54 protein-coding genes, 1 tRNA gene and 1 pseudogene (1 of these 56 running past the window's edge) are annotated in these 55,718 nt (G+C 70.2%); 23 read left to right on the top strand and 33 right to left on the bottom strand.

What is annotated here, in order from left to right; all coding sequences use genetic code 11:
* Window positions 1-110 precede the first annotated feature (110 nt).
* Window positions 111-443 carry a hypothetical protein gene (locus ACZ60M_RS08535; RefSeq protein WP_465416074.1) on the bottom strand — a complete coding sequence of 111 codons (333 nt, stop codon included), beginning with the start codon at window positions 441-443 and terminating at the stop codon, window positions 111-113.
* Window positions 444-708: 265 nt separating this feature from the next.
* Here ACZ60M_RS08535 and ACZ60M_RS08540 point away from each other — a divergent pair.
* Window positions 709-781 (top strand) — tRNA-Asn (locus ACZ60M_RS08540).
* A 255-nt stretch (window positions 782-1,036) separates the two neighbouring features.
* Entirely contained in the window at window positions 1,037-2,434 is a 1,398-nt protein-coding gene (locus tag ACZ60M_RS08545) for an FAD-binding oxidoreductase (RefSeq protein WP_465416075.1), read from the top strand.
* A gap of 16 nt (window positions 2,435-2,450) precedes the next feature.
* On the opposite strand, the gene ACZ60M_RS08550 is transcribed toward ACZ60M_RS08545, so the two are convergent.
* Both ACZ60M_RS08550 and ACZ60M_RS08555 read right to left on the bottom strand, forming a co-directional pair.
* The gene (locus ACZ60M_RS08550) at window positions 2,451-3,287 is read right to left on the bottom strand and encodes a class I SAM-dependent methyltransferase (protein ID WP_465416077.1); all 837 of its coding nucleotides are present in this window, start codon (window positions 3,285-3,287) and stop codon (window positions 2,451-2,453) included.
* A gap of 107 nt (window positions 3,288-3,394) precedes the next feature.
* Window positions 3,395-3,961, bottom strand: coding sequence for an NADAR family protein (locus ACZ60M_RS08555; protein WP_465416078.1), 567 nt, complete (start codon window positions 3,959-3,961; stop codon window positions 3,395-3,397).
* Window positions 3,962-4,029: 68 nt separating this feature from the next.
* Between ACZ60M_RS08555 and ACZ60M_RS08560 the strand changes: the two genes are divergently transcribed.
* The 6 genes from ACZ60M_RS08560 (at window position 4,030) to ACZ60M_RS08585 (ending at window position 12,068) form a co-directional block, all read left to right on the top strand.
* Window positions 4,030-5,706 (top strand): DUF885 domain-containing protein, encoded by a 1,677-nt coding sequence (locus tag ACZ60M_RS08560; RefSeq protein WP_465416080.1) that lies wholly within the window; start codon window positions 4,030-4,032, stop codon window positions 5,704-5,706.
* A gap of 466 nt (window positions 5,707-6,172) precedes the next feature.
* Window positions 6,173-7,576: a pyridoxal phosphate-dependent decarboxylase family protein gene (locus ACZ60M_RS08565; RefSeq protein WP_465416284.1), complete on the top strand. Its 1,404-nt coding sequence runs from the start codon at window positions 6,173-6,175 to the stop codon at window positions 7,574-7,576.
* A complete protein-coding gene (locus ACZ60M_RS08570; protein WP_465416082.1) occupies window positions 7,573-8,871 on the top strand; it encodes a lysine N(6)-hydroxylase/L-ornithine N(5)-oxygenase family protein in 1,299 nt (432 codons plus the stop codon). The genes ACZ60M_RS08565 and ACZ60M_RS08570 overlap by 4 nt, the downstream gene beginning before the upstream one ends.
* Window positions 8,868-9,452, top strand: coding sequence for a GNAT family N-acetyltransferase (locus ACZ60M_RS08575; RefSeq protein WP_465416084.1), 585 nt, complete (start codon window positions 8,868-8,870; stop codon window positions 9,450-9,452). The genes ACZ60M_RS08570 and ACZ60M_RS08575 overlap by 4 nt, the downstream gene beginning before the upstream one ends.
* Window positions 9,449-11,203, top strand: coding sequence for an IucA/IucC family protein (locus ACZ60M_RS08580; RefSeq protein ID WP_465416085.1), 1,755 nt, complete (start codon window positions 9,449-9,451; stop codon window positions 11,201-11,203). The genes ACZ60M_RS08575 and ACZ60M_RS08580 overlap by 4 nt, the downstream gene beginning before the upstream one ends.
* A 97-nt stretch (window positions 11,204-11,300) precedes the next feature.
* Window positions 11,301-12,068: an SDR family NAD(P)-dependent oxidoreductase gene (locus tag ACZ60M_RS08585; RefSeq protein WP_465416087.1), complete on the top strand. Its 768-nt coding sequence runs from the start codon at window positions 11,301-11,303 to the stop codon at window positions 12,066-12,068.
* Here the strand turns inward: ACZ60M_RS08585 and ACZ60M_RS08590 are convergent.
* Together ACZ60M_RS08590 and ACZ60M_RS08595 are read right to left on the bottom strand one after the other, a co-directional pair.
* Window positions 12,065-13,333 carry an MFS transporter gene (locus tag ACZ60M_RS08590; RefSeq protein WP_465416089.1) on the bottom strand — a complete coding sequence of 423 codons (1,269 nt, stop codon included), beginning with the start codon at window positions 13,331-13,333 and terminating at the stop codon, window positions 12,065-12,067. The genes ACZ60M_RS08585 and ACZ60M_RS08590 overlap by 4 nt on opposite strands.
* 71 nt (window positions 13,334-13,404) lie before the next feature.
* Complete coding sequence (locus ACZ60M_RS08595; protein ID WP_465416091.1) at window positions 13,405-14,715, bottom strand: aminotransferase class I/II-fold pyridoxal phosphate-dependent enzyme; 1,311 nt, start codon at window positions 14,713-14,715, stop codon at window positions 13,405-13,407.
* 49 nt (window positions 14,716-14,764) lie between these two features.
* Between ACZ60M_RS08595 and ACZ60M_RS08600 the strand changes: the two genes are divergently transcribed.
* Entirely contained in the window at window positions 14,765-15,382 is a 618-nt protein-coding gene (locus tag ACZ60M_RS08600; protein ID WP_465416093.1) for a pyridoxamine 5'-phosphate oxidase family protein, read from the top strand.
* 181 nt (window positions 15,383-15,563) lie between these two features.
* Here the strand turns inward: ACZ60M_RS08600 and ACZ60M_RS08605 are convergent, their stop codons facing one another.
* The 4 genes from ACZ60M_RS08605 to ACZ60M_RS08620 all read right to left on the bottom strand — a co-directional run bounded on the left by ACZ60M_RS08605 (window position 15,564) and on the right by ACZ60M_RS08620 (window position 19,067).
* Window positions 15,564-16,412 (bottom strand): ThuA domain-containing protein, encoded by an 849-nt coding sequence (locus ACZ60M_RS08605; protein WP_465416095.1) that lies wholly within the window; start codon window positions 16,410-16,412, stop codon window positions 15,564-15,566.
* Window positions 16,413-16,501: 89 nt separating this feature from the next.
* Window positions 16,502-17,299: an ABC transporter permease gene (locus ACZ60M_RS08610; RefSeq protein WP_360410267.1), complete on the bottom strand. Its 798-nt coding sequence runs from the start codon at window positions 17,297-17,299 to the stop codon at window positions 16,502-16,504.
* A gap of 11 nt (window positions 17,300-17,310) precedes the next feature.
* A complete protein-coding gene (locus tag ACZ60M_RS08615; RefSeq protein WP_465416097.1) occupies window positions 17,311-18,117 on the bottom strand; it encodes an ABC transporter permease in 807 nt (268 codons plus the stop codon).
* Entirely contained in the window at window positions 18,114-19,067 is a 954-nt protein-coding gene (locus ACZ60M_RS08620; RefSeq protein ID WP_465416099.1) for an ABC transporter ATP-binding protein, read from the bottom strand. The genes ACZ60M_RS08615 and ACZ60M_RS08620 overlap by 4 nt, the downstream gene beginning before the upstream one ends.
* Window positions 19,068-19,249: 182 nt before the next feature.
* Here ACZ60M_RS08620 and ACZ60M_RS08625 point away from each other — a divergent pair, with 182 nt between their 5' ends.
* On the top strand, window positions 19,250-20,299 hold the full coding sequence (locus tag ACZ60M_RS08625; RefSeq protein WP_465416101.1) for a fatty acid desaturase family protein: 1,050 nt from the start codon (window positions 19,250-19,252) through the stop codon (window positions 20,297-20,299).
* A 54-nt stretch (window positions 20,300-20,353) separates the two neighbouring features.
* Here the strand turns inward: ACZ60M_RS08625 and ACZ60M_RS08630 are convergent, their stop codons facing one another.
* The gene (locus tag ACZ60M_RS08630; protein WP_465416103.1) at window positions 20,354-21,193 is read right to left on the bottom strand and encodes a hypothetical protein; all 840 of its coding nucleotides are present in this window, start codon (window positions 21,191-21,193) and stop codon (window positions 20,354-20,356) included.
* 143 nt (window positions 21,194-21,336) lie between these two features.
* Here ACZ60M_RS08630 and ACZ60M_RS08635 point away from each other — a divergent pair, with 143 nt between their 5' ends.
* Entirely contained in the window at window positions 21,337-21,720 is a 384-nt protein-coding gene (locus ACZ60M_RS08635) for a hypothetical protein (protein ID WP_465416104.1), read from the top strand.
* A gap of 8 nt (window positions 21,721-21,728) precedes the next feature.
* On the opposite strand, the gene dnaG is transcribed toward ACZ60M_RS08635, so the two are convergent.
* Complete coding sequence (gene dnaG / locus ACZ60M_RS08640; protein ID WP_465416106.1) at window positions 21,729-23,591, bottom strand: DNA primase; 1,863 nt, start codon at window positions 23,589-23,591, stop codon at window positions 21,729-21,731.
* A 309-nt stretch (window positions 23,592-23,900) separates the two neighbouring features.
* Between dnaG and ACZ60M_RS08645 the strand changes: the two genes are divergently transcribed.
* Window positions 23,901-26,660, top strand: a complete 2,760-nt coding sequence (locus ACZ60M_RS08645) for a hypothetical protein (RefSeq protein WP_465416108.1) — start codon at window positions 23,901-23,903, stop codon at window positions 26,658-26,660.
* A 78-nt stretch (window positions 26,661-26,738) separates the two neighbouring features.
* Complete coding sequence (dusB, locus tag ACZ60M_RS08650) at window positions 26,739-27,926, top strand: tRNA dihydrouridine synthase DusB (protein ID WP_465416109.1); 1,188 nt, start codon at window positions 26,739-26,741, stop codon at window positions 27,924-27,926.
* Window positions 27,927-27,983: 57 nt separating this feature from the next.
* On the opposite strand, the gene ACZ60M_RS08655 is transcribed toward dusB, so the two are convergent.
* A complete protein-coding gene (locus tag ACZ60M_RS08655; protein ID WP_465416111.1) occupies window positions 27,984-28,244 on the bottom strand; it encodes a type B 50S ribosomal protein L31 in 261 nt (86 codons plus the stop codon).
* A complete protein-coding gene (locus ACZ60M_RS08660) occupies window positions 28,241-29,497 on the bottom strand; it encodes a CobW family GTP-binding protein (RefSeq protein WP_465416113.1) in 1,257 nt (418 codons plus the stop codon). Before ACZ60M_RS08660 ends, ACZ60M_RS08655 begins: the two co-directional genes overlap by 4 nt.
* A 64-nt stretch (window positions 29,498-29,561) precedes the next feature.
* Between ACZ60M_RS08660 and rpmB the strand changes: the two genes are divergently transcribed.
* The 4 genes from rpmB to ACZ60M_RS08680 all read left to right on the top strand — a co-directional run bounded on the left by rpmB (window position 29,562) and on the right by ACZ60M_RS08680 (window position 30,717).
* Window positions 29,562-29,798, top strand: a complete 237-nt coding sequence (rpmB, locus tag ACZ60M_RS08665) for a 50S ribosomal protein L28 (RefSeq protein WP_465416115.1) — start codon at window positions 29,562-29,564, stop codon at window positions 29,796-29,798.
* Window positions 29,798-29,968 (top strand): 50S ribosomal protein L33, encoded by a 171-nt coding sequence (gene rpmG, locus ACZ60M_RS08670; protein ID WP_465416117.1) that lies wholly within the window; start codon window positions 29,798-29,800, stop codon window positions 29,966-29,968. Before rpmB ends, rpmG begins: the two co-directional genes overlap by 1 nt.
* Window positions 29,968-30,273 carry a 30S ribosomal protein S14 gene (rpsN, locus tag ACZ60M_RS08675; protein ID WP_465416118.1) on the top strand — a complete coding sequence of 102 codons (306 nt, stop codon included), beginning with the start codon at window positions 29,968-29,970 and terminating at the stop codon, window positions 30,271-30,273. The genes rpmG and rpsN overlap by 1 nt, the downstream gene beginning before the upstream one ends.
* 228 nt (window positions 30,274-30,501) lie before the next feature.
* On the top strand, window positions 30,502-30,717 hold the full coding sequence (locus tag ACZ60M_RS08680) for a hypothetical protein (RefSeq protein ID WP_465416120.1): 216 nt from the start codon (window positions 30,502-30,504) through the stop codon (window positions 30,715-30,717).
* A 7-nt stretch (window positions 30,718-30,724) separates the two neighbouring features.
* Here ACZ60M_RS08680 and ACZ60M_RS08685 read toward each other — a convergent pair whose 3' ends face one another.
* The gene (locus tag ACZ60M_RS08685; protein ID WP_465416122.1) at window positions 30,725-31,882 is read right to left on the bottom strand and encodes a hypothetical protein; all 1,158 of its coding nucleotides are present in this window, start codon (window positions 31,880-31,882) and stop codon (window positions 30,725-30,727) included.
* A gap of 67 nt (window positions 31,883-31,949) precedes the next feature.
* Here ACZ60M_RS08685 and ACZ60M_RS08690 point away from each other — a divergent pair, with 67 nt between their 5' ends.
* Window positions 31,950-32,831, top strand: a complete 882-nt coding sequence (locus ACZ60M_RS08690; protein WP_465416124.1) for a hypothetical protein — start codon at window positions 31,950-31,952, stop codon at window positions 32,829-32,831.
* 1 nt (window position 32,832) lies between these two features.
* Here ACZ60M_RS08690 and ACZ60M_RS08695 read toward each other — a convergent pair whose 3' ends face one another.
* The 3 genes from ACZ60M_RS08695 to ACZ60M_RS08705 all read right to left on the bottom strand — a co-directional run bounded on the left by ACZ60M_RS08695 (window position 32,833) and on the right by ACZ60M_RS08705 (window position 39,197).
* Window positions 32,833-34,209 carry a glycine--tRNA ligase gene (locus tag ACZ60M_RS08695; protein WP_392961111.1) on the bottom strand — a complete coding sequence of 459 codons (1,377 nt, stop codon included), beginning with the start codon at window positions 34,207-34,209 and terminating at the stop codon, window positions 32,833-32,835.
* Between the two features lie 209 nt (window positions 34,210-34,418).
* Window positions 34,419-37,322 carry a tetratricopeptide repeat protein gene (locus ACZ60M_RS08700; RefSeq protein ID WP_465416126.1) on the bottom strand — a complete coding sequence of 968 codons (2,904 nt, stop codon included), beginning with the start codon at window positions 37,320-37,322 and terminating at the stop codon, window positions 34,419-34,421.
* Between the two features lie 63 nt (window positions 37,323-37,385).
* Window positions 37,386-39,197 carry an HSP90 family protein gene (locus ACZ60M_RS08705; protein ID WP_465416128.1) on the bottom strand — a complete coding sequence of 604 codons (1,812 nt, stop codon included), beginning with the start codon at window positions 39,195-39,197 and terminating at the stop codon, window positions 37,386-37,388.
* A gap of 270 nt (window positions 39,198-39,467) precedes the next feature.
* On the opposite strand from ACZ60M_RS08705, the gene ACZ60M_RS08710 reads away from it, so the two are divergent.
* On the top strand, window positions 39,468-40,727 hold the full coding sequence (locus ACZ60M_RS08710) for a hypothetical protein (RefSeq protein WP_465416130.1): 1,260 nt from the start codon (window positions 39,468-39,470) through the stop codon (window positions 40,725-40,727).
* Here the strand turns inward: ACZ60M_RS08710 and ACZ60M_RS08715 are convergent.
* The 9 genes from ACZ60M_RS08715 to ACZ60M_RS08755 form a co-directional block, all read right to left on the bottom strand.
* Window positions 40,724-41,608, bottom strand: a complete 885-nt coding sequence (locus ACZ60M_RS08715; protein WP_465416132.1) for a hypothetical protein — start codon at window positions 41,606-41,608, stop codon at window positions 40,724-40,726. The two genes, ACZ60M_RS08710 and ACZ60M_RS08715, sit on opposite strands and share 4 nt — an antisense overlap.
* A complete protein-coding gene (locus ACZ60M_RS08720) occupies window positions 41,605-41,979 on the bottom strand; it encodes an antibiotic biosynthesis monooxygenase (RefSeq protein WP_465416134.1) in 375 nt (124 codons plus the stop codon). The genes ACZ60M_RS08715 and ACZ60M_RS08720 overlap by 4 nt, the downstream gene beginning before the upstream one ends.
* Before the next feature lie 9 nt (window positions 41,980-41,988).
* A complete protein-coding gene (locus tag ACZ60M_RS08725) occupies window positions 41,989-42,387 on the bottom strand; it encodes a Fur family transcriptional regulator (RefSeq protein WP_465416285.1) in 399 nt (132 codons plus the stop codon).
* 26 nt (window positions 42,388-42,413) lie between these two features.
* A complete protein-coding gene (locus ACZ60M_RS08730; protein ID WP_465416136.1) occupies window positions 42,414-42,728 on the bottom strand; it encodes an ArsR/SmtB family transcription factor in 315 nt (104 codons plus the stop codon).
* 62 nt (window positions 42,729-42,790) lie between these two features.
* Window positions 42,791-43,672 carry a metal ABC transporter permease gene (locus tag ACZ60M_RS08735; protein ID WP_465416287.1) on the bottom strand — a complete coding sequence of 294 codons (882 nt, stop codon included), beginning with the start codon at window positions 43,670-43,672 and terminating at the stop codon, window positions 42,791-42,793.
* A 17-nt stretch (window positions 43,673-43,689) separates the two neighbouring features.
* Complete coding sequence (locus ACZ60M_RS08740; protein WP_465416138.1) at window positions 43,690-44,451, bottom strand: metal ABC transporter ATP-binding protein; 762 nt, start codon at window positions 44,449-44,451, stop codon at window positions 43,690-43,692.
* Window positions 44,452-44,466: 15 nt separating this feature from the next.
* Complete coding sequence (locus tag ACZ60M_RS08745) at window positions 44,467-45,468, bottom strand: metal ABC transporter solute-binding protein, Zn/Mn family (RefSeq protein WP_465416140.1); 1,002 nt, start codon at window positions 45,466-45,468, stop codon at window positions 44,467-44,469.
* A 131-nt stretch (window positions 45,469-45,599) separates the two neighbouring features.
* The gene (locus tag ACZ60M_RS08750; RefSeq protein ID WP_465416142.1) at window positions 45,600-46,307 is read right to left on the bottom strand and encodes a TIGR03943 family putative permease subunit; all 708 of its coding nucleotides are present in this window, start codon (window positions 46,305-46,307) and stop codon (window positions 45,600-45,602) included.
* A complete protein-coding gene (locus tag ACZ60M_RS08755; protein WP_465416144.1) occupies window positions 46,304-47,335 on the bottom strand; it encodes a permease in 1,032 nt (343 codons plus the stop codon). The genes ACZ60M_RS08750 and ACZ60M_RS08755 overlap by 4 nt, the downstream gene beginning before the upstream one ends.
* Before the next feature lie 74 nt (window positions 47,336-47,409).
* On the opposite strand from ACZ60M_RS08755, the gene ACZ60M_RS08760 reads away from it, so the two are divergent.
* Complete coding sequence (locus ACZ60M_RS08760) at window positions 47,410-48,261, top strand: ion transporter (RefSeq protein WP_465416146.1); 852 nt, start codon at window positions 47,410-47,412, stop codon at window positions 48,259-48,261.
* A gap of 14 nt (window positions 48,262-48,275) precedes the next feature.
* Here the strand turns inward: ACZ60M_RS08760 and ACZ60M_RS08765 are convergent, their stop codons facing one another.
* Window positions 48,276-49,061 carry an isoprenyl transferase gene (locus tag ACZ60M_RS08765; RefSeq protein ID WP_465416289.1) on the bottom strand — a complete coding sequence of 262 codons (786 nt, stop codon included), beginning with the start codon at window positions 49,059-49,061 and terminating at the stop codon, window positions 48,276-48,278.
* 195 nt (window positions 49,062-49,256) lie between these two features.
* On the opposite strand from ACZ60M_RS08765, the gene ACZ60M_RS08770 reads away from it, so the two are divergent.
* Window positions 49,257-50,012 (top strand): alpha/beta hydrolase family protein, encoded by a 756-nt coding sequence (locus ACZ60M_RS08770; RefSeq protein WP_465416291.1) that lies wholly within the window; start codon window positions 49,257-49,259, stop codon window positions 50,010-50,012.
* Between the two features lie 81 nt (window positions 50,013-50,093).
* Here the strand turns inward: ACZ60M_RS08770 and recO are convergent.
* Window positions 50,094-50,762: pseudogene (gene recO, locus ACZ60M_RS08775) on the bottom strand (DNA repair protein RecO); the annotation flags it as partial.
* A 77-nt stretch (window positions 50,763-50,839) separates the two neighbouring features.
* On the opposite strand from recO, the gene ACZ60M_RS08780 reads away from it, so the two are divergent.
* On the top strand, window positions 50,840-51,490 hold the full coding sequence (locus ACZ60M_RS08780; RefSeq protein WP_465416148.1) for an MOSC domain-containing protein: 651 nt from the start codon (window positions 50,840-50,842) through the stop codon (window positions 51,488-51,490).
* Between the two features lie 39 nt (window positions 51,491-51,529).
* On the opposite strand, the gene ACZ60M_RS08785 is transcribed toward ACZ60M_RS08780, so the two are convergent.
* From ACZ60M_RS08785 to ACZ60M_RS08795, 3 genes are all read right to left on the bottom strand, one after another.
* Complete coding sequence (locus ACZ60M_RS08785) at window positions 51,530-51,979, bottom strand: hypothetical protein (RefSeq protein WP_465416150.1); 450 nt, start codon at window positions 51,977-51,979, stop codon at window positions 51,530-51,532.
* Window positions 51,980-52,061: 82 nt separating this feature from the next.
* Window positions 52,062-52,751, bottom strand: coding sequence for an endonuclease V (locus ACZ60M_RS08790; protein ID WP_465416152.1), 690 nt, complete (start codon window positions 52,749-52,751; stop codon window positions 52,062-52,064).
* A 32-nt stretch (window positions 52,752-52,783) separates the two neighbouring features.
* Window positions 52,784-53,020, bottom strand: a complete 237-nt coding sequence (locus ACZ60M_RS08795; protein WP_465416154.1) for a hypothetical protein — start codon at window positions 53,018-53,020, stop codon at window positions 52,784-52,786.
* A 135-nt stretch (window positions 53,021-53,155) separates the two neighbouring features.
* Here ACZ60M_RS08795 and ACZ60M_RS08800 point away from each other — a divergent pair, with 135 nt between their 5' ends.
* Window positions 53,156-54,238 carry an NAD-dependent epimerase/dehydratase family protein gene (locus tag ACZ60M_RS08800; RefSeq protein WP_465416156.1) on the top strand — a complete coding sequence of 361 codons (1,083 nt, stop codon included), beginning with the start codon at window positions 53,156-53,158 and terminating at the stop codon, window positions 54,236-54,238.
* A gap of 46 nt (window positions 54,239-54,284) precedes the next feature.
* Here ACZ60M_RS08800 and ACZ60M_RS08805 read toward each other — a convergent pair whose 3' ends face one another.
* Window positions 54,285-55,001, bottom strand: coding sequence for a hypothetical protein (locus ACZ60M_RS08805; RefSeq protein WP_465416158.1), 717 nt, complete (start codon window positions 54,999-55,001; stop codon window positions 54,285-54,287).
* A 176-nt stretch (window positions 55,002-55,177) separates the two neighbouring features.
* Window positions 55,178-55,718, bottom strand: the final stretch of a protein-coding gene (locus tag ACZ60M_RS08810; RefSeq protein ID WP_465416160.1) for a uroporphyrinogen-III synthase. Its footprint extends 614 nt past the window's final position; the window shows 541 of its 1,155 coding nt (coding positions 615-1,155); the start codon falls outside the window, past its right edge; its stop codon occupies window positions 55,178-55,180.

A 55,718-nucleotide genomic window follows, 5' to 3' on the forward strand; every position in this document is an offset into this window, starting at 1 on the left:
CCCCCCCCCCCCCCCCCCCCCCCCCCCCCCCCCCCCCCCCCCCCCCCCCCCCCCCCCCCCCCCCCCCCCCCCCCCCCCCCCCCCCCCCCCCCGCTATGCGCTCATGGAATTCAGAAGCCTGGTGCGTCCTCGCGCAGTGCCCTGTCGCTGCGGGCCGGCGTGGTCACCCCGGCGGAGTCCCAGGGCTCAGCTTTTGGGGGCTCGTCCGCGTTCGTGGTGAAGTTCTCGACGATCTCGCCGAACTTGGTGCCCTTGATCTTGTCCTGCGCCGCGTCCACGGCCTTGTTCGCCTGCGTGCGCACCGTCGAGGCGACCTGCTGGACCTTGTCGTTCCCGGTCACGCGCCTGGTGAGGTCGACGATCTGGTCGTAGCGTTCCCGCCCGGCCTTCGCCCCCAGGATGTAGCCGACCGCGAACCCTGCTACGAGATACCACTTCCGCATATTTGCCTCCTCGGCCGACCCGCGGGCCGAACGCCGCTCTGGTTTCACTGTGTTCCGGAGTTCACTGTGCGTCGCCGCATATAGCGGCCATTCTGCCCCATCTCGGGGTGCCCAGGCGGCCCATGACGGAAACGCGCCCCGCCCGATCCAGGCGCTTCCGCGCCCGGATTGGACCCACACCACACCCACCCCGCTGGCACACGCCCGCGCCGGTCCTGTACTGTCATATCCGGTTCGCACGGCGAAACGCCAAGCCCGAACCCCTTCCCCAATAGCTCAATTGGCAGAGCAGCCGACTGTTAATCGGCAGGTTCTTGGTTCGAGTCCAAGTTGGGGAGCAGACACAGAAAGGCCGGTCGTTTTCGACCGGCCTTTTTTCGTGTTGCGGGTGCGCGGCGGGTGGGGGGCGGTGCTCTGGCGAATCGGGGACGGGGAAGGCGAGGAAGTTCTACCGTTGAAGGTGAAGGCCAGGGACCTCGGACGCGTCCAGGTTTCCGTTCTCAGGCCTCCGCGACGATCCTGAGACATCGGCTCGGGACGTATGCGGCCGAATCCGGCCGGTCTTCTTTCCTTTGCCAACGGGGGCATCGATCATGGGCGATCTCAATGGAACGAAACTCGAAACACTGCGCGGTGCGCTGCGGGGAGCCGTTGTCGCACCGGAAGATCCGGGATACGACGAGGCGCGCAGCATCTACAACGCCATGATCGACCGGCGCCCGGCCGCCGTCGCCCGGTGCGTCGACGCCGCCGACGTGCGTGCCGTGCTCGCCTTCGCGCAGGACGAGGGCATCGACCTCGCGGTGCAGGGCGGCGGCCACAGCGGCCCCGGCCTCGGCATGGTCGACGGCGCGCTCACCCTGGACCTGTCCGCGATGGACTGGGCCCGGGTCGACCCGGCGGCCGGCCTCGCGCAGGTCGGCGGCGGCAGCCAGCTGGGCACCCTCGACCACGCGGCGGGCACGTTCGGCCTCGGCATTCCAGCGGGCATCATGTCCACCACCGGTATCGGCGGCCTGACGCTGGGCGGGGGGCACGGCCACCTCACCCGCAAGTACGGGCTGACCATCGACAGCCTCGTCGCCGCCGACGTCGTGCTCGCCGACGGCACCTTCGTCACCGCCTCGGCGACCGACCACCCGGACCTGTTCTGGGCGCTGCGGGGCGGCGGCGGCAACTTCGGCGTCGTCACGTCGTTCACGTTCCAGCTGCACCCGGTATCGAACGTCGGGGTCGGACTGACCGTGTGGCCCGTCGAGCGCACGCAGGAAGTGATGCGCTGGTACCGGGAGTTCCTCCCTGCCGCGCCCGAAGAGCTCAACGGGTTCTTCGCCGTCCTGGCCATCCCGCCCGGTCCGCCGTTCCCCGAGCCGATCCACGGCCAGAAGATGTGCGCCGTGGTGTGGTGCTACACAGGCAGCCTCGAGGAGGGCCACCTGGAGGAGGTGCTGTCGGTGGTGAACGAGCCGGCGCCGCCCGCGTTCCACTTCACCGCGCCGATGCCGTACCCGGCGCTGCAGAGCATGTTCGACGGGTTGATTCCCAAAGGACTGCAGTGGTACTGGCGCGGCGACTTCTTCGACTCGATCTCGGACGCGGCGATCGACGTGCACGAGCGGTACGGCAGCGCACTGGCCACCGACTCCTCGACCATGCACCTCTACCCCGTGGACGGGGCCGCGCACCGGGTCGGCGCGGACGACACGGCCTGGGCCTACCGGGACGCCGTGTGGTCGGCGGTGATCGGCGGCATCGATCCCGAGCCCGCGAACGCCGACCTGATTCGCCAATGGTGCGTCGACTACTGGAACGACCTGCACCCGCATTCGATGGGCGGCTCGTACATCAACTTCCTAGGCGAGCAGGAGGGCCCCGAACGCGTCCGGTCCACCTACCGCGGCCACTACGACCGGCTCACCTCGATCAAGCGCACCTACGACCCGGAGAACTTCTTCCACGCCAACCAGAACATCCCGCCCGCAGCCGCCTGAGCGCAGCGGTCACGGATCACCGCCGCAGGAGCAGGGTGCCGTGGTCGTGGTCGAGCCATTCGAGGGTGAAGCCGGTGAACTCGGCGGCCCAGCGTTCCCCGATGGCGCGCTCGTCGGTGCGGCGGGCGTCGTCGAGGACGACCAGGGCGTCTTTCGAGAGGCGGTCGATGAGGAGCGGGACGGCCGGGTAGCGGGCGGCCGGGCCGGTGGTGCCGGGCGGGCCGTCGACGAGGGCAAGGTTGAACGGCCCCTCGAACGGGCCGTCCGTCAGGGCCGCAGGGTCGTACCAGCGCCAGGTCGAGTCGCCAACGGGCACTTCGGTCAGCGGGGCGTCGCGGACTTCGGCCCATTTCGAGAGGCCGCGCTCGTCGAGCATCTTCCTTGTGGCGGCGGCGAACTTGGCGTCGTGTTCGAGGGCCACGACCTGTCCGGCGCCGATCGCGCGGCACGCGTACGCGAGGATCACGGTGGTGCTGCCCGAGCCGCATTCGAGGACCGAGGAGCGGCCGTGCTCGACGACCTCGCGGTAGAGGAACCGGGCGAGGTCCGGCCCGGCCGCCCAGCCGTGCATGCGAGGGAGCGCCTGGTCCGGGCCGATGTCCTTGTACAGGGCCATGAGGTCCTCGACCTCGCCGTAGACGACGCGGCCCCACTCGCGCACGAGCCGTTTGGTCGACCGGGGCATCGTCTCGAGTTCCTCGCGGGCCGCCTCCTGGGCCTCCTGGAACCGCGCGAACTTCTCGGTCAGCTCGGCGACCTCGGCGCCCCGCCGCCGCTGCGCGCGCCAGAGCGTGCCGATCGCGATGGTCGCGGCGCCGACGACGATGGTGCGGTAAGGGATTCTCATGCTCATCGGCTGCCTCCGGAAACGGGATCGCCCCTCGGATGAGGGCGATTGCCGAAGCTATCAGTCCTTGGCTGTCGGACGGTGAACGTTGTTCGTCCTGGTGCTGAACCCTTCTAGCTCAGGAGCTTCGAGCGGGCCTGCATGAGGGCGAAACCGAGGAGGTTGAGGCCCTTCCAGGTCGCGGGGGACGCGGCGAGCGGGTCGGTCGCGCCGAGGCCGATGCCCCAGACGCGGTCGCGCGGGCTGGCTTCGACGAGGACGCGGTTCGTCGTGCCCCTGAGGTAGGTAAGCAGGTCCGGGTGCTGGCCGAACTTCGCGAGGTTGCCCCGCACGACGATGTCGAAACGTTCGGCCTCCCAGGTCGCCTGGTCGAAACCGCGGACCTTGCGGCCCAGCGACTGCGCCTCGCCCGGGTGCCCCGCGGCGAGGATCTTCTTGGCGGCGGCGGCATCGTCGAAGAGCCAGGCCTTGTGCGCCATCATGTAGTGCTCGGCCGAGGCGAAGCGGTGCGAGTCCTCGGTGAACGCCGCCGGCCACCACTGGTTCAGGCAGCCGCGCCCGGCGCTGCCGTCGGCTTCCGGCGAGTGGCCCCAGAAGTGGATGAACTTGAACGAATGACCGGCCGACGCCAGCGCTACGGCCTCGTCGACGTTCTGCGGCAGAACGAGAGCTTCGGACATGCGCCCCACCTTGCCATACCGACGCTCACCCCACCCGGCGGTAACGGCGTCGAAGTAGGGTCGGGTTCATGGGCGATCCTCAGCTCGCTGCGCTGGCGCAGCGGTACTTCGATTTTCATCTGGCCGACAACCCCACGGCGGCAAGCTTCTACGGGATTCCGGGATACGACGACAAGCTCCCCGACCCGAGCCGGGCGGGCGATCAGGTCCGGCGCTCGCACCAGGTCGAGATCCGGGACGGGCTCGGCGCGATCGACGCGGACGCCCTTCAGGGGCAGGACCGGATCACGTACTCCATGCTCGCGCGGCTCGTCGCGGACCAGACCGCGAGCATCGACGCGGCCCTCGGCGAGGTCGGGCTCTCCAACACGATCACCGGGCCCGTCTCCACGATGCTCTCGTCGCTGCCGCGCATGAGCCTGAACACCGAGCAGCGCAGCCGCGACTACCTCGTCCGGCTCGGTGCTCTAGGCGACTACTTCGACGCGGTCCTCGAGCGGTACCGGCAGGCCGCTTCCGAAGGGCGGAACCAGACCAAGCGCGGCGTGGCCGCCGTCATCGAGCAGATCGACGACTACCTGGGGACGGATATCGCGAGCGATCCGCTCGTCGCTCCTACTCCTTCCGGGGTGGAGGTCGAGGAGTGGAAGGCCTCGGCTTCCGAGCTCGTCGAGCATCGGGTGCGGCCTTCGCTCGCCCGGTGGCGCGAGGCGCTGGAGAAGGAGTTCCTTCCCGACTCGCGCCTCGACGAGTACGTCGGGGTCTGCTACGTCCCCGGCGGTTCGGACGGGTACGCGGCGGCGTTGCGGCAGTTCACCACCGTCGACCTCTCCCCCGAGGGGATCCACCGCATCGGGCTCGACGAGGTCGAGCGGCTGCGCGGCGAGTTCGCCGAGATCGGGGCCCGGGCGCTGGGGACCTCGGACGTTGCGGAGGTCGTCGAGCGGCTTCGCAGTGATCTGTCGCTGCGGTACGAGTCGGAGGAGCAGATCCTCGCCGATGTCACCGAAGCGCTGCACCGAGCCGAAGCGGCCCTGCCGAAGGCGTTCCTCGACTACGACATCGCTCCCTGCTCGATCCAGGTCATCCCCGAAGCGGCCGCCAAGGGCGCGACCCTCGCGTACTACACGGTCCCCGCCTCGGACGGGTCCCGGCCGGGCACGCACTGGGTGAACACGTACGAGCCCGCGAGCCGTGCCCGGTTCGAGTACGAGGCGCTCGCGTTCCACGAGTCCGTGCCCGGGCACCACCTGCAGTTCGCGCTGGGCCAGACCCTGGACGGGCTGCCGCAGTTCCGGCGGTTCGCGTACGTGACGGCGTTCGGTGAGGGCTGGGGCCTGTACACCGAGCGGCTGTGCGACGAGATCGGGCTCTACAGCGGGGATCTGCAGCGGCTCGGCATGGTCTCGTTCGACGCGTGGCGGGCGTGCCGACTGGTGGTGGACACCGGCATGCACATCTTCGGGTGGTCGCGCGAGCGCGCGGTCGCGTTCATGCGGGAGAACACCGCGCTCTCGCTGGTCAACATCGACAACGAGATCGACCGGTACATCGCGTGGCCGGGCCAGGCGCTGGCGTACATGATCGGGCGCAGGCACATCGGGGCGCTTCGCGATCGGGCGCAGGTGGCGCTGGGCGACGCGTTCGACCTGCGGCACTTCCACGACCGCATCCTCTCGAACGGGTCGATCCCGCTGGAGACGATGACGGGGGTCGTGGAGGACTGGATCGCGGAGTCGGCTTAGGAGATTCCGGGGCCTGACGGGCTGTTGTCGGATTGGTGACAGACAGTTCAGGCCCCGTATTGCACTATATGAGTCGCGGCGGTGGCTCCCCCCGGGCGCCGCCGCAACTCAGTCTTTCTGCCGCTGTGTACGCACCGAATCGGTGCGGCACAGTCGGTTTCAACAGTCCACAAGGGACTCATCAGCGATCGTTCGTCGCGCGCAAATGCCTTGCGAATGAACATCCCGCAAGCATTCGTGGAGAAGGTCACCATTCGGGATGAGCCCTTCTGCGCGCTCGCGATTTAGGTTAGCCTAACCTACACGTTCCCCGGCATTCCGAGAGACCACCGTCCCTCCCTGCAGTGCTTCCGAAAGGTGACCCTCCGTGCTGACTAGCGCCGACCTCCGTCCGGCTCCCGCGCCGCTCGCCACATCCGAGCCGCCGGCCCTCCTGGGCCGCGACTCGGCCGCCGCCTACCGCGGAATGATCATCGATGTCGCTGGCCGCCTTGCCGACCGGTTCGCCGCCGTCGACCGGCCGTGGACCGGCGCCGCCCCCGCCGAGCTCGGCCCGGCCATCGCCGCGGTCGACCTCGACCGGCCCCTGGAGTCCTTCGAGGACGCGTTCGACGAGATCGGCGAGCTCTACCTGAAGGACGCGGTCTGGTTCCACCACCCGCGCTACCTCGCCCACCTGAACTGCCCCGTCGCACTCCCGGCCGTCGCCGCCGAAACGGTGCTCGCCGCCGTCAACACCTCGGTCGACACCTGGGACCAGAGCGCGGGCGGCACCTTCATCGAGCAGCGCCTCATCGAGTGGACCGCGCAGCGCATCGGCCTCGGGCCCGACGCCGACGGGATCTTCACTTCCGGTGGCACGCAGTCGAACCTGCAGGCGCTCCTGCTCGCCCGCGACGAGGCCGTCGAGAACGTGCTCCTCAAGCACCAGGTCGAGGTCGGCACCCCGCTGCGCGGCGTCGAGGTACTCCCCCGCCTGCGGTTCTTCGCCTCACCGCACTCGCACTTCTCGGTCGTCAAGGCCGCCCGGCTGCTCGGCCTCGGGGAGGAGGCCGTGATCACCGTGCCCGCCGACGACTGGTTCCGCATGAACCCGGCCGCCCTGGACGCGGCCATCGAGACCTGCCGTGAGCAGGGGCTCGTCCCCGCGGCAGTCGTCGCCACCGGCGGGACCACCGACTTCGGGTCCGTCGACCCGCTCGGGCCGATCGCCGAGATCACTGCGGCGCACCGGGTCTGGTTCCACGTCGACGCCGCCTACGGGTGCGGCATCCTCGTCTCGCAGCAGCACCGCGGCCTGCTCGGCGGCATCGAGTACGCCGATTCGGTCACTGTGGACTACCACAAGTCGTTCTTCCAGCCGGTCAGCTCCTCGGCGCTCATCGTGCGCGACCGGGCCTCGCTGCGGCACGTCACGCACCACGCCGACTACCTCAACCCGGCCGAGGCCGTGTTCCCCAACCAGGTCGACAAGAGCCTCCAGACGACGCGGCGGTTCGACGCGCTGAAGCTGTGGATGACCCTGCGGACGCTGGGCCCGGACGCCTTGGGCGCCATGTTCGACCAGGTCTGCGCGCTCGCCGACCAGACCTGGGACTGGATCGCGGGCGACCCGCGCTTCGAGGTCGCCGCGCCGCCCTCGCAGCTCTCCACGGTCCTGTTCCGGCTCGCCGGGGCCGATGACGACGTGCACCGCACCGCCCGCGAAGCACTCGCGGCCTCCGGCGAGGGCATGGTCGCGGCGACGAAGGTGGAGGGGCGGACGGCCTTGAAGCTGACGCTCCTGAACCCGGAGACCACGCTCGCCGACATCGTCCCCGTGCTCGAAGCGCTGGCGCGCCACGGCAAGAAGGCGCAGGAGAACGCATGAGCGTCAGCGAAACAGAAGGCGCAGTGGTTTACGACTTCATCGGGATCGGCCTCGGGCCGTTCAACCTCGGGCTCGCGGCGCTGACCGCCCCGATCGACGACCTCGACGGGATCTTCCTGGAGCGCAAGCCGAACGTGGACTGGCACCCGGGGATGCTCATCGAGGGCACCACGATGCAGGTGCCGTTCATGGCCGACCTCGTGACCCTCGCCGACCCGACCTCCGAGTACTCGTTCCTCAACTACCTCAAGGAGAGCGGGCGGATCTACCCGTTCTACATCCGCGAGTCGTTCTTCCAGCTGCGCACTGAGTTCCAGGACTACCTGCGCTGGGCCGCCGAGAAGCTCGACAACCTCCGCTTCGAACGCACCGTGACCGAGGTGACCTGGGCGGACGGCGTGTACGCGGTCCGGTCCGAGGGCCCGGCCGGGACGAGCACCGACTACGCGCGGCGGCTCGTGCTCGGCACCGGCACGCCGCCGTGGATCCCGCCGTCGTGCCGGGAGCTGGAGAGCCCCACGGTCTGCCACGCTTCGTCCTATCTGGAGCACCGGGAGCGGCTGCGCGAGTGCGGCTCGATCACCGTGGTCGGCAGCGGCCAGAGCGCCGCCGAGATCTACCGGGACCTGCTGGGCGACATCGAAGGCGGCGGGTACGAGCTGAACTGGGTGACGCGCTCGCCCCGGTTCTTCCCGCTCGAGTACACGAAATTGACGCTGGAGATGACCAGCCCGGAGTACGTGGACTACTTCAACGGGCTGCCGTCCGCGAAGCGGGACGAGCTCAACGCCTCCCACAAGAACCTCTACAAGGGCATCAACGCCGAGCTCATCAACGAGATCTTCGACCTGCTGTACCAGAAGCGGTTCGAGCAGGGGTCCGTGCCGACGCGGCTGTTCACCAACTGCACCGTGGAGAAAGCGGCCGGGTGCGGGAGCGTCAGGCTCTCGGTGCGCCAGCACGAGCAGGACCGGTCCTTCGAGCTCCAGACCGAGGGGCTCGTCCTGGCGACCGGCTACAGTTACCGCGTCCCCGAGTTCATGAACGAGGTTCGCGACCGGCTGCGCTTCGACGCGACCGGACGCCTGGAGGCCCGCCGCGACTACAGCGTCGACACCGCAGGCGACGGCGAGATCTTCGTGCAGAACGCCGAGCTCGCCACCCACGGCTTCGTCTCGCCCGACCTCGGCATGGCCGCCTACCGCAACTCCTGGATCATCCGGTCGCTGACCGGCCGGGAGGTCTACCCGATCGAGCGCCGCATCGGCTTCCAGGATTTCGGAGCACCGCAGTGACCTTGAAGGCCCCCACCAGCTTCTACCACCTGCACGAGGAGCTCGGCGACTTCGGCCTGCGCCCGGTCGACCCGCCCACCGACTCGCCGCTGCTGCACGAGTGGGTGACGCACCCGAAGGCGACGTACTGGATGATGCAGGACGCGACCGTGGCCGACGTGCTCGCCGAGCACGAGGACATCGAGGCGAACCCGCACCACTTCGCGTTCATGGGGCTCTTCCACTACCGGGCCCGGTTCCTCGTCGAGGTCTACGACCCGGCGCACTCGGAGCTCAAGGACGTCTACGACCCCGCCCCCGGCGACATCGGCATGCACGTGCTCACCGCCCCGACCGACAAGCCGATCCCCGGGTTCACCAAGGGCGTGATGGCCACCGTGATGCACCTGCTGTTCGACGGCTTCGGCGCGAAGCGGGTCGTCGTGGAGCCCGACACCGGGAACTCGGCCATCCACCGCCTCAACGAGTTCGTCGGGTTCAAACCAGAACGGGCCGTTCAGCTCAAAGACAAGCAGGCGCTGCTGAGCTTCTGCACCCGAATCGATTTCGAGCGGTCCGCCGCGAGAGGAGTCCACGCGTGAGCGCCATCGACCACCTCACCCCGGAACTGTGGCAGCGGGCCACGAGGAACCTGCTGGCCAAGGCCATCGGCGAGTTCGCGCACGAGCGGCTGCTCGTCCCCGTGAAGGACGGCGAGACGTACACGCTCGCGGCCGGAAGCGAGAAGTACCGGTTCGCCGCGCAGCGGTTCAAGCTCGACCACTGGGTCGTCGACCCCGCCACGATCGAGCGCACCGGCGCCGACGGCGCGCTGGAGCTGGACGCGGCCTCGTTCTTCCTGGCGTTCAAGGGCGAACTGGGCCTGAGCGACACGGTGCTGCCGGTGTACCTCGAAGAGGTCGCCGCGACGGTGAACCGCGGCGCGTACCAGCTCGGCGAGGGCGTGCCGAGCAACGCGGCCCTCGTCGAAGCGGGGTTCCAGGCGATCGAGGCCGGCATGACCGGCGGGCACCCGTGCTTCGTGGCCGGTTCGGGCCGCCTCGGGTTCACCTCCGAGGACTACCGGGCCTACGCCCCCGAAGCCGGTGCGGGCGTGCGGCTCATGTGGCTGGCGGCGCGGCGCGAGCACGCCATGTTCGCGGCCTCGCCGGAGCTCGACTACGCGTGGCTGCTGGAGACCCAGCTCGACGCCGATTCGAAGGAGTACTTCGAGTCGCTGCTCACCGACCAGGGACTGTCCTATGAGGAGGTCTTCCTGATCCCGGTGCACCCGTGGCAGTGGCGCAACAAGATCTCCGTGACCTTCGCGCCCGAGATCGCCGCCGGGCGGCTCATCCCGCTCGGCGAAGGCCACGACGAGTACCAGGCGCAGCAGTCGATCCGCACGTTCTTCAACCGCACCAGGCCCGAGGCCGACTACGTGAAGACCGCGCTCTCGGTGCTCAACATGGGGTTCATGCGCGGACTGTCCACTGAGTACATGGAGGTCACGCCCGCGATCAGCGACTACGTGGCCGACCTCGTGCACGGCGACCCGACCCTGAAGCGGCACGGCGTCACGATCCTGCGCGAGCGCGCGGCCGTGGGCTACCGGCACCCGGCCTACACCGAGGGCGCGCCGAAGGGCTCGCCGTACCGGAAGATGCTCGCGGCCCTGTGGCGCGAGAGCCCGGTCCCCAAGCTCGCCAAGGGCGAACAGGTCGCGACCATGGCCTCGCTGCTGCATGTGGACAGTGACGGGAAGCCGCTCGCGGCCGACCTCGTCCGCCGCTCGGGGCTGCGCCCGGCCGACTGGCTGCGCAAGTACCTCGACGCGTACCTCGTGCCGGTCACGCACTGCCTGTACAAGTACGGCCTGGTGTTCATGCCCCACGGCGAGAACGTGATCCTCGTGCTCAAGGACGGCGCGGTCGAGCGCGTGTTCTTCAAGGACATCGGCGAGGAGTGCGCGGTCATCGAGGCCTCGACCCCGGTGCCCGAGGCGATCAGCCGCATCAAGGTGACGGTGCCCGACGACGTGCGGACCCTGTCGATCCTCACCGACGTCCTGGACTGCTTCCTGCGGTTCCTCGCCGGATACCTGCACCTCGACGGCGTGCTCAGCGAGGACGAGTTCTGGCGCGTCGCAGCCGAGTCGCTGCGCGACTACCAGGCCGCGCACCCCGAGCTCAAAGAGGCGTTCGAGCGCTTCCCGCTGTTCGAGGAGAGCTTCACGCTCTCGTGCCTGAACCGCTTGCAGCTCAAGAACAACCAGCAGATGGTCAACATAGAGAACCAGGAGGAGAGCCTGATCTACGTCGGCAGGCTCGACAACCCCCTGGCGGGCTGGTAGCGAGAGCCCGGGGCCGGTCGGCGAGGACCGGCCCCGATTCCGATTCCCGCCGACCGGCGGGTGCGGGAGCTGGACGGGTCGGGCCATTATGGGTTTCATGCAACTGAACAGCCCTGTCCTCATCACCGGTGCCAGCCACGGTCTGGGTATGGCCACGGCCTCGGTGCTCGCCGCCGACGGCGTCCCGCTCGCGCTCTGCGCCCGCAACGCCGCCCCGCTCAACGAGTTCGCCGAGAAGCTGCGCGCCGAGTTCGACGTCCCGGTCGCCACCCGGGCGCTCGACGTCAACGACACCGAGCTGATGGTCGAGTTCGTGCACGAGGCCCAGCGGCGGCTCGGCGACCTGAAGGGCGTGGTCGCGAACGTGGGCGGCGCGAGGGGCCGCAGCCTCATCGACACCGAGCCCGACGACTGGGCGTATTCCCTGGGCGTCAACGTGGTCAGCGCGATGACGGCCCTGCGCGCCGCACTCTCGCAGCTGCGGCGCACCGGAGGCTCGGCGGTCCTGGTCTCCTCGATCTCCGGCTCCAAGCCCTCCCCCGGCCTCGCGTACGGCTCGACGAAGGCCGCGCTCAACCACGCCGCCACCGTCCTCGGCCGCGAACTGGGCCCCAGCGGCGTGCGCGTCAACGCGGTCGCGCCCGGCTCGATGCTCATCCCCGACCGAAACTGGGACCGCCTGCGCGTGGCCGACCCCGGCCGGTACGAGGCGTTCCTGGAGGAGTTCCCGAACCGCGAACTGCTCGACCCGCACGACGTGGCCGAAGTGATCGCCTTCCTCCTGTCGGACAAGGCGAAGGCGATCAACGGCGCGGTGATCCCGGTCGACGGCGGCCAGAACGCCCCCAGCGCGTACGGGTATTAAGCCGCTTCCTCCACCGGCTTCGGGCCGGTGAGCTTCCCCATGAGGAACGGGAACACCAGGAGCGCGACGACGGCGCAGAACACGCACAGGATGCCGTAGCTGGCGTACTCGACGATCGGGCCGGACGCGAGCCCGGCGGCCATCGCGGCCAGGCCCATCACGAGGTCGGAGAAGCCCTGCGTGGACGGGCGCTCGGCCGGGGTGATCGCGCTCGTGACGAGGGCGGCGGAGCCGACGGTCATTGCGGACCAGCCGATGCCGAGCAGCACCAGGCCGATCGAGAGCCGCACGTGGTCGGCGGTGGGCGAGGACCCCGCGACCACGCACGCGGCCACGAGGATCGCGGTGCCCGCCACCAGGATCGGGCGCGTCCCGTACTTGTCGACGAGGCGGCCGATGACGGGCGCGAACGCGTACATGCCGCCGATGTGGAGCCCGAGGATGACGCCGACGACGCTCAGCGCCTCCTTCGGGTCGTCCATGCCGTGCTTGATGTGCACTGCGGTCATGGCCATGACCCCGACCATCACGAAGTGGCCGAGGGCTGCGGCGATGACGCCGGTGCGCACGGCCGGGTTGGCCTTCGCGTTGCGGTAGCCGTCGGCGATCGAGCGCTTCGGCGCGTCCGTCTCGCCACTGAGTTCGCGGGCGGTCAGGAGCGGGTCGGGGCGCAGGAACACCAGGATCACGGCGGCCGTGAGGAGGCAGAGCACGCCGATGGCGACCATCGAGCCGATGTAGGCGGGGCCGCCGAACCAGCCGGACCACAGCCGCTCGGCGAGACCGGCGAGCGAGGGGCCCGCGACCGAGCCGATCGTGGTGGCCCAGACGATGAGCGAGAGGTGCGAGCCTCGCCGCGCGGGCGGCGCGAGGTCCGCTGCGGCGTAACGGGACTGGAGCCCGGCGAACGAGGCCGCGCCGAGCAGGAAGTAGCCGATGACCGCGACGACCGCGTTCTCGAGGTTGATGGCGGTGACGACGATGAGGGTGCCGACGACGGCGCATCCGTAGCCGAAGGCGAGGCCGCCGCGGCGGCCGAAGCGCTCGGTGATGCGCACGGCCGGGACGACGACGAGCGCCGAGCCGCCCACGAAGAGGCTCTGGGCGAGGCCGGTGAACGTGGCCGAGCCGGTCATCTCCTCGACGAGGAGGGCGCCGACGGCGATGCCGATCCCGACGGCGAGGCCGCCGAGGATCTGGGTCATGAAGAGGGTGCGCAGGACGCGTTTCTGGAGGTGAGCGGTGCCCGAGAGGGTGTCTGTCACGAGGGTTCCTTTCTGGAGTTGTCGGCCCGGTCGGGGGGACCGGGCCGGCCGGGTGAGGGCCCGGCGGAAGGTCAGATCGTCGGCGCCGCCGGTCCCGAGGCCTGGGCGACGGCCTCGGCCACCGCCTCGGCGAGGTCCGGGTCGAGCCGCGCGGTGCTGATGCGGATGGCCTGCTGGCCGTGGAAGGAGTACGCGCGGCCGGGCGCGACGGCGAACCCGGCGTCGCGCAGGGACACGACGGCGGCGGTCTCGTCGGCGACCGGGACCCACACGTTGAGCCCGGAGCGGCCCCACACGTGGATGCCGCGGGCCGCGAGCGCGTCGCGAAGGGCCCCTTGGCGTTCGGCGTAGACGCGACCGGCGCGGGCGACGTGCTCGGCCACGGCCTCGTCGGTCCAGGCCGCGATCACGAAGTGCTGCAGGATGCACGAGACCCAGCCGTGCCCGAGCGCCATGCGGCCCTGGATGCGGGCCTTCGTCTCCGGGTCGGCGGCGACGAGCGCGGTGCGCAGGTCCGGGCCGTAGGGCTTCGAGGCGGATCGCACGAACATCCAGCGTTCGGCGGCGTCCGCGACGAAGTGCAGCGGGGTCTGCGAGAGCTCGGCCCAGTGGTCGTCCTCGATCACGAACACGTGCGGGTGGCGCTTGAGGACTTCCCGGAGTGCGGCGGCGCGCTCGGCGGAGACCGCTGCGCCCGTGGGGTTCTGGCCGCGCGAGGTGAGGATGAACGCCTTCGCTCCGGCGGCGAGGACCGCTTCGAGCTCGTCGGGCAGCGGGCCCTCGCCGTCGATCGCGACGGGCGAGACCTGGTATCCGCCCGTGAGCAGCAGGTCGCGGCCGTTCGACCAGGTGGGCTCCTCGACGGCCACGGTGTCGCCGGGTTCGAGCCGGGCCGCGAGGCCGCGTTCGAAGGCGTCCAGGGCGCCGGAGGTGACGGTGAGCTCGCCGTGCACGCCGTCGGCGGCGAAGCGGTCGCGTGCGAGGTCGAGCAGGTCGGGGCAGGGCCCGCCGTCGCGGTAGTTGCCGTGCACGATGTCGACGCGGTCCTTGAGGGCCGCGAGGTCGGGCAGGAGGCCGGGGTCGGGTTCGCCGGAGACGAGGTCGAGCACTCCCGAAGGGACCGTGAGGGTTCCGGTGGGGGTGAAGGCCGAGCGCTGGCGGATGAAGGTGCCCGCGCGGCCGCCGGTCTCGACGACGCCGCGCTCGCGCAGGCGGCGGTAGGCGGAGGCGACGGTGCCGGGGGCGACGCCGAGGTCGGCGGCGAGTTTGCGGACGGGAGGCAGGGTGCGGCCGGGCGCAAGCTGCCCGGAGCGCACGCCGGACTCGACGCTGGCGGCGATCTCTGTTGCCGCCGAACCGGTGATCTGATACTGTACCGACATAACTGAAGCATTGTATCAGTACAAAAATCCCCGATTGGAGCCGCCCCCGATGTCCGCTCTCGAATGCCCCCACAGCGGCAAGTTCACCCAGACCGAGCGCACCACCCCCAAGCGCTCCCGCGAGCGGGTCACCTACGAGCGCGAAGCCGCCTACCAGGTGCTCGATGAGGCGCTGTTCGTCGACCTCGCCTTCGTCGGACCGGACGGCGCGCCGCGCGTGCTGCCGACCTTCCATGTGCGCGTAGGCGACACGCTGTTCGTGCACGGCTCGACCGGGTCGAGCATGGGCCTGGGCGGGCGCGAGGAGTTCGCGGTGAGCGCGACCGCGACGATCGTGGACGGGCTCGTCTACTCCAAGAGCTGGTTCCACCACTCGATGAACTACCGGTCCGTCGTGGTGCACGCCAACGCGCGGCTCGTCTCCGACCCCGACGAGCGCTGGGCGGTCTTCAAGGCCCTCATCGACCGGATGGGCGAGGGGCGCTCCGAGCGCTCGCGGGAGGCCAGCGACAAGGAGAACGCGATGTCGGCGCTCCTGGCGATCCCGCTCGAGGAGGTCTCGATCAAGCAGCGCTCGGGCCCGCCCGTCGAGGAGCCCGAGGACGAGGACCTGCCGTTCGAGAACGGCGTGGCACCCGTGACGACCTTGGTGACGGGACGCCTTTAGACTGCGATCCGCGCGGTGCCGGAACGGGCCCGGCCTCTAGGCGACATGACCGTCCAGAGCGTGGGTCGTGGGAACTTCCCTTCGGGCCCGTCCGGCGCCGTCTCGGCGCAGGAGGTGCACCGCGCGGATCGCTTGCAATGGGGTGGGCCGAAGTTCGAGACGGCCCGCCCCTTTCGCGTCCCTAGGCGGCGGCCGCCTCTTTCTCGGTCTCGGCCTTGTCCAAGCGCCACACGGCGATCGAGCCGCCGCCCGCGACGGCGACCACGAAGAGGACGAACGTCAGGGTGTACGGCCAGGACGGGGCGGCGTCGTCCGAGTTCTGCACCATCGCGGACTCCTCCCCCGCGCCCCACCAGATCGCCTGGCGGATCAGCTGCAGGAAGTCCCGGTCGCCCCAGGTCTTGCCCTCGCCGCCGGGCGAGGCGTAGAAGACCGGCAGCTCCGCGCTCTCCCACGCCACCGCGCCGCCGCCGTTGCCCAGCTGCGCCAGGATCGTCGAATCCGGTTGCGCGGGTGCGGGATCGAAGTAGTACCAGCGCTCGGTGAGCTTCAGCTCCTCGTCGAGGCCCTCGGTGACCTGCGAGCCCGAGTTGAACTCGACGGGCTCCTCGGTCGCGGCCTCGGCGCGCGGGAGCGCGGTGGCACCGAGCGTGTCGTGGTACCAGGCCCAGTCCGGTTCGCTCTCGATCGCCGTGTTCGTGGTGACGAGGCCGCCGCCCTGCTCGACGAACGTCTCCACGGCCTCCTGCTGGGCGTCGTCGAGGAAGTCGCCGCCGGTGTTGAGGAACATGATCACGTCGTACTCGCCGAGGTGCTGCACGTCGCCGGCATCGCCCTCGATGAGCGTGAAGTTCCAGCGGCGCGCCTCCATCTGGAGCCGCTCCAAGGCGTAGTCGGCCACGTCCTGGGCCTCGTTCCCAGTCGTGACGACCAGGACCCGCGGCCCTCCGGCGGCGAAAGCGGCCGAGGGGGCGAGGGCGGGCGCGCAGGCCAGCGCGACGATCATGCACAGCCGCAGCAGGGTTTTCACGAAGCCAGCCTAGCGTTTGCGCGCCTGGGGAAAAAGGTCGGCCGCGCTGCCCGCGGACGGGCGGCGCGGCCTTGCTGCTTGACCGGTTTCTATTTGTACAAGGCCTTCGCCAGCCGCTTCTGCGCGATCCACATGCCCGTCACGCACAGCGCCATGAGGTAGGCGACGTGGACGAGCATCATCGGGCCGAGCTGGCCGAGGCTGAGGCCGCGCACGAGCTCGATGCCGTGGTAGAGCGGCATGATGTAGACGATGGGCTGGGCGAACGCCGGGTAGGCCTCGACGGGGGTGAAGGTGCCGCCGAACAGGAACATGGCGAAGACGACGGCGTTCATCCAGTCGAAGTCGGGCCAGTCGCGGAAGACCGTGGCGAGCGTGAGGCCGATCCCGGCGAAGGCCAGCGCGATGAACACGCACGCGGGCACTGCCAGGAGCGACCACCAGGAGTCGAGGAGGCCGAAGAGGCCCATGACGACGACGAACGCGCCGATGTAGGTGCCGCCGCGGATGAGGGCCCACCAGACTTCGCCGAGGGCGACGTCCCAGGGCCGCAAGGGGGTCGCGAGGATGCCGTCGTAGACCTTCATCCATTTGAACTTGGCGAAGACGTTGATGGAGGTCTCGGCGAGGACGCCCATCATGGCGGCGTTGGCGAGGATCGCGGGGGCGACGTAGGCGGTGTAGGAGACGGTGGTGCCGTCCGGGAGCGTGATGTCGCCGACGAGGGCGCCGACGCCGAACCCGAAGGCGAACAGGAAGAGCAGGGATTCGACGGCGCCGGAGATGACGAGGATCCAGGCGCGGCGCATGGCGACCCAGTTGCGGTTGAGCAGGGCGCCGGAGGACTTCAGGGAGGCGCGTGCGGCGCTGTAGGCGATGACCGACATGGCTTGGGCTCCTAGAAGTTCAGTCGGCGCTGGATGACGTGGCGGGCGGCGAACCAGCCCGCGACGGCGAGGAGCGCCAGGTAGGCGATGTGGAGGACCGGCGGCAGGGCGGGGGCGGTGCCGGCGGTCGCGGCGCGGGCGAGTTCGGTGCCGTGCCAGAGGGGCGAGAGCCACACGAGGGGCTGCAGGAACCAGGGCATCTCGCTGGCGGGGAAGAAGACACCGGAGAACAGGGAGATCGGCATGACGGCGAACCGGAAGATCATGTTGAGGTTCGCGTCGTTCTTCAGGCTGGAGGCCCAGAAGTGGAGCCAGGGTGCGAGCGAGGCGGAGACGAGCGCGGCGGCGATGACCGCGAACGCGGCCCACCAGGAGGTGTAGACCCCGAAGAACGCGAGGACGATCGCGACGAGGGTGCAGTTGGTGAAGGGCCGGAAGGCCGCCGCGTAGAAGAGGTGGCCGTTGAGCATGTCGACGGGGCGCAGCGGGGTGGCGCGCTGGGCGAGGTAGTGGCCGCCCCAGTCGGCGTAGCCGCCGAAGACGGGGAAGACCATGTCGTTGCCGAGCATCATGACGGCGACGGAGCAGACGAGGCCGGGGGCGATGAACTCGGCGTAGTCGAGGCCGCCGAGGGAGGCGGGGTCGATGTAGGCGCCGACGCCGATGCCGATGGAGACCATGTAGAGGATCGGCAGGAGCACGGAGGTGAAGACGGTGCCGTGCCAGACGTGCTTGTACAGGGCCAGTTGGAGGTTGAAGGCGCGCCAGGCGGCCTGCGCCGGGGTGGGCGCGGAGCGGTCGAGGGCAAGGTCGGTCACGCTTCGTCCTCCACGAGGGCGCGGCCGGTGAGGCGCAGGAAGACGTCTTCGAGGGTGGCGCGGCGGGCGAGGACCGAGGTGGGGCGGATGTCGCGGGCGTCGAGGGCGGCGTTCGTGTCGTCGGCGTCGTCGGTGTAGACGAGGATCTTGTCGGGCAGGGCCTCGATCTGGGCGCCGATGCCGCCCAGGGTGAGGGCGAGTGCGGCGAGCTCGGTGGTGTGGGCGGTGCCGAAGCGCAGTTCGACGACCTCTTTGGTGACGTGGGTGTCGATGAGCTCGCGGGGGGAGCCGGAGGCGATGATGCGGCCCTCGTCCATGACGACGAGGCGGTCGCACAGCTGCTCGGCCTCGTCCATGTAGTGGGTGGTGAGGAGGATCGAGACGCCGCGGTGCTTGAGCTGGAAGAGGCGTTCCCAGACGAGGTGGCGGGCCTGGGGGTCGAGGCCGGTGGTGGGCTCGTCGAGGATCACGAGCTCGGGTTCGTTGATGAGCGAGCGGGCGATGGCGAGGCGCCGCTGCATGCCGCCGGAGAGCTCGTTGACCTGGTCTTTGGCGCGGGAGGAGAGCTGCACGAACTCCAGGAGCTCGGCGGCTTTGGCCTTGGCGGCCTTCTTCTTGATGCCGAAGTACCCGGCGTAGACGACGAGGTTCTCGAAGACGGTGAGCATGCCGTCGAGGGTGTTGTCCTGGGGGACGACGCCGAGGCGGGCGCGGATCTCGGCGCCCTGGGTGCGGGGGTCGCGGCCGAAGACCTCGAGTTCGCCGCCGGTGGGCTGGGAGACGCAGCCGATCATCCGCATGGTGGTGGATTTGCCCGCGCCGTTCGCGCCGAGGAAGCCGAAGGCCTCTCCGCGGCGGATCGCGAAGTCGACGCCGCGCACGGCCTCGTGCTCACCGTAGCTTTTGCGCAGGTCCGCGGCGCGCACCAGGATCTCATCGTCTTGTGGCATGGGGCAACCCTAAGCCCGGGCACCGACAGCGTCCACTGATTTTGAAGCGATTCCTTCATAAATACCGGTCAGTAAAGGTAGTGCTTGCCCTACCCCCATTGACGGGTCAGCGGTAGCGACAAAAAACCGCTTGACGGAGAGACTTAAGAGGTCGAAGTTTCCCGACAGATCGGACGCAATCAATGACGCTCATCGCCGATGAGGCAGCCCCCGCCGCAGCGCGGCCGCGGACAGGCAGCGACTTCGCCGAGCTCGGCAAGCGGATCAACGAGGCCGGGCTCATGGCCCGCCGCCCCGCGTACTACGTGATCCGCTTCGCGCTCATGGCGGTCGTCTTCGTCGGCGGCTGGACGGCGTTCGCCCTGATCGGCGACTCCTGGCTCCAGATGTTCACGGCCGTCTTCATGGCCCTCGTGAGCACCCAGGTCGCGTTCCTCGGCCACGACCTCGCGCACCGCCAGGTCATCCGCAGCCGAGCCACCTCCGAGCGCCTGGGCTGGTTCACCGGCAACCTCGCCAACGGCATGGGCTACGGCTGGTGGAACGACAAGCACAACCGCCACCACGCCAACCCCAACCACGAGGAGCTCGACCCCGACGTCGCGCCGGGCCTGTTCGTCTGGTCGAAGCGCCAGGCCGGCTTCGCGCAGGGCGTCTCCACCTGGTTCGGCAAGTACCAGGCCGAGCTGTTCTTCCCGATCCTCACCCTCGAGGGCCTCAACCTCAACTGGTCGGGCATCAAGTCGGTCCTCAAGCCGGGCCTGAAGAACCGCGGCTGGGAGGCCCTGTTCCTCGCCGTCCACTGGGCCGCCTACCTCGCCGCCCTGTTCATCGTGCTCTCCCCCGGCAAGGCGATCGTGTTCCTCCTGGTGCACAAGGCCGTCTGGGGCCTGTACATGGGCTCGGTCTTCGCGCCGAACCACAAGGGCATGCCCACCTTCGTCGGCGAGACCGAACTCGACTTCCTCCGCAAGCAGGTGCTGACCTCCCGCAACGTCAAGGGCGGCTGGTTCACCAACTTCGCCCTCGGCGGGCTGAACTACCAGATCGAGCACCACCTCTTCCCGGCCATGCCCTCGGTGAACCTCGCCAAGGCCCAGCCGATCGTCGAGGAGTTCTGCAAGGAGAAGGACATCCCCTACCACGCGACGGGGCTCATCCAGTCCTGGCGCGAAGCCCTGGGCGAACTCCACGCCCACGGCGAACCCCTCCGCAACGCCGCCAAGGCGTAACAGCGACAACGAGAACGGCCGCCCGCGCATTGCGCGGGCGGCCGTTTCGCTTGTCTACACAGCGGAGACGAAGAAGCGCTGGCCCGAGCCCCAGTAGTCCTCGACGCCGATGGCGGCGGTCTCGACCCCGGCGGTCGGCACGGTGATGCAGAAGTTCCCCGTCGCCGTCCCGCCCGGGAACACCTCGGGGGCGTAGGAGAGGTGGTCGGGGATGAACCCGCAGGCCTCGGTGTAGACCGAGTCCGCGATGAAGACGCCGAACAGCAGGTCGGCCCAGGCGGTGCTCGACGCCTCGCCCTGGTAGGTCGCGTCGACCTGGAACATGAAGAACTGGTACCCCGCGGGCGGGGCCACGTTGAACTCGTCCGCGGCCATCACCTCGGCGGTCGCGTCGGGCACCACGTTGCTGATGACCACCAGCCAGTTGCCGGTGGAGATCTCGCTGCCCGCCGGGAGCGGATCGGTCGGATCGGTGCCGTCGACGACCTGGTCCTCCTTCGGCACGTCCCCGTAGCCGGGCCCCTCGGACTCGTCCTCGCCGGTCTCGTAGTCCGTCGGCCAGTCCTCGACGAACTCCTCGACCGACCGGCCGACCGCGATCGTGACGACGGTGGCGACGATCAGCCCCACCAGGGCCAGCGCGATGCCGATGATCGCGAACAGCCGGTGCGACTTGAAGATCCCGATGATGCCGAGCACGATCGCGGCGATCCCGAACATCCCGCCGAGGAAGATCCCGGCCACCGGTATGAGGCTGAACAGCACCGCGACCCCGCCGAACACCAGCGCGAGGATCGAGATCGTCTTGGGTCTGCCCTCAGGGGGCGGCGCGGCGTAGTACGACGCGGGCATAGGAGGCGGCTCGGGCGGCGGCGAGGCGGGCGGCTGGGACATGGCTCCCCCAAAGACACAAGTCTGTTACCTGCATCACAACACGAGGACGCGAACCTGTCTCAGATACCGCCCGGTTCCGGCCGCCCGGCAGCCTTGGGCGAAACCGCCTTTCGACAGGTCCGGGCCCGTTTACGCTCGACGTCATGACGAGCCCGATCTACTACGTCGACCACTCCGACCTCCGCGAAGGGGCCCTCGAGGAGGTCCGGAACGGGATGCGCGAGCTCGCCGCGTTCGTCGAGGAGCGCGAACCGCAGCTGATCGCCTACCACTGCTGCCTCGACGAGGCCGAATCGGCGATGACCGTGCTGGCCGTGCATCCCGACTCGGCCTCCATGGAACTCCACATGACGCTCGGCGGGCCGAAATTCAAGGCCTTCGCGCCGCTGATCCGCCTGCGCTCCATCGACGTGTACGGCCGCCCGAGCCGAGCGGTCGTGGACCTGCTCCGCCAGAAGGCCGAGATGCTCGGCGGCGGCACCGTCACGCTGCACACGCTCGAAGCCGGATTCACCCGCGAGCCGTGACCGGCCCGCTACTCGAAGGCGTTGGCGGCCTGGTCGCGCAGGGAGCGGACGTGCTGTTCGAGGCCCATGAGCTGGCCGAAGAGCTTCATGTACTCGTCTTTGTCGGTGCTGGGGTTGATGCGCTGGAGACGGCGCTTGAGGTCGGCGACCTCGGACTCGACGACAGGGCGCTGGATGCGGGCGAGGATGGTGCGGACGTAGAGGCCGTCCGGTTCGCCCGCGAGGCGCAGCTCCTCGACGGCGAGCTCGCTGACGAGGGCTCCGGCGGCGATCTCGGTGCAGGCGTTCTGGACCGCGGCGATCCAGTTCGGGCCCGCGGCGGCGCGGGCGGCGCCGCCTGCGGCGGCGACGGCCTCGCGGACGGCGCGGTAGTTCGGGTCGGTGTACGGCGTGGCGTCGACCGCGTCGAAGTAGGGCCCGGCGACCTGCGGCTGCTGCAGGGCCACCTTCAGGACCTCGCGCTGGGCGCGCAGCTGGGTCGAGTCGGCGCGCGGCTCGCGCTTGGGCCCGGCCGGGGCCTCGGGCTGCTGCCCGGCGGCCGCGCCCTGGACCGCGCGGCGCAGCTCGGCCTTCTCCTTGCCGAGCCGCCCGGCGTAGACGCCGATGTACTCCTCGACCAGGCCGCGGTCCTTGACGCGGGCCAGGAGCGGCGCGATGGCGCGCGTGGCGTGCAGGCGGCCCTCGGCGGTGTCCAAGTCGTGCTTGGCGATCGCGCGTTCCAGCGCGAACTGGACGAGCGGCGTGTGCCGCTCGATGAGCTCGCGCACGGCCGTGTCCCCGGCGCTCTGGCGCAGCTCGCACGGGTCCTGCCCGCCGGGGGTGACGGCGATGTAGGTCTGGGAGACGAACCGCTGCTCCTCGTCGAAGGCCTTGAGCGCGGCCCGCTGGCCCGCCTCGTCGCCGTCGAACGTGAAGATGATGCGCCCGTCGGCGGACTCGGAGTCGAACAGGAACCGCCGCAGGATGCGGATGTGCTCGGGCCCGAACGCGGTGCCGCAGGTGGCCACGGCCATCGGGACGCCCGCGAGGTGGCAGGCCATGACGTCCGTGTAGCCCTCGACGATCACGACCCGGCCGGTCTTGGCGATCTCCTTGCGCGCCAGGTCGATCCCGTAGAGGACCTGGGACTTCTTGTACAGCGGCGTCTCAGGGGTGTTGAGGTACTTGGGGCCCTGGTCGTCGTCGAAGAGCTTGCGGGCGCCGAATCCGATGACCGAGCCGGACGAGTCGCGGATGGGCCACACGAGGCGGCGGCGGAAGCGGTCGATGAGATTGCCGGTGCGCGAGGGCTTGGCGAGCCCGGCGGTGTTCAGCTCCTCGGCGGTGAAGCCCTTGGCGCGCAGGTGCTTCGCGAGCGCGTCCCAGGAGTCGGGGGCGTACCCGCAGCCGAAGGTCGCGGCCGCCTCGCGGTCGAAGCCGCGCGCGGTGAGGAACTGCCGGGCCGTCAGGGCCTCGGGCGAGAGCAGCTTGGCGGTGTAGAACTCGGCGGCGGCGGTGTGGGCGTCGAGGAGGCGCTGCTTGAGGCCGGGCGCGCCGGAGGGGCCGCGCTGGACGCGGCCGTCGACGTCCTCGTACGTGAGCTTGAGCCCGGCCTTCGCCGCGAGGCGCTCGACCGCCTCGACGAAGGTGAGGCCGTCGAGCTCGGTGAGGAAGGTGATGGCGTCGCCGCCGACGCCGCAGCCGAAGCAGTGGTAGACGCCGCGCGCGGGGGTGACGTTGAAGCTCGGGGAGCGCTCGTCGTGGAACGGGCACAGGCCCTTGAGGTTGCCGCCGCCCGCGTTGCGCAGGGTGACGCGCTCACCGATGACATCGGCGATGTCCACGCGCTCGCGCACCAACTGGATATCGGCGTCCCGGATTCGCCCCGCCACTGTTCACCTCTTTTCGCCGCTCCCCATTCTGCCCGGTCCCCCCGACAGTCCGCTCGCAGACGCCGCCCGGTGTGAGCCCGCGACCCGGATAGGCGGACACCGCGTACCGCGTTGACCACGTAGCGCAGCCGCAGGTGAGTGATCGGCCACCGTGGACGGGTCGCGGAGGTCACGTCGCGAAGCCGACTCGCGGAAACCGTTGGCGCAGATCAGGACCGGTGCGACGGCCCGCTGTAGCATGGTTCTCGTTAGCAATTTTCCCGACCACGCCTCACGCGAGCGCGGTCCGATCCGCTAGAGTCGCCTATCATGCCGGACCCATCGCCCGAGCAGCCGCCCTCCTGGCCTCCCACCAGTGAACCGGCGGCCACACCCACCAATCCGCCCCGAATCACCGCGCGCGGAGTGGGCCACCTGCCTTCCCAAACGCCTGATCCTGAGCCTTCGGCGGCCGACCGCTTCATGCGCCCGCCGACCAGCCACGGCGAACCGCCGCAGCAGGCCGAAGGGTACGACGAGCTCGACCCGGAGGCGCGCCGCAGCGAATGGGGCGCGTTCGACGACGCGACCCCGTCGGTGCCGCAGCAGCCGGGCCCCCAGGACCAGTACGGGAACGCGCAGTACGGCGAACCCCAGTACGGCCAGGCCCCGCAGTACGGCGGGCAGCCGCACGCGCCGGAACCGGCCGCATACCAGGAACCTCCTGCGCCGCAAGGCGAATGGGGCGAGGCACCCGACTGGCCGCCGAAGTCGAGCCAGGACTGGATGCACCAGCAGTCCCAGACCGGCTGGGGCCTCTCCGGCGGCGCCGCCTGGACGGGCGAGACCCCGCCTCCCGCCGCCGCACCCGAGGCACCGGCCGAGCAGCCGTTCGGGAACGCCCCGCAGGCCCCCGGGTTCGACCCGCCGACCTACGACGCGCCCCGCCAGCCCGCCGCCGAGCAGCAGGGCGGCCTCGAATTCCCCGAGCTGCGCTCGGACCCGTACGAGCAGGACGTCTACGGCCACAACCAGTACCGCGCCGAAGCGGGCGGCCAGGACCTCTACCAGAACGACCCGTACCAGGCCGACCGCCTGCAGGCCGAGGCCCAGCAGGCCCGCGAGGAGTACCAGGCGCAGCAGTCGGGCGCGTTCCCGCACGTGCCGCAGCAGCCCGGATACGAGCAGCAGGCCCCGTACGGCTCGGGCGCCGACGCGTTCGCGCAGGCCGAACCGCAGCAACCGGACCCGTACGCGGCCGCGCCGCAGCCGGACCCGTTCGCAGCGCAGCCCGACCCGTACGCCGCCCAGGACGCCTACCCGGCCGCCCCGCAGTCCGCGTACGGCGCGCCCGCCGGATACGGCGACCAGCCCGAACCCGCGTACGCCGAGCAGGCGCCCGCGCCCGAAGCCGCCCCTGCGCCGCCCGCTGAGCAGCCCGAGGCCCCGGCCGAGCCGGCGCCGAGCACCACCCGCGTCTCCCCGCCGACGCACCGCGGCGTCCGCTACGCCATCTACGGCATCGGCGGGCTCATCACCCTCGGCCTGATCATCGGCATCGTCCTCCTGCTCGGCGCCGAACCGCCGCGGGAGCCCAGCGAACCGGGTGAAGAGAGCGGCAACGCCAGCGAGGACACCGGCGCCGACGACGCCCTCACCCCCGAGCGCTACACCGAACTCGCCGCCGCCGCGGGCAGCGCCGAATGGTTCTCGTGGCGCTACGGCGAAGCCGGGCAGAACGGTGCCGAAGAGCTCGCGGCCGCCAGCGGCGACGCGCTCGCCGCCGAACCGCTCTTCGGCGACGCCGACCGCAGCATCCAGGGCCAGCTCGGGTACGTCACCGACGAGTCCGGGCTCACCGGGGTCGACCACGTGACCGTGGTCGAGTCGACCGACACGGCGCTGGGGCTCACGCCCCGCGCGGGCGGGCGATTCACCGACCAGGGCCGCCCCGAACTCGAACTGCAGGAGGGCCCGACCGCCGACTGCGTCAGCGCGCTCGGCGCCGAACTCGGCAGGCCCGTGGCCCTCGCGCGGCCCGAGCAGAGCGCCGAGGTCAACGCCCACTCCGTGATCGCGTTCTCCTCCGGCGTCATCGCCACGGCGGGCATCAGCGGCGCGCAGGGCGGCACGTGCCTCCAGCTCCCGGACGGCCAGGTCCCGACGGACGTGGCGCTCACCGACGGCAACGAGCTCGCGCTCGTCACCACGTGGACGCCCGAGTCGCAGACCGGCTCGCTCGTCGTGATCGCCTTGGGCGACAAGAAGGGCTCGTACCAGTCCAGCTGGTCGCAGTCCTACCCCGGCCTGCCGAACGCGGGCCACTTCGGGGCCGCCGAGATCGTCGGCACCGTCGCATTGCCGTTCACCGCGCCTACCTCGGTCGACGCGTGGTCGAACTCGAACGGCTCGCTCTCGGCCGAGCGCAGCACCACCGAAGGCGGCGCCGGACGCGACCAGGTCGCGACCGCCGGTTACGCGATCGTCGGCGACCTGAACGCCAGCCAGGTCGTCTCCATCGACCTCGCCTCCACGCTCGAAGGCCTCTCGGCGAAGCACTACGACGGCGCCGAGTTCACGTTCGACGCGACCGCTGGGGAAGCCACCGGCTTCGACGGAGGCGTCGCCGACGTGGCCGCGGCCGAGGGCGCCTCGGCCGTGGCGACCGCTGACGGCACCGTCCACGAACTCGACGGCTCGCTCAAGGAGACGGCCGCAACCGAGGTCGGCGCGAACCCGACCTGCCTGGTCGTGGGCACCCAGAGCGGCGCGTTCATCGCGACCAGCCGCGGCGAGGCCACCGTCAGCTGGGTCTCCGGCGGCGAGGTGAAGAAGGAGCTCGCGGACTCGCGCATGGCAGACCCGCTGTGCGCCTCCGAGACGCCCGCGCTGAACGCCAAGGGCTACAACGGCACCGCCGCGGTCGTCCTGGTCACGGACTACACCGGCCAGAAGCTCCACTCGTACCTCGACGGCCAGGCCTCGATCCCCGGCGGCGCCACGGTCGGCGGCGACGGGTTCTCCTACGCCGGGTCCTACGAGGTCGCGGGCAACCCGTGGGCCGCGTCGGTCACGGTCGATCTCGAATAAGACGAAACGCGACGACGAGGGCCGCCTGGCAATTACCGGGCGGCCCTCGTCGTTGCGGTCACTCCTGCGCGCTTTGGCATGCGTCCGCGCCGCTGGGATACTTGGTCGGTGACCGAATCGCTCTCGCTCGCGGGCAAGCCCGTGAACCCGCCCGTCGTCCTGGCCCCTATGGCCGGGATCACGAACCTGCCGTTCCGCAAGCTCTGCCGCGAGCAGGGGGCGGGGATCTACGTGTGCGAGATGATCACGACCGTGGCGCTCACCGAGCGCAACCCGAAGACGATGCGGCTGATCGAGTTCGACCCGGAGGAGACCACCCGCAGCCTGCAGCTGTACGGGGTCGACCCGGCCGGGATGCGCAAGGCCGTGCAGATGGTCGCCGACGAGAACCTGGCCGACCACATCGACCTCAACTTCGGCTGCCCGGTCCCGAAGGTCACGCGGCGCGGCGGCGGCTCGGCGCTGCCGTGGAAGCGGCGCCTGTTCCGCGAGATCGTGACGGCGGCGGTCGACGCGGCCGGGAGCATCCCCGTCACCGTGAAGATGCGCAAGGGCATCGACGACGACCACCTCACCTACCTGGAAGCGGGGAAGATCGCCCAGGACGCGGGCGTCGCGTGGGTCGCACTGCACGGGCGCACCGCCGCCGAGCGGTACTCCGGCACCGCCGACTGGGACGCGATCGCGACGTTGAAGGAGCACCTGGACCTGCCGGTGCTCGGCAACGGCGACATCTGGGAGGCCGACGACGCGCTGCGCATGGTCGAGCAGACCGGCTGCGACGGCGTCGTAGTCGGGCGCGGCTGCCTCGGCAGGCCGTGGCTGTTCGGCGACCTCGAAGCCGCATTTAACGGCACCCAGAAGCGCATCATGCCGTCCCTCGGCGAGGTCGCAAAGGTCATGTACCGCCACGCGGAACTGCTGGTCGAGTGGATCGCGGGCGCCGAATCGTACGAGGCGCGGCGGAACATCGACGCGGAGGAGCACGGCTGCCGCGAGTTCCGCAAGCACGTGGCCTGGTATCTCAAGGGCTTCCCGATCGGCGGCGACATGCGCCGGGCGCTCTCGATGGTCTCGCACCTCAATGAGCTCGAAGACCTGCTCGGCAAGCTCGAAGGCGACGCGCCGTTCCCCGAGTCGACCATCGGCAAGCCGCGCGGGCGCACCAACTCCCCCGGCAAGGTCACGCTGCCCGAAGGCTGGCTCGACGACCGGGACGACCTCACGGTCCCCGTGGGCGCCGAGATCGACTCCTCGGGCGGCTAGCAGACGCGGAAAAGGGGCCTCCCGGTGCCGGGGAGGCCCCTTTCGTCTTGCCTACGGCTACTCAGCCTGCTTGGGCTGCTGTCCGTATTTCTTGTAGAACTTGGCGACACGGCCCTCGTCGTCGAGGACGCGGCTCTTGCCGGTCCAGAACGGGTGCGAGGCAGAGGAGATCTGCACGTCGATCACCGGATAGGTCTTGCCGTCCTCCCACTCGACGGTCTCGGCCGAGCTGACCGTAGACCGGGTGAGGAAGGAAAAGTCTGCCGCGCGGTCGCGGAAGACCACGTAGTCGTACTTCGGGTGAATACCTTGCTTCATGCCTGGTTCCTCTCCTTGCTTTCGAAACAACCGCCGAAGGGGTCGGGGTATTCCCGCCACGCTGCGAAGCCTTCGGCGAGCTCCGCGTCGGTCAGCAGGCAGGCGTCGAGGACGCCCGCGAGTTCGTCGGCCGCGAAGTGGATACCCACGAACGCCAGCTGTATCTCCCGGTCCCCGAAATCGGCGTCCCAGTGCAGGTCGGCGTTGACGCGCCTTTCCGGGCTCGACTCGTCCCACTCCTCGTCCGGCGTGGCCGCGAGCCAGCGCCCCATATCGCCCATCGAGACGCCGCCGCCGCTGGACTCCCAGGCCACGATGTGGTCGGGCTGCCCGGCGAGCCACAGGTGGCCGCGTCCGCGCAGGGTCCGCCCGGCGAGCGTCGGGAGGGCCTGGTGGAAGCGTACGGGGTGGAAGGGGCGGCGGGCGCGGTAGACGGAGGCGACGACACCGCAGTCCGGTTCGGGCTCATGGCATCCGACGGTGTAGCCCTCGATCCCGCGCCCGTACGGCTCGGGCGCGTCGGGGTCGAAGCGGCCGCTGCGGCGGATACGGGTGGAGAGCCATACGGGCTCCAGGATGTCGAGCACCAGGTGGCGGGCCCAGGGGTTGAGGCGCTGGAGCAGCACGGACAGGCGCGTGTGCTCGTAGTCGAGTTCGGAGTCGGGGGCCCACAGGAGCACGGTGTCGGCGAACTCGATCTGGCGGGCGGCGACCTCGGAGACGGAGCGGGTGTCGTCGTCGGCGGCCTGGAGACGCTGGTCGGCGAGGTCCTTGTCGGAGTCGAGGGTGTCGAGGAGGGTGGCCGGGTCGCAGACGGCGACGACGGAGTCGATGCGGACGGCGTCGGTGACGGGCGCGCCGTCGACGTGGCACCAGCCGCAGGCGGTGGTGACGGCCTCGGGCTCCATGGAGGGCGGGAGGACGAGGGCGAGGTCGCTGGCGGGCCGGGCGCGGGCGAGGCGCACGAGGGCCGGGAGGAGGTCTTCGCGGATGGTGCAGTTGATGCAGCCGTGTTCGAGGGTCACGCGCTCGTCTTCGATGAGCCCGCGTCCGTCGCGCACGATGCGGCGGACGGTGCCGTTGTCGAGGAGTTCGGCGAGGTCGTAGGTGACGGTGAGGAGCGCCGGGTCGGCGCGGGTGAGGAGTTCGGCGGCCTCGCGGGTCGCCTTGGGGGCGAAGCCGGTCAGGAGTGTCAGTGCGGGCCGCAGGTCGGCTGGTGACACGTCGGAACCGGGTTGTGCGAGCTGGCTCATGAGGCCTCCGATCTTTGTTGAAAACGATTGTCATTATACTGGCTCTCACGAGAGGAGGACGACCGTGTCCAGAACATGCGAGGTGACCGGCGCCGGCCCCGGCTTCGGCAACAACGTGCCGTGGTCGAAGAAGAAGACCCGGCGCAAGTGGAACGTCAACCTGCAGCACAAGCGGTACTACCTGCCCAGCGAGGGCAGGCACGTGCGGCTCCGGCTGTCGGCCAAGGGCATCAAGGTGGTCGACCGCGACGGCATCGAGTCCGTGGTCGCGAGGCTCCGCGCGCAAGGGAAGAAGATCTGATGGCGAGCAAGAGCACTGACATCAGGCCGGTGATCAAGCTGAAGTCGACCGCCGGGACGGGCTACACGTACGTGACCCGCAAGAACCGCCGCAACAGTCCGGACCGCATGGTCCTCAAGAAGTACGACCCGGTCGTGCGCAGGCATGTCGAGTTCAGGGAGGAACGCTAGTGGCGAAGAAGAGCATGATCGCGAAGCAGCAGCAACGCGAGGTGCTGGTCGAGCGCTACCGGGAGCAGCGGGCCGAGCTCAAGCGGCTCGTCGCCCACCCGGGCACCGACCCGGAGGTGCGAGCGGCGGCCGTGGTGAAGCTCCAGAAGCTCCCGCGCGACTCCTCGGCGACGAGGCTGCGGAACCGGGACGTCGTGGACGGCCGCCCGCGCGGGTTCAACCGCCGGTTCGGACTGTCGCGTGTCCGACTCAGGGCGATGGCGCACCGCGGCGAATTGCCCGGTCTGCGCAAAGCATCCTGGTAGTAATTCGCCACACACCGGGCAAATGCCGCGCCAGGTGAACGCCCTCTTGCGACTCTATGGAATGAAAGCGTTATACGACCGTCGCAAGAGGGCGCTATGGTGGGCGTTGCGAGTGCGCTGTGAGACTGCTCTCAAGCCCGGAACCATGTGAGCTCCTCCTGCGTTTGACTCGATGAACGATGGAGCGGCGAAGCGATCAACGCGAGCCGCACACGAGTTGGAGAAGCGATGGCCCAGCAATTGGAGACCGCCCCGGCAGTGTCGCCCGCGCAGTCTGCAGCACCGCAGAGCGAGCCCAGCCCGCTCGCCGCGACCGCCGACGTGCCCGCCAGCCCCGCCGCCCTCTGGGCGTCGGAGAGCCGCGCGAACTACTCCATCACGCACACCGCCGACCAGGTCGAGCACGCCTGGATCGACTGCGGCTGCGTCATCCACAGCGAATAGCCCCGCGCTACTCCCTGACCTCGACCAGGGCCCGGCAGTGGTCCTCCGACAGGCCGTACTCCGTGTCGATCGAGAACCCGGCGTCCACATCGAAGGCCGCGTAGAGCCCGCCCACCCAGATCGGGCAGCTCACCAGCGCCGTGCGCGTCTGGCCCTCCTCGGTGATCTCGACCCGCGCGCGGGCCTCGCCCGGCAGCGACGACTCCAGGGCGAAGCCCGCACCGTGCTCGTACCAGAGGCGTTCGGCGCGCACTTCGGGGTAGACCTCGATCTGCCACTGCGCCCCGGGGGCGAGCGCCAGTTCGCGGTCGGGGTCCGCAGGGAAGTTGAACGGGCAGCCGCCGCCCGAGGGGTCGGCGGCGCAGGCGTCGTAGTGCTCGCGCAGGGCCGCGTTCACCGCGTCCTCGCCCTCCTGGTTGACCACGAGCCACGGCGAGGGCATCCAGGTGTCGACGTAGTCCGCTTCCGGCGAGTAGTACTTGTTCCCGAGCACGAGCATCGTGCGGTCGCCGTCGAGATCCAAAGTGGACGGCAGATCGGGGTAGAACTCGTAGTACCCGGGCAGGAGCATGACGTACGACGGCTCCGCCTGCAGCTCGACGGGCATCTGGACGCCGTTCAGGTCCAGGAACTCCAGGACGCCCCAGACCTCGGTCTCGACCATCGCGTCCTTGATCTGCGCGTCCCCGCGCTCCACGACCACGTGGTACCGGTGGCCGAGGCGGTCGCCTGCAGCGCTTTCGATCTCGGCGTACACCTGGACGCTGGCCTTGCCGTCGCCTTCGTCCTCGTAGGCCACCTGGGCGACTTCGGTGACCTCCCAGCTCGAGTCGAGCGCATCGGGCACCAGGAAGGCGCCTTCGGCGTCGTCCTGGTCGGTGAAGGCGAGCGCGGCCTCCACGTCGCCCTCGTGGACCGCCTCGAGGAAGCCCTGGACGGCGGCCTCGGCGAGGGGCCGGTGCAGCGGGGACCACTTCACGACCGTGACCGCGGCGGCGGCCAGCGCGACGGCAATGGCCGCATAGGCCAAGGCGGCGTTGGGGACGCGCAGGAAGCGGCGGGTCGGCGAGGGGTCGGGTTCAGGGGCCTGAACGGGTCCGTCCGCGGCGCCCAGATCGATCATGTGCTCCTCGCCCCACCGCTGCGGGGAGGCGGATTCGGACACCCTCGCTCCTGTGACTCGACTGCTACCGTTGTCTTCGGAAAGTGTAGCGGTCTCAGCTAGGAACCCCATGCCCTCGAACCGGTGGCTCAAGCGCCCCGCATCCGCGATGCGGGACTTGGTGATCCATGCCCACATGCGGGCCGACATGCTGCCGCGCCTGCCGTTCGTGATCGCGCTCGTCGTCTCGGCGGTGGCGCTGGCGGTCGCGGTCGAGTACCGCCCCGCAGGGGACGCGCGGGTCGTCGCGGTCGAGGAGCTCTCGTCGGCCGAGCCCGAGGGGTACACCGACGAGGTCGCGTTCACCGAGGAGGAGGTCGAGCTCGAGATCCTCGAGTCCGGCTTCAGCAAGGTCGTCGACGCGAACGGCGTCGAGTCGGTGCTCGTCGCGGTCGTGGTCAGTAATCCGCACGACGGGGAGCTGATCCCCGGTTCGCTGTCGATCGTGACCGAGACCGAGCGCGGCTACCCGGTCACCCTGGACACCATGTACATCGGCTCGCTCCCGCCGTTCTCGACGGCGGCGGTCGGGTACGTGATGACCGGGAACACCCGCGGGGTGGACGTCGAGGACCTGAAGCTGCGCCCGGCCGACCCGTCGATGCTGTACCCCTCGGAGTTCTGGATCGACGAGGACACCGGGGTGCCGTACGAGATGGACCCGCTGCCGTCCTTCGCGTTCACCCGGGTCGAGCCGCTGGCGAGCCCCGACGGGTACCGGGTGCACTTCAGCGCCGAGGCCGCCAACGAGACTGACGCGCAGATCGCGGTGCTGTTCCGCGACGGCGACGGGACGCTGCTGGGCGGGCTCCCGGCCGACGCCGAACTCGTCTCGGGCGGGTTCCGGACGCTCCCGGAGGGCGAGTCGCAGCAGTTCGTGGACATCACCTCGGCGTGGATACCCGAAGGGGCCGACCTCGATCAGATCGAGATCGGCCCCAGCAGGTACTGATTTACAGGCGCTCGAGGAGGAAGCGCTCGACCTGGTCGATGGCGACGCGCTCCTGCTTCATCGAGTCGCGGTCGCGGATCGTCACGGCCTGGTCTTCGAGGGTGTCGAAGTCGACGGTGATGCAGTACGGGGTACCGATCTCGTCGGCGCGGCGGTAGCGGCGGCCGATCGCGCCCGCGTCGTCGAAGTCGACGTTCCAGCGCTTGCGCAGGGTCGCGGCCAGGTCCTTCGCCTTGGGCGACAGGTCCTCGTTGCGGCTCAGCGGGAGCACGGCGGCCTTGACCGGGGCCAGGCGCGGGTCGAAGCGGAGCACGGTGCGCTTGTCGACGCCGCCCTTGGTGTTCGGGGCCTCGTCCACGTCGTAGGCCTCGATGAGGAACGCCAGGACCGAGCGGGTCAGGCCCGCGGCGGGCTCGATCACGTACGGGGTCCAGCGCTCGCCCTTGGCCTGGTCGAAGTAGGACAGGTCGGCGCCCGAGTGCTTCGAGTGGGTCGACAGGTCGAAGTCGGTGCGGTTGGCGATGCCCTCGAGCTCGCCGAACTCGCTGCCGGCGAAGTTGAACTTGTACTCGATGTCGACGGTGCGCTTCGAGTAGTGGGAGAGCTTGTCCTTCGGGTGCTCGTAGCGCCGCAGGTTCTCTTCCTTCAGGCCGAGGTCGACGTACCAGTCCCAGCGGGTCTGCAGCCAGTACTCGTGCCATTCCTCGTCCGTGCCCGGCTCGACGAAGAACTCCATCTCCATCTGCTCGAACTCGCGGGTGCGGAAGATGAAGTTGCCCGGCGTGATCTCGTTGCGGAAGGACTTGCCGGTCTGCGCGATGCCGAACGGGGGCTTGCGGCGGGACGCGGTCATGACGTTCGTGAAGTTCACGAAGATGCCCTGGGCGGTCTCGGGGCGCAGGTAGTGCGTGTTCTCGGTGTCCTCGGTGGCGCCGAGGAAGGTCTTCATCATGCCGTTGAACATGCGGGGCTCGGTGAAGGAGCCGCGCGCGCCGCAGTGCGGGCAGGTGAGGTCGGCGAGGCCGTTCTCGGGCTCGCGGCCGTCGTGCTTCTCCTGGTAGGCCTCGATGAGGTGGTCCGCGCGGTAGCGCTTGTGGCAGGACTGGCACTCGGTGAGCGGGTCCGTGAACTCCTCGAGGTGGCCGGAGGCGACCCACACCTGCGGGTTGAGGACGACGGCCGAGTCGAGGCCGACCACGTCGTCGCGCTCGCGCACCATCGCGTTCCACCACTCGCGGCGGATGTTCTCCTTCAGCTCCACACCGAGCGGGCCGTAGTCCCAAGCGGAGCGGGTGCCTCCGTAGATCTCCGAACTGGGGAACACGAAGCCGCGGCGTTTGGACAGGCTGATGAGCGCTTCGGTGCGGTCTTGGGACACGATGATTTCCTCTCGATCCGGCTGGCGGTCGGTGAGACTGCGGATGGTTTTCTCTCGAACCAGACTGTTCGAGCGGCGGCCCGTTGTCGACTCAGTTTCAGTACTGATTCGATCCTCGGTGCACACGGAACACGCGTGCCCGCCAGTGGGCAAGCGTACCTCGCAGGAGCGCCGCGACTCGCCGCGCCCCGCTCAGCGAGTCGCGCCCGTCAAGCCTCTTCCGACTCCTGGCGCAGGTCCGCCAAGTGCCCCTCGAAACCCTCCCTGGCCTCGGCCGATTCGGGGGCGGTGAGCCAGGTCAGGGCGTCCTCCCCCACGTCGATCGCGCCCTGCTTGTCGCCGAGCTCGGCGAGCAGCCACATGGTCTGGTGCGCGGTCAGGCTCGCCCGTTCCAGCAGCAGCGGGCCCTCCCGGAACACGGCCAGCGCGCGGCGCTGCAGGTCGAGCACCGGTTCGGCCTCGTCGCGGTGCAGGCCCTGCTCGCCGGCCTGGCTCTCCAGGAACTGGAAGGTCAGCTGGGCGTGCTGGCGGTAGGTCTCGCCCAGCTCGAAGCGGGCGGCCTCGCGGAGCGTGCCAGGGGCCTCGGCGTCGGCGCGGACGGCGTGGAGGCGGGCGGCGATCTGCGCCATCGTCTGCAGGCCCTCGCCGAACGCGCTGTCGCCCATGATGGTGCGCAGCAGCCAGGCGCGGGCCCGGCTGACGCGAGTCCAGGACGCGAGGTCGCCGACCTGGTCGGCGGCCTCGATCGCGCGCGAGTAGACCTCGAGGGCGTGGTCGTGCTCGCCGAGCTTCTCCAGGAGCTCCCCGGTGAGGAACAGCGTGTCGGCGTACAGGTTGACGAGGTAGTCCTCCTCGGCGGATTCCATGAGCGCGAGGGCCGCGAGGCCGTGCTCGACGCCCTGTCGGGTGTCGCCCTGGCGGTCGTAGGACTCGGCGAGGTTGAAGCGCACGTTGCAGATCCGCCAGAGTTCCTGGTCGGGGAGGTCGTCGAGGGCCGCTTCGAGGAGCGGCACGGCCTCGGCGCGGCGGTCGAGCTCGACGAGGGCGACGCCCATGAGGTGGCGGGCGACGGCGGCCGGGACGGTCATCCCGGCGGCGTCGCAGTGGATCGAGGCCGCGAGCGCGTGCTCGTAGGTGGACTCGTGGTCGGCCGCGCGCATCGTGAACTCGGCGGCCTGGAGGTGGAGCTTCGCGGCGACCGTGTGGGACGGCTCGTCGCCGAGCGCGGTCAGCCCTTCGCGGCAGATCGCCAGGGCCGCTTCGAAATCGCCGGTGAGCCCGACCTGGTCGGCGAGGTCGGCGCTGGCGCGGGCGACGGCCCACCCGGCATCGGCGGAGCGGGCGAGGTCGATCTGGGCCGTGAGCAGCGCGGTCTTCAAGGCCGGGTCGGGTTCGAGGCGGGCGCGCAGGTCGATGAGGTCGCAGCGGCGGATGAGCGCGTACCGTTGCCCGGTGCACTCGGCGAGTTCGGCTTCGAGGACGCGGGCGCGCTCGTCGAGGTCGGCCGGGAGCGGCTCGGGGCTCGCGGTGGAGGCGAGGTACTCGGCGCGCATGGCGAGGACCTGGCTGGTGTGGAAGCTGCGGTCGTCGATGCGCTGCTCGTCCCGGAGGGCGCGCGCGGTCTGCACGATGCGCTCGGCGCCGTCCCGGACCTGCCCGGGTTCGGTCTCGGAGCGGTGGATGAGGAGGAAGGACTCGGCGACGAGGGCGCGGCCGGGCTGGCCTGCGGCGCCGAAGAGCTCGATGGCGCGGGCGAGCCCGTCGGCGACCGTGTCGGGGTCGTCGGCCTGCGCGGACTCGGCGTGGGCGATCTCGGCGCGGTGCTCGGCGATGAGCTCGATGCCGAGCGCGTCGGCGAGGGCGCCGACGCGCAGCCAGGCCTTCCACGTGTCCGGGGAGCAGTCGTCGTAGGCGGCGTACGCGGCGTCGATAGCGGTGTCGAGGTCCGGGCCCTGAACCTGCTCGGCCACGGGGGCCGCTTGGGCCGCTTTGGGTTTGGGCTCCTTGAGGCCCAGGTGCACCGGCTTGTCGTAGGGGGTGGACTCGGTGACGCACGCCGACATCGCGGAGTGGTGGTCGTTGCCGTTGCGGGCGTCGAAGCGGGCGCAGACCGCGGCCCGCTCGGCCTCGGCCCAGTCGTGCAGTGTCGAGGCGGTCCACTCCGTGCCCGTCGGGCCCGGCATCGCGGTGTCGGCGAAGCCGAGCGCGGTGAGGCGGCGGCAGGTGAGGACGGTGACCTCGAGGAGGCGCTGGCGGTCGCGCACGCCGAGGTCGAGGTCGTAGAAGCGGGCGTGGTCGGAGAGGATCTCGACGGCGCGGTGCTCGTTGCCGGTGAGGGCGCAGAACTCGACGTGCAGGGCGACCATGGGGACCATGTCCTCCTTGCCCTTGCACATCTGGTAGCCGCGCAGGTGGTTGGCGCGGGCCTCGTCGATGCGGCCGAGCTCGACGAGCGGCAGGAGGGAGAGCGCGAGCCCGTAGTGGGGTTCGTGGGCGCAGGTCTGCTCCCCGGAGAGGACGGGTTCGAGCATCTCCATGGCGGCGTCGGCGGAGTCCTCTTCGGCGTAGAACACGATGGTGGCCAAGGAGGTGTACTGGCAGGCGGTGCAGTCGGACATCTCGTCCTCCTCGGCCTCGCCGAGGGCCTCGATGGCGGCGGCGACCCGCTCGTAGTCGCCGACGTGGTAGGCCAGCTGCATCTCGTAGGCGGACGGGGCGTGCATGGAGAACCCGGCCTCGGCGTAGCGGCGGCGCATCTCCTGGAGCCAGTGCTCGATGGATTCGAGCGGCACGTCGGGCTGCTCGATCATCTTGTCGACGATCCACTTGAACGTCCAGTACAGGGAGCGCGTCAGGTAGGCGTCGAAGTGCGCGGGCTGGGAGTCGAAGTTGCGCAGGAGCCTGGCGAAGGGGACGAGGATGCGGGTCGAGTCGCGGGAGAACTCGTAGGCGTCGACCAGGCCGTTGAGGGCGTAGTTCTGGAGCTCGGGGTCGCCGACGGCGTCGGCGGCCTCGACCGCTCGCTCGAGGGCCGCGACCTTCGCCTCGCTGGCCACTTCGAAGCGGGCCTCGTTGAGCAGTCGCCAGATCTCGTCGGGGTCGGGAGTGGCCATACCAGTCCTTAACTGTCCTATGTGAGGAGTGCGCCGCGGGATTTGAAACGGATGGGGTGCGGCTCAGTCCTGGGTGATGTGTTCCAGCAGGTTCATGAAGGAACGGTTGAGGAGTGCGGTGTCGGCGCTGCGCAGCGGCCGGTGGCTCATCAGGAGCGCCTGACCGTACAGGGACTCGACCGCGGTGCCCGCGAGCCCGGGGTCGCCGATCCCACTGACGCGGCGGACGGTGGGGTTGCGGTGGTTGAGGACGAGCTGCGCGCGCGGCGCGTGCTGCTTGATGGAGGCGAGGATGCCGCCCCACAAGTCGTCGGCCTCCGCTTCCGCTTCGGCCCGTTGGCGTTCGCGGCGGGACTCGCGGTCGTCCAGGAGCAGCGCGGGCACCGAGACGGGGTTGAACTCGCGCACGACCACGTCCACGTCGACGGTGTCGAGCCGGGCGCGCGCGGCGTTCAGGAACGACTGCAGCGCCAGCTCGGTGGCGGTGTCGACCGGGTCGAGGCTCGCCGAGATCACGCCCGGCTGCAGGTTCTCGACCTTGATCTGCGGGTCGAGGCGCGGCAGGGCCTGCACGAGCTCGGTGTCGTAGGTGTAGCCGCCGTTGACGACGCCGATGCCCTGCGCGGCGGCGATCGGGGCGACCTGCCGGTACTCGTCCACGCTGGAGGCCAGGTAGATCGGCTGGTAGGCGCGGGCGAAATCGGGCAGGTTGGTGTGCCCGGCGGTGGTCTCGAACCGCAGCCACGGCAGCATCGCCGCGAGGAGTTCGGGGTCGTGGCGGGCGAGGGCCTTCACGCCGAGCTCGTGCACGGCGAGGAAGGCTTCGAGGCGGTCGGGATCCTCGGCGGCGAGGCGGGAGATCCACTCGCGGACCTGGGCGCCGATCGCGTCCCGGGCGACCGCGAGCGCCTCGTCGTCGTAGAGGGACTCGCGGGAGGCGGTGGGGCGCAGGGCATCGGTGTCGATCACGCAGCGCACGAAGAACGCCCACTCGGGGACCAGGTTGTCCGCGGTGTCGGTCAGGAGCATCCGCTTGAGGTGCACGCGGTGCGCCGGGCGGGTCGAGGGCGAGGTGGCGTGCGGCAGGACGAACGCGAAGCCCTTGAGGCCCGAGAGCGGGATGTCGAGGTCGATCACGTCGAGCGGCGGGAAGCCGAGCACCTGCTCGCAGTAGCTGTTCAGCGCGAGGCGGCGGGCCGTCGGGGTCGGGTGCGCCCGTTCCCACAGCGGCGGCGTGTCCGAGACTTCCACGGGCGTACCGCCGTCGGAGACGGTGATGCGCACCGGCAGCAGCGACCCGTACTCGCGGGCGAGGTCCACGACCCGCTTGGGCTGCAGCCAGTCCTCGCCGCGGCGGGCCTCGAGCTCGACCGTCGTGCCCGGCTCGGGGTGTTCGCTCTGCGCCACTTCGGTGACGGTGTAGGAGCCGTCGTCACGGGCGGCCCACCGGACCACGGGAGCGGACGGGTCCTTCGCCGAACGCGAGGTCACCGTGATGACCGAGGCGACGGTGAAGCAGGCGAGGAGGCCGATGCCGAACTGCCCCAAGAAGTCCCGTCGCGCGCCCTCGATCTCCTCGTCGCGCTTGGAGGAGCCGCCGATCGTGGCGAGCAGCTTGTGGACCTCTTCGAGCGTCAGGCCCACACCGGGATCGGTGATCCGCAGGCGCTTGCCGTCGGCGACGATCGCGACATGCTGGTCCCCCGCCTGGAAGCCGGGGTCGGTCTGGGCGCGCGCGGTGATGGCGTCCACCGCGTTCTGCAGCAGCTCGCGCACGTACACCTTCGGCGACGAGTACAGGTGGTGGGACAAGAGGTCCACCAGGCCGCGCAGGTCCACTTGGAAGGTATGGGAAGTGGGCGTCGTCTCAGCCACAGCGCGTCCTGCTTCACTCGGAGGTCGTTCGGCGTCAGTCAGACTAGCAAACCGCCGCATCACGGGAACGCGTGAAATGGACTCCCAGGGCGAACAGGGACGCGAAGGGATTGCGGCCCATGGCGAAGCTTGCGAGCCGTGAATGTGCAGTGCGGACACGCCCGAACCACCGTGAACCGGTGCGGACCACCCGATTGGGCGCCACCGGATTGGGTGCGGTCCGGTAAGGTGACCGCTACCGAAGCCCCGAATAATGAGGAACGCGCCCCCATGACCATGCCGCCCCCGCCCCCGGACCGGATGCACCTGCAGTACCAGCCCGCCCCTCCCCCGCAGCCCGCCCCGCAGATGGGCCCCGGCGGCGCGTACGGCCCGGCGCAGTACTCGCCCGAGCAGCCGCTCCCCGGTCAGCTCCCGCCCGCAGGGTTGTCGATGACCAAGCCCGGCACGATCACCGGCATCCAGGTCATCCTCTATATATTCCTGGCTGTCAGCGCGGTCGGGAACGTCTTCTCGGTCATGAGCATGGTCGAGTTCTTCAACCCGTTCAGCCTCATCGGCCTCGCGTTCGCGGTGTACTCGGCGATCCAGTCGCTCGCCAGCGGCGTGCAGATCGCGCGCGGCAAGCGCTGGGCGTGGATCTGGTCGCTCATCAGCGCGATCCTCGGACTCGCCTTGAGCCTCACCGGGTTCATCTACGGCGTCGTCATGTTCGACTCGGGCGGCGACATCATGCTCACGATCGCCGCGGTGCTTGTGGGCCTGTACGGCACGCTGCTGGGACTCCTGTGCTCCAAGTCGGCGCGGCAGTGGATCCTCATGCACCGCATCCAGAGAGGCGAAGTGCAGATGCCCGGCATGGCGATGGGCGCGATGCCCGGCGCGGCGCCGATGGGCATGGCCGCCCCGCAGGGCCCGGCCGAGCGCCCGGCCACCCGCCCGGGCGCGGTGACCTTCGCCGTCGTCGCGATGCTGCTCCTCGCCGCCATCTCCGCTTGGGGCACCGTCAACCTGATGCGCTTCGTGATCGCCTTCTCCGAGTACACCTACGGCGTGACCGATGCGCTCTTCGTCGCCGGACACCGGGCCCCGGTAATCGACCTGACGGTCCACGCGGTCTGCATCATCGGCGCGCTCATCGCGGCCCCGCTCGTCTTCAAGGGCAAGGTGGGCGGCCGGATCTTCGGCATCATCTGGTCGATCCTCGCGTTCCTCGGCGCGGGCCTGATCCTGACGTTCGTGATCATCGAGTACATCGACGGCCTCTACGACCTGCCGCCGCTGCCGGGCCAGGTCGACCCCGTGATCTCTGTGTTCGGCTGGAGCATCGGCCGACTCGCGCTCGTCACCCTGATCTTCATCCTCCTGCTGACCCCCGGCGTGCGGGCCTGGACGCCGGCGAAGCCCGCGACCGCGCTGATCATGATGGTGCCGATGGGAGGACAGCAGGCGCCGCAGCAGCCGGGTCCGTACGGGCAGCAGCCGCAGCCCGGATACCCGCCGCAGCAACCGCCGTACGGCGGGTACTAGACGTCGACTTCCTGCCAGCCGCAGACGCTCGTCGAGAGCGTCTCGCTGGTCTGCTCGATGGGGATGACGAGTTCGATCGCGGTGCCGTCCTGGAACTCCACGATGACGTTGCCGGTGGCGGCGTCCATGGGGCCGATCTCGGCGCCTTCGGCGTCCCAGCTGTCCCACTCGGGGATGTAGTCGTTGGCGGGGCGCTCGCGGTAGGGCTCGCAGAGCATCGCGTACGCGGTGTCCCAGTCGTCGGTGGCTACCGCGCCGATGAAGTCGCTGGCGGTGGCCTCGACCTTCTCGGTGATCGAGTTGGTGAACGTGACCAGCGCGATCACGAGGGCGGCGGCGACGCCGATGACCGCCAGCGTGCCGAGCGAGATGCCAAGGCCGAGTTTCAGTCCGAAGAGCCGGGAGTGCCCGGTCGGCGGGGCCGCGAACGGGACCGGGACGCCCGTGGGCTGCGGCGGGGCCGAGGGGACGGGCGGCGGCTCGACCTCTTTCGTGGTGGGCGGCAGCGCGAGCGTCACGTCGGTCTCGACGGCGAACGCGACGGGCGCGACCGACACCGGCTCCGGCTCTGCCAATGTACGGCTCGCAAGCGTCGCCGAGTCCGAAGGCTCCGGTTCCATCGGGATCGGGGCCGCGCCCGGTTCCGGGGCGATCTGCGCAGGCGCGACAGGTTCGGCCATCGGCTCGGCGACCGCTTCGACAGTCGTGCGCGGCTCGGCCTGGACCGGCTCCTGCGGTTGCGCCGCTTCAGGTTCGGGGGCCGGTTCCGCGATGGCGGTAGGCAGCGGCGGCGTCGGTTCCGCAGAGACCGGTTCGACCGGGACTTCCGGCGACGCGGCTTGGTCCTGTTGGGACGCTTCGGGATTCGGCCGGTCGGTCATCGGGCGGCCTCCCGGCGGGCCTCGTCGGGGTCAACGGTGCGGTCCGATCCGGTGCGCTGCGGCTCGCCGCCGGGCGCGCATTCGGCGAGCATTTCGAAGCCGGAGGCCTCGGGCAGGGCGCGCGAGAGCAGCGGGGTGGCCATCTTCACCTGGAAGTTGGAGAGCGCCCGGCGGTAGGAGCCGACGTCGCTCCACTCGGTCCAGAGCATCCAGGTCGCGTCCTCGCCGTCCGTGAACGAGTCGAGCGCCCGGGCGAGGCCGCCGCGCTCGTAGCCCGCGCAGGAGGCCAGCGCCGCGAGCGCGCCTTCGGCATCGCGGGAGAAGGCGTCCGTCTCGCCTTCGGTTACGGCGAAACGATATACAACCAGCACGGCGCCACCCTACTGTGCTTCGAAAGAACGCGAGCAGTCGGCGCAGAGGCCGTGGAGTTCGAGCGTGTGTCCGACCTCGGTGAAGCCGTGGTCGGCCGCGACCTTGTTGGCCCAGCGTTCGACGGTGGGCCCGGCGACCTCGACGGTCTTGCCGCACGAGCGGCATACCAGGTGGTGGTGGTGCTCCTCGGCCGAGCAGAGGCGGTACAGGTGGTCGCCGCCGGGCAGGCGCATGACGTCGACGATGTCGGCCTCGGCGAAGGCCTGGAGGGTCCGGTAGACGGTGGTGAGGCCGATCTTGGACCCGGCGTCGCGGAGGATCGCGTGGAGGTCCTGGGCGGAGCGGAAGGCGTCGTCGTGCTCGAGCAGTTCGAGGATCGCGGTCCGCTGCTTGGTGGAGCGGGCCATGTTCTCGGCCGGAGGCTTGGTGGCCACTAGCGTTCCTCTCGGGCGTGGTGCACGGCGTCGGTGACGATGTGCGCGATGTGGTCGTCGATCAGCGAGTAGGAGATCTCGCGGCCCGACCGGGTGCCGCGCACGATACCCGCTCCCCTGAGCACCCGCAAATGCTGGGAGACGAGCGGCTGGGTCACGCCGAGGGTCTCGACGATCTGGTGCACGTACTTCGGCCCTTCGGCCAGTTCCATGACGATCGCGATGCGCAGCGGCGCGGCGAGCGCGCGAAGCAGCTCCCCTGCCGCTTCGTAGTCGGCTGGGGTGGCTTCGGTTGGCTCGGTCTCGGGCTGCACCCCGCAAAAATATCGCGTCCCGGGCGCGTTCGCTGGCTCAGGTGGCGCGGGTCCCGCTCCGGTCATGCTTTCGCGGCGGGCAGTTCGACCTCGAGCGGCTCGCCTTCGGGCGGGAGGTGGCCGCGCCGGACGCGGCGGACGCGGTGCACGATCGCGGAGAGGACGGCGGTGACGACGAAGACGGCGACGCCGATGAGCACGATCGTGGACCCGGGCGGGACGTCCTTCGCGGCGGAGGCGACGACGCCCGAACCGGCGATGAGCAGGCCCGCGCCCATCGCGGCGAACATGGTCGCTTTGAACGAGCGCGTGAACTGCTGGACGGTGACGACGGGGATGACGAGGAGGGCGCTCACCAGGAGCAGGCCGACCGCGCGCATCGAGACCGAGACGGTGACGGCGGTGGTGATGAGCAGCAGCAGGTTGAGCGCGCCGACCGGGAGGCCGGAGACGCGCGCATACTGCTCGTCGGCGCAGATCGCGGTGAGCCAGGGCCGGAGTACGAGCATGAGGATCGCGACGACCGCGCCGCCGATCGCGATGGTCCAGACCTCGTCCCATCCGGCGGTGAGCAGCGAGCCGAACAGGTACTGCTGGAGGTTCGCGACGCCCTTGTCGGAGGCGATGCCGGTCAGGTAGACGCCGCCTGCGATGCCGCCATAGAACATCATGGCGAGCGCGACGTCGCCGGAGGTCTTGGAGTGGCTGCGCAGGATCTCCATGACGACCGAGGCGGCGACCGTGACGGCGAGGGTCGTCCACATCGGCGCGGCGCCGGTGAGGAAGCCGATGGCGACGCCGGTGAGCGCGATGTGGCCGAGGCCGTCCCCGATGAGCGCCAGGCGCTTCTGGACGAGGAACACGCCCACGGCGGGGGCGCAGAGGCCGACGACGAGCGCGCTGATGAGGGCGCGCTGCATGAACTCGTACTGGAAGTAGTCCAGGATCGACAGGTCGAGGTTCACTTGCCGCCCCAGATCGCTTCGTCGGTGGTGCCGTTGGCGTGCGGGTGGGCGTGCTCGTGGTGCGGGTCGGCGTGCTCGCCGACCGGGCGCGGCGGGGCGCCGTCGTGCACGACCTTGCCGTCGGCGAGGACCACGGCGCGGTCGAGCCGGTCGGTGAGCGGGCCGAGCTCGTGGGTGACGAGGAGGACCGCGCATCCGGCGTCGATCCGGTCGGAGACGACCTTGGCGAGCGCGGCCTGGGTCTCGGCGTCGACGCCGACGGTGGGCTCGTCCATGATGAGCAGTTCGGGGTCGGTCGCGAGCGCGCGGGCGATGAGGACGCGCTGCTGCTGGCCGCCCGAGAGCGTGTCGACCGAGCAGTGGGCGTGGTCGGCGAGGCCGACTTCGGCGAGGCTGCGGGTCACCGCTTCGCGGTCGGCGCGCTTGGGCGGCATGCCGAGGAGGCGGTGGGCGAGGCGGCCCTGCGAGACGACCTCGGCGGCCGTGGAGGGGACGCCGGAGGCCGCGCCCGTGCGCTGCGGGACGTAGCCGATGCGCTTCCATTCGCGGAAGCGCTTCTGCGGCGTGCCGAACAGCGCGATCGTGCCGCCCGCGAGCGGGACGAGCCCGGCGACGGCCTTGATGAGCGTGGACTTCCCGGAGCCGTTGGCGCCCATGAGGGCCACGGCTTCTCCGGGTTCGACGGCGAGGTCCACGCCGCGCACGACGGCGCGACCGCCGTAGGAGACGGTCGCACCGCTGACGTTGAGAACGGGCATTGGGCTAATGCTGCCTTATGCCGCGCCCAGCGCCGTCTGCAACGTGGCCAGGTTCTCGCGCATCACACTGAAGTAGTCGGCTCCGGCGTCCTCCTGCTCGGCGGTGAGGCCTTCGAGCGGGTTGAGGACGGCGGTCTCGGCGCCGGTCTCGGCGGCGAGGGTGTCGGCGATGTCGGGCGACACGAGGGTCTCGAAGAAGATCGTGGTGATGCCGTTGGTCTTGACGTACTCGGCGACCTCGGCCATGTGCTGGGTGTCGGGCTCCTGGTCGGGGCTCAGGCCCGAGATGGCGATCTGGGTGAGGGCGTAGCGGTCGGCGAGGTAGCCGAAGGCGGCGTGGGAGGTGACGATCGCGTCGCTGGTGCGCGACGCGAGGGCGTCGGTGAACTCGGCGTCGAGCGAGGTCAGGTCGGCGGCGAAGGCTTCCGCGTTGGCGGTGTAGTCGTCCTTGTTGGCGTCGTCGAGGCCCGCGAGGCCCTCGCCGATGGCGGTGCCGATCTGGCCGTAGCGCATCGGGTCGAGCCAGACGTGCAGGTCGACGCCGGTGAGCTCTTCGTCGTGCTCGTGGCCCTCCTCCTCGGCGTGCTCGTCCTCGGAGGCGGTGGCCTCTTCGGCGTGCTCTGCTTCTTCCTCGATGGCCTGCGTGTAGTCGTACTCGCTGGTCTCGACGGCGGTGAGCACGTCGAGGGACTTGTCGGCGGCGTACTCCTCGACGGCGGCGTCGAGTTCGGGGATGAAGCCCTTGAGGTAGACGACGTAGTCGGCCTCTTCGATCGCGGCGATGTCGGAGGGCTCGAGTTCGAGGTCGTGGGGCTCCTGGCCGGCCGGGGTGAGGTTGGTGACGGCGACGTGGTCGCCGCCGACCTGCTCGGTCGCGAACGTGAGCGGGTAGAACGCGGTGACGACGCTGATCTCGCCGTCGGCGGCGGGGTCGTCGGAGCCGGAGCCGCAGGCGGCGAGGGCGGCGGCCGCGGCGAGGCCGACGGCGGGCACGAGGATGAATCGGGAACGGCGCATGAGAGAACCTTGCCCAGTCATGACAATCATTGTCAACATCTAATATGAGGGGCCCGGAAGGGAGCAACACTCGCGAGCAGCGTAAACGCTTCAGCGCTCACCCGAAAGGCGACACGCGCGGATGACGGGCATCACTGGTATTCGTTCTCCGGGGTCGCGATCGGGGTGATCGACTCGACCTCGATGTACGGCACGAGCTCGCCGTTGATCTCGTCCCGGCCCTGGCGGTCGGTGTAGGTGCCGACGACCTCGACCCACTGGTCCGGTTCCAGATCGGCCGGGAGTTCGCCGTCGAAACCGATCTTGACGGGCCGGGCGTCGGCCGCGCAGCAGGAGACGACCATGCGCGCCAGCTGCGGCTCGTCCCCTTCGTAGAGGATGAAGCCGCGCAGCTGGATGCGGTGGCCCTCCAGGGTCTGGCCTTCGTCGAAGATCGCCCGCGCGGCGTAGTCGAGCAGCGTGAGCGGCACGGGGTCGACGTCGTCGGGCAGCTCGGGGTAGCTCGAGCGGTTCTCCTCGGCGCCGACCACGGTCCCGGTGCGCTCGGCCTCGTACGACCCGAGCGCGTCGGGGGCCACGAGCAGCATCCCGACCACGGGCGCGAGCAGCAGCCACGCCACCTTCGGCTCGCCGTGGCCGTGCCCGTCGTCGGCCTCTTTCCTTGCGAGCCAAGCATTCACGCCGGTGATGGCGGCGACCAGGACGAGGATGACCCCGGCCGGGACGATCAGCCAGAACGCGTACGGCTTCACGTAGTTGAGGTAGTCGCCCGTCCAGGCCAGGCGCAGCATCCCGCCGCCGACCAGGAGCAGGACGACCGCCTGCGCATCGCGTCTCACAGCAGCAGCACTCCCATCAGCACGCTCGCGGCCACGGCCGCGACGAACGCGGTCGGGGCGAAGCGCAGCGCGAACCGGCGGCCGAACGTCCCGGCCTGCATCGCCGCGAGCTTCACGTCGATGAACGGGCCCACGACCATGAACGCCAGCTTCGCGGTGGGCGAGAACTGGGTCAGGGAGGCCGCGACGAACGCGTCCGACTCCGAGCAGATCGACACGAGCACCGCCAGGACCGCCAGCGCGAGCACCCCGAGCACGGGGTTGTCGGCGATCGGCTGGAGCCAGGTCTCGGGCACGAGCGTGTTCAGGCTCGCGGCGATCGCGGCGCCGATGACGAGGTAGCCGCCCGCGTGGAGGAAGTCGTGGCGGATCGCGGACCAGAACGCGGCCCATTTGCCGTCGTCGTGGTGGTGGTGCTTGGGGAGGTTGAGCCACTCGGTCTTGCCGAGCTTCGCCCAGAGCCAGCCGATCGTGATGGCGGCGGCGAGCGAGGCGGCGACGCGCGCGATCACCATCTGGGGGTTGCCGGGGAAGGCCACGATCGTCGAGACCACCACGATCGGGTTGATCGCGGGCGAGGCGAGCATGAAGGTGAACGCGGCGGCGGGGGCGACCCCGCGGCGCACGAGAGCCCCGGCCACGGGCACGGAAGCGCATTCGCAGGCGGGCAGCACGGCCCCGGCGACCCCGGCGACGGGGACGGCGAGGGCGGTGCGCTTGGGGACGACCTTGTGGAAGAACCCGGCGGGCACGAACGCGCTGATCGCTGCCGAGAGGGCCACGCCGAGGACGAGGAACGGGAACGCCTGCACGCAGACCGCGACGAACCGGGCGGACCAGGCCTGGGCGGCTGGGGCGGCGAAGATCTCGGTGAGGCCGGGGCGGGCGGTGAGGCCGAAGATGAGCAGGAGCGCGAGGGCTTCGATGGAGGTGAGCCCGCGGCGCTTGGGGGTCGGCGGGGCGGCCGGGGTCTCGGCTGGGGGTCTGGTCTCGGCGAGTTCGGCGCTCACGCTGCCATTGTGCGGCATGGCCGCCGGTCGGTGAACGCCCGGCTCACCGTACCCACAAGTACATGAGTGTTCTGCTTTATTACTCTTGTGCGGTGCGTGTTCCCACCCTAGGTACCGATCCCAGCCGCGTCCCGGCCGCCTGCCGGTGGCTGCTGGCGAACCCGCGGTTCCAGATGGTGTCGATGGTGGTGATCCTCGTCAACGCGGCCGCGCTGGGCGCGATGACGTTCCCGCACTCGGCCGCGATGGCGGTGTTCCTGCACCGGGTCGACTACGCGTGCCTGGCGTTCTTCACGTTCGAGGTGATCGCGGGGCTCGTGTCGTTCGGGCGGCGGCCGCTGAAGTTCTTCAAGGACGGCTGGAACGTCTTCGACTTCGTGATCGTGTTCGCGTCGTTCATGCCGGGCCTGCGCGAGAACGTGACGATCCTGCGCATGCTGCGGCTGGCGCGGATCGTGCGGATCTTCCGGTCGCTGCCTTCCCTGCGGATCATCCTGGTCGCGGCCGGGAAGGCGCTGCCGAAGTCGGCGGGCGTGTTCGCGCTCACGGGCGTCGTCATGTACCTGTGGGCGATGGTCGGGTGGATCGCGTTCAGCGCCAGCGACCCCGAGCACTTCGGGACCGTGGGCAAGGCGCTGCTGAACCTGTTCCAGCTGGTGGCGTTCGACGACATGGGCAACGTCATGCGCAACAGCATGGAACACAACATGTGGACGCTGCCGTACTACCTGGTGTTCATCCTGTTCGGCGCGTTCGTGCTGGTGAACCTGCTGCTCGGCGTGGTGCTCGCGTCGATGGAGGAGGCGCAGCGCCTCGACGACATCGACGACCAGATCTCGGCGGACACCGCGATCATCCTGGAGCGGATCGACAGGCTGCAGAACACCGTCGACAAGATGCAGGCCGAGCAGGAGCGCGGGCGGGGCTTCACGCCGTTCAAGTGAGCCCCGGGCCCGCCTCAGACCTGCACGGGGTTCGGTTCAGCCCCACCAAATCTCCGGTCCCTGCTCGCGTAGACCTCGCAGGCGTGCCACAGGTGGCGGCGGTCGAAGTCGGGCCAGAGGACGTCGAGGTACACCATCTCGGCGTACGCGGACTGCCACGGCAGGAAGTTCGAGGTGCGCTGCTCGCCGGAGGGGCGCAGGAACAGGTCGACGTCCGGCAGGTCCGGGTTGTACAGGTACTTCGCGAAGGTCTTCTCGGTGACGCGGTCGGGGTTGAGTTTCCCGGCTTTGACGTCCCGGGCGAGCGCCGCGGCGGCGTCGGCGATCTCGGCGCGGCCGCCGTAGTTCACGCAGAACTGCAGCGTGATCTTGTCGTTCTTCTTCGACATCTCCTCGGCCACTTCGAGTTCGGAGATGACGCTCTTCCACAGTTTCGGCCTGCGTCCGGCCCAGCGGATGCGCACGCCCATGGCGGAGAGCTCGTCGCGGCGGCGGTGGATGACGTCGCGGTTGAAGCCCATGAGCCAGCGGACCTCGTCGGGGCTGCGGCGCCAGTTCTCGGTGGAGAAGGCGTACGCGGAGAGGGTCGAGATGCCCATCTCGATGGCGCCCTCGATGGTGTCGAAGAGCGAGGCCTCGCCCATGGTGTGGCCCTCGGTGCGCTTGAGGCCGCGCTCCTTGGCCCAGCGGCCGTTGCCGTCCATCACGAGCGCCACGTGTTTGGGGACCAGCTCGCGCGGCAGCGCGGGCGGGACCGCACCGGACGGGTGCGGCTTCGGCGGCTCGTACGTACGGCTCACATGACCTCCAAGGCGGGGCGAGTCTTCGGCGGGCCTCGATCCTAATCCGCGCACGAGAACCCCGCCGCCCACGCCCGCCCCCGCCGCGATGTCGGACCCTCCGGGCACCATGGAAAACGGGGGCGACCGCGAACCCGTGCACCGCTCGCATTCTTCGCGATGGCGCATCCGTGTGCCCTCTGTTACGTTCAGCCCGTGGAACCTCTCAACGTCGAGCACGCCGGCCGCACCCTCCGCGGCGTCCTCCACCTCCCCCACCCGAACCCGTCCCCCGCGCCCGCCGTCGTCCTCTGCCACGGCTTCGGCGCCAACCGCTTCGAGTTCGGCAACATCTTCATGCCCCTCGCCCGCCGCCTCGCCGCCGAAGGCCTCGCCGCCTACCGCTTCGACTTCGCGGCCTGCGGCGAATCCGACGGCGACTTCGCCGACCTCACCGTCTCCGACCAGGTCGCGCAGGTCGCCGCCGTCCTCGAGACCCTCGCCTCCCACCGCGCCCTCGACCCCGACCGCCTGTCCCTCCTGGGCATGAGCCTCGGCGGCCTCACCGCGTCCCTCGCCGCCGCCAAGCACCCCGTCCGCACGCTCGCCCTCTGGGCCCCCGCCGCGCTCGCCGTCGAGGCGAACGAACCGGCCGAGGACCACTACTGGCCCGAGATCGCCGAGAACGGCTACCAGGACCTCGGCGGCAAGCCCGTCACCAGGCGGTTCGTCGAGGACGGCTTCGGCATCGACCCCTGGGGCGACGCCGCCGCCCACACCGGGCCGGTCCTCTTCGCGGGCGGCACCGAGGACGAACTGCTCCCCGAAGATGTCGTCGACAAGTACCGCGAGACCTACGGCGACCGGCTCGAACTGCACGCCTTCGAAGGCCTCGACCACTGCTTCGAGACCGTGCCCGCCCGCGCCGCCCTCCTCGATCTCACCGTCGAGTTCCTGCGGCGCACCATGTAAGGCCTGGTGCGGCACGTACTTCAAGGTCTTCAGCGGCCGCTCGGAGTGCCACTGGAAGTGCGCGGCGATGAGCCCGGCCGCCTCGGAGCGCTGGCGCGGGTCCGCGGCCCTGGCGCTCGCCCAGTCGCCTTTCTCCAACGCGCGCATGAGTTCCAGCGACGCGGGCTTCGGGACGGTCGCGCCGCCGGGGCGGCAGTCGCCGCACACCGCGCCGCCCGCCGCGACCGCGAACGCCCGGTGCTCGCCGTCCTTGCCGCAGCTCGCGCACTGGTCGAGCGAAGGCGCCCAACCGGCGCTTTTCATGCCGCGCAGCAGGTACGAGTCCATGACCAGTACCGCCGGGATGTCGGTCTCGGCCAGCGCCCTGAACGCGCCGAGCGTCAGCTGGAACACGTCGAGGTCGGGCTGGTGGTCTTCGGGGACGAGCCGTTCGGCGGCTTCGGCGATGACGCACGCGGCGGTGTACGCGGGCCAGTCGGAGGCGATCGCGCCGCCGGAGAGGTGGAGGCCGACGGCCTGGGTGACGGTGTGCAGCTCGGCGCGGCCCTCGATGAGCTGCAGGTCGACGTGGCTGAAGGGCGCGAGGCGCGCCCCGAACTTGGAGGAGGTGCGGCGCAGGCCCTTGGCCATGGCCCGGTAGCGGCCGCGCTGGCGTCCGAGCAGCGACACGATCGCGTCGGCCTCGCCGAGTTTGAAGGTGCGCAGAACGACCGCGTCGTCGCGGAACAGCTTCCTGGTGCTCACCCCCACGACGCAAGCCTATCCGGCGGGTCCGACAGGGCAAATGCGGTTGAGCCGGGAGCGGGCGCTCACTAGGCTTTCAAGCCGTGAAGATCATCAGCGTGAACGTGGGCAGGCCGCGGGAGAACCCGTGGAAGGGCCTCGCGACCACCTATATCGACAAGCAGCCGGTCGAGGGTCCCGTGCGTGTGACCTCGCCGGGCCCGAAGGGCGACGGCTCGGTCGGCCTCGCGGGCGACAAGGTCGGCGACGTGCAGCACCACGGCGGCACCAACCAGGCCGTGTACGTCTACGGCGCCGAGGACTACGCGCACTTCAATTCGCTCGTCGGCCGTGATTTCGGGGCGGGCGCGTTCGGGGAGAACCTGACGACGACCGGGTACGACGTCAACGCCGCGGTCATCGGCGAGCAATGGGCCGGGCCGGGCGGCCTGGTGCTCCAGGTGACCGGCGCGCGCATCCCCTGCGGCACGTTCCGGGGCTGGGTCGACGAGCGCGGCTGGCTGAAGACGTTCACCCGCGAGGCGCGGCCGGGCCCGTACATGCGGGTGGTCGAGCCGGGCTTCGTGGAGGCGGGCGCCGAGCTGGAGGTCGTGCACCGGCCCGACCACGGCGTCACCGCCGCGATGTTCTTCCGGGCCGCGATGGGCGACAAGGACCTCGTCCCGGTGGTCATGGAGGCGCCCGAGCTCCCGGAGGGCGAGCGGCAGTGGCTGCTCGGCAACTTCGGCGCATAGCGCGCTGCCCCGGCCGACGAGGCCGGGGCAGCGCTGCTTCTAGGCGGTCGCGAGCTGCGGTTTGCGGAAGTAGGCGTTCGCGCCGGGGCTGAACATGAGGCCGGTGGCGAGCAGGACGGCGGCGATGTGCGCAAGCCGGGTTACGAAGAAGGCCATGGCGAAATCGCCGTCCCCGCCGACGGCCGCGATGAGCGATTCGCCGTCGGCGAGCTGCATCGCGGAGGGCACGACCATCGCGGCCAGGCCGACCACGGAGAGCAGCAGGGCGAGTCCGATACGGGCCCAGCGGTGGCCGCGCGCGAAGAAGCCCACGAGCACGAAAGCTCCGATGTAGACGATCGAGCGGACGCCGATGTTCATCCAGACTCCGGCGTCGATCCCGGATTCCTGGGCGATCTCGCTGACGGCGAGCACGGTCTCGACGATCCCGGCCACGATCGCGGTGGACCACAGGAGGGCGGCGTTCTTGACGGTTTCGGGTTTTTCCATACCTTGAACGCTATTGAAGTCCCGGTTCCGGAACCATCCTGCGAGCGCCCCGGTGCAGGGTAAGGACGGCCCTACCCCGTGGTCACTCGGTCGCGGCGAGTCGCCTGCGGCCCAACTGGTCCGCCGCGCGGATCGGCTCGGGGAGCCGGAACTTCGGGGCGAGTTCGAGGACGAGGTCGCGGGCGGTCGGCAGGGTCGCGCGGTGGCCGACCGAGACGTACACGGGCTTGACGCCGTCCTGGGTGCGCAGCGCGCAGCCGACGGTCTCGCCGCCCGCGGTGATCGCGGTCCACGCGCCGCGCTCGGGCCCGGGGGCCTCCCAGGGCAGATGCGGCGGGTTCTTGGCGACGCCGATTGCGGGCGCGTCGAGGACGACGCCGAGGTGGCAGGCCAGGCCGAACCGGCGCGGGTGGGTGAGCCCGTAGCCGTCGCACACGTACAGGTCGGGGGTCACCGTGAGCGCTTCGATCGCTTTGAGCAGCAACGGTAGTTCCCGGAAGGCGAGCAGGCCCGGCACGTAGGGGAATTCCGAGGAGCCGCGCACGATGGACTGGTCCACGACCTCGAGATCGCCGCGCCGCAGCACCACGGCCGTGGCGATAGCCGTATCGCTGTGCTTGTCATAGGCGATATCGAGCCCGGCGACCGTCTCTATCGGACTGTCATCGTCGGCGACGACCACGCATCCGGCCAGCTCGGTCTGGATGGCGACCGCTTCGGCCTCGTCTCGGGGCCGGCGGGCATAGGCGGCTCGGGGCTGGTGGTCGCTCACGCCGAAAGCCTAACGAAAGGCGCGAGCGGGCTTCATTCCCCGTCGAAATCGTAGAACGAGCTCTCGCCGCCGTCCAGATCCAGGCCGTCGACATCGGCTGCGTCGGTCTCGAAGCTGCCGTCGCCTTCGGCCTCGTACTGGAAGTCGTCCATGTCGTCGCCGCCTTCGAAATCGAGCGCGTCCTCCGGCGCCGCGTCGAACGGCTCGTCCGGTCCGGCCTCCAGGGACGCGAAGAAGGACTCGTCGAACTCGGTGCCGTCGTCGCTCATCGGGCCTCCACTCCCCTGTCCCCCCATCGTATTGCGCGGCCCCGACATGCGCATCCGCTCCGCGAGTTCCGCTCCCCGATCCGCTCAGGGCGAACCGCCCTTGCCAGCCGCCCGGCCAGGGTCCATGCTCGGGTGATGAGCACCGAGAAGAACGTCCTCGTCCTCGGCGGGACCGTGTTCCTGTCTCAGTCCATCGCGAAGCACGCGGTCGCACGCGGCCACCGCGTCACCGTCGCCTCGCGCGGCACCAGCGGCGAACCGCCCGAAGGCGCCGAGTTCGCCAAGCTCGACCGCGCCACCGGCGAAGGCCTCGAAGCCTTGCGCGGCAAGCAGTTCGACGCGGTCTTCGATGTCGCGCGCATGCCAGGGCTCGTCGGCCCGGTCCTCGACGTCCTCGCCGATAATGCCGCGCACTGGTCGTTCGTTTCCACCATCTCCGTCTACAAGCACTTCGACAAGATGAGCGACGAGCTCCACGACCCAACCGCACCCGACTCCGCCGACCCGGCCCTGGAGGTCTACGGCGCCAGCAAGGTCGCCTGCGAACACCTGGTGCGCGAACGCCTGGGCGACAAGGCGTTCATCTCCCGCCCCGGCCTCATCGTCGGCCCCGGGGACCGCAACGACCGCCTCGGCTACTGGCCGCTGCGCTTCGCGGAGGGCGGCGAGGTCCTGGCGCCCGGCCCGCGCGAGCGGCCCGTCCAGTGGATCGACGTCGAGGACTACGCCGCCTGGCTCCTGGACGCCGCCGACGCGGGCGCGAGCGGCACGGTCGACGCCATCGGCGCACCGCTCGGATTCGGCGCGTTCCTCGACGCCGTCGGCGAAGCGCTCGTCGAGCACGGCGTCATCGAGGAAGCCCCGGAACCGACCTGGGTGCCGCAGGAGTTCCTGATCGAGCAGGGCGTCAACCCGTGGGCCGGGCCCGATTCGCTCGGCATGTGGGTGCCGACACCCGATTACGACGGCTTCCAGACCCGGCCCACCGACCCGGCCGCGGCCGCCGGGTTCAAGGCCTCGGCCCTCGGCGACACGGTAAAGCGCTGGTGGGACGCGAACGCCGAAGCGCCCCAGCTGAAAGCGGGTCTCTCCCGCCGGAAGGAGGGCGAAGTCCTCGCCGCCTGGCACGACAAGCCCGCAAGCGACGGCCTCGCCGACCTCGACGCCAACCGCCGCTTCGCGGTGCCGCAAGCAGAAACACCCGCCTACGACGGGTAACGAGAACGGCCCCACCGAAGCGCCGGTGAGGCCGTGCGAGTCTCGCTTAGGAAGCGGGCGGGTAGGGCGGCTGGCCCGGGCCCGGCTGGGGCGGCTGCTGCCCGTAGGGCGGCTGCGGGGGCTGCTGGCCGTAAGGCGGCTGGCCCATGTACGGGCCCATCGGCGGCTCCTCCTTGCGGAAGAACTCGTTCGAGGCCGGCACCGCGAGCAGGATGATGATGACCAGCGAGCCGACGATGAGCACGATGAGCGTGGCCCAGTCGATCGCGGTGACCCAGGCGGGAGTCGCCTCCTCGACGGCCTTCGTCGCCTCGTCCTCGTACGCCTGGCCGTTGACGTTCGCCGTCATCGAGCCGAGCTGACCGACGATCCCGCCGATGCCGCAGCACAGCAGGCCGATACCGGAGAGGATCCAGCTCAAGATCCGCGCGGGCCGCTTGCCGCCGTTCACCAAGAGCGCCAGGATCACGTAGAAGATCGCCATGATCACGTAGACGCCCGCGATGAGCGCGAACGTGAAGGTGATGAGCGAGCTGACGTTGTCGGCCGTCAGGCCCGACTCCGCCAGTTCAGGGTCTTCGAGCAGCTGCGCGGTGACGGTGTCCTCGACCGACTTCATCACCGAGAACATCGCGATGCCGCTCGCGACGAGCAGCACGGCCGTGAGGATCTGGGTCCACACCACGGCGGTGACCGATCCGGGCCTGGTCTTCGGCCCCGGCGGGGGCGACTGCGGATACTGCGGCGCCGGCGGGTATGCCATGGCGGCCTCCGATTCTCGAGCGAACGGGCGTGAACGGTCTCAGGAACCTCATCGTACGGAGTCGCGGTGCGTCCCGCCACCCATCCTCAATGGCCGGTCAATGGCCGTGCCGTAGCCGGAGGACGCGAAAATGCCGCCCCACCGGGGGAACGGTGGGGCGGCGCGAGCAGCAGAAATCAGATTTCGAGGTTCAAGCGGTAGCCCCGCTTGATCACAGTCTCCACACAGGACCTGAGGTGCACGGCGTCGCGCAGGCGGGTGACCGCCATCTCGACGGCGTGGCCGTCGGCGCCGCGCGGCAGGTGCCCGAGGAGTTCGGCCCGGGAGAGGACCTTGCCGTTCGCCGAGGCCAGCGCCCGGATGACGGCCATCGGGGCCGGCGGGAGCTGGAACGGCTGGTCGTCGAGGAGGACCATGTGGCCGCGCAGTTCGATGCTGTGCCCGGTCGCGAGCTGCATCTGCCGCGAGCGCTTGGGCAGCGCGGAGGCGACGGTGCGCACGAGCGCTCCCAGCCGGGCCCGCTGCGGCTGCACCGATTCGACGCCGAGGCGCGTCAGCGGCGCGGCGGTGATCGGGCCGACCGAGACCGACAGGACGCCGTTGTCTTCTGCCGAGGCGCGGAACGCCTCCAGCATGTCGGCGGCCTGGTCGCCTGCGATGCGCAGCAGCGCGTTCGCGGCCGGTGCCGACGTGAACGTCACGGCGTCGATGCGGCGG

This window comes from Glycomyces sp. NPDC050141, from assembly GCF_055586545.1.

Bases quoted from the DNA above. Each gene is read 5' to 3' on its own strand.
- ACZ60M_RS08535 (WP_465416074.1), bottom strand. From the start codon at position 443: ATGCGGAAGTGGTATCTCGTAGCAGGGTTCGCGGTCGGCTACATCCTG.
- ACZ60M_RS08545 (WP_465416075.1), top strand. From the start codon at position 1,037: ATGGGCGATCTCAATGGAACGAAACTCGAAACACTGCGCGGTGCGCTG.
- ACZ60M_RS08550 (WP_465416077.1), bottom strand. From the start codon at position 3,287: ATGAGCATGAGAATCCCTTACCGCACCATCGTCGTCGGCGCCGCGACC.
- ACZ60M_RS08555 (WP_465416078.1), bottom strand. From the start codon at position 3,961: ATGTCCGAAGCTCTCGTTCTGCCGCAGAACGTCGACGAGGCCGTAGCG.
- ACZ60M_RS08560 (WP_465416080.1), top strand. From the start codon at position 4,030: ATGGGCGATCCTCAGCTCGCTGCGCTGGCGCAGCGGTACTTCGATTTT.
- ACZ60M_RS08565 (WP_465416284.1), top strand. From the start codon at position 6,173: ATGATCATCGATGTCGCTGGCCGCCTTGCCGACCGGTTCGCCGCCGTC.
- ACZ60M_RS08570 (WP_465416082.1), top strand. From the start codon at position 7,573: ATGAGCGTCAGCGAAACAGAAGGCGCAGTGGTTTACGACTTCATCGGG.
- ACZ60M_RS08585 (WP_465416087.1), top strand. From the start codon at position 11,301: ATGCAACTGAACAGCCCTGTCCTCATCACCGGTGCCAGCCACGGTCTG.
- ACZ60M_RS08595 (WP_465416091.1), bottom strand. From the start codon at position 14,715: ATGTCGGTACAGTATCAGATCACCGGTTCGGCGGCAACAGAGATCGCC.
- ACZ60M_RS08600 (WP_465416093.1), top strand. From the start codon at position 14,765: ATGTCCGCTCTCGAATGCCCCCACAGCGGCAAGTTCACCCAGACCGAG.
- ACZ60M_RS08610 (WP_360410267.1), bottom strand. From the start codon at position 17,299: ATGTCGGTCATCGCCTACAGCGCCGCACGCGCCTCCCTGAAGTCCTCC.
- ACZ60M_RS08620 (WP_465416099.1), bottom strand. From the start codon at position 19,067: ATGCCACAAGACGATGAGATCCTGGTGCGCGCCGCGGACCTGCGCAAA.
- ACZ60M_RS08625 (WP_465416101.1), top strand. From the start codon at position 19,250: ATGACGCTCATCGCCGATGAGGCAGCCCCCGCCGCAGCGCGGCCGCGG.
- ACZ60M_RS08630 (WP_465416103.1), bottom strand. From the start codon at position 21,193: ATGTCCCAGCCGCCCGCCTCGCCGCCGCCCGAGCCGCCTCCTATGCCC.
- ACZ60M_RS08635 (WP_465416104.1), top strand. From the start codon at position 21,337: ATGACGAGCCCGATCTACTACGTCGACCACTCCGACCTCCGCGAAGGG.
- ACZ60M_RS08645 (WP_465416108.1), top strand. From the start codon at position 23,901: ATGCCGGACCCATCGCCCGAGCAGCCGCCCTCCTGGCCTCCCACCAGT.
- dusB (WP_465416109.1), top strand. From the start codon at position 26,739: ATGCGTCCGCGCCGCTGGGATACTTGGTCGGTGACCGAATCGCTCTCG.
- ACZ60M_RS08655 (WP_465416111.1), bottom strand. From the start codon at position 28,244: ATGAAGCAAGGTATTCACCCGAAGTACGACTACGTGGTCTTCCGCGAC.
- ACZ60M_RS08660 (WP_465416113.1), bottom strand. From the start codon at position 29,497: ATGAGCCAGCTCGCACAACCCGGTTCCGACGTGTCACCAGCCGACCTG.
- rpmG (WP_465416117.1), top strand. From the start codon at position 29,798: ATGGCGAGCAAGAGCACTGACATCAGGCCGGTGATCAAGCTGAAGTCG.
- ACZ60M_RS08680 (WP_465416120.1), top strand. From the start codon at position 30,502: ATGGCCCAGCAATTGGAGACCGCCCCGGCAGTGTCGCCCGCGCAGTCT.
- ACZ60M_RS08690 (WP_465416124.1), top strand. From the start codon at position 31,950: ATGCCCTCGAACCGGTGGCTCAAGCGCCCCGCATCCGCGATGCGGGAC.
- ACZ60M_RS08700 (WP_465416126.1), bottom strand. From the start codon at position 37,322: ATGGCCACTCCCGACCCCGACGAGATCTGGCGACTGCTCAACGAGGCC.
- ACZ60M_RS08710 (WP_465416130.1), top strand. From the start codon at position 39,468: ATGACCATGCCGCCCCCGCCCCCGGACCGGATGCACCTGCAGTACCAG.
- ACZ60M_RS08715 (WP_465416132.1), bottom strand. From the start codon at position 41,608: ATGACCGACCGGCCGAATCCCGAAGCGTCCCAACAGGACCAAGCCGCG.
- ACZ60M_RS08725 (WP_465416285.1), bottom strand. From the start codon at position 42,387: ATGGCCCGCTCCACCAAGCAGCGGACCGCGATCCTCGAACTGCTCGAG.
- ACZ60M_RS08740 (WP_465416138.1), bottom strand. From the start codon at position 44,451: ATGCCCGTTCTCAACGTCAGCGGTGCGACCGTCTCCTACGGCGGTCGC.
- ACZ60M_RS08745 (WP_465416140.1), bottom strand. From the start codon at position 45,468: ATGCGCCGTTCCCGATTCATCCTCGTGCCCGCCGTCGGCCTCGCCGCG.
- ACZ60M_RS08755 (WP_465416144.1), bottom strand. From the start codon at position 47,335: ATGCCGCACAATGGCAGCGTGAGCGCCGAACTCGCCGAGACCAGACCC.
- ACZ60M_RS08785 (WP_465416150.1), bottom strand. From the start codon at position 51,979: ATGGAAAAACCCGAAACCGTCAAGAACGCCGCCCTCCTGTGGTCCACC.
- ACZ60M_RS08795 (WP_465416154.1), bottom strand. From the start codon at position 53,020: ATGAGCGACGACGGCACCGAGTTCGACGAGTCCTTCTTCGCGTCCCTG.
- ACZ60M_RS08800 (WP_465416156.1), top strand. From the start codon at position 53,156: ATGAGCACCGAGAAGAACGTCCTCGTCCTCGGCGGGACCGTGTTCCTG.
- ACZ60M_RS08805 (WP_465416158.1), bottom strand. From the start codon at position 55,001: ATGGCATACCCGCCGGCGCCGCAGTATCCGCAGTCGCCCCCGCCGGGG.